The sequence below is a fragment of the Deltaproteobacteria bacterium genome, assembly GCA_020848745.1.
GTDB lineage: Bacteria > Desulfobacterota > Binatia > UTPRO1 > UTPRO1 > UTPRO1.
Map to the genome: position 1 here is coordinate 1 of JADLHM010000059.1, position 57,222 is coordinate 57,222.

Sequence of the window (57,222 nt, forward strand, 5' to 3'; positions counted from 1 at the left end):
TCCCGTAGGAGTCTGGGCCGTGTCTCAGTCCCAGTGTGGCTGGCCATCCTCTCAGACCAGCTAACCATCTCAGCCTTGGTGAGCCATTACCTCACCAACTAGCTAATGGTGCGCAGGCCGATCCAGGGGCGATAGCTTGTAAACAGAGGCCATCTTTCACTACAGCGACCGGGGTCGCCGCAGTCGTATCCGGTATTAGCCAGCCTTTCGACTGGTTATCCCAGACTCCAGGGTACGTTACCTACGTGTTACTCACCCGTGCGCCGGTTTACTCGGGAGCCGAAGCCCCCTTTCTCCCTCGACTTGCATGTGTTAGGCACGCCGCCAGCGTTCGTTCTGAGCCAGGATCAAACTCTCCAGTTAGTTCTGGAGGACGAGAGGACATAGTCTCTCGCCATGTTTGCGAACTGAAAGCTCCGCTTGCGAATTGAGTATGCGGTTCACTGTGCCACCTTTCTCGACGACGAATCGAGATAAGGTATGCTGCTATTCAGTTTTCAAAGACCAAACCCCGTACTGGCGTGAACGCGCCTTATAGTCAGAAAGCTGTCGGACTGTCAACAGCGCTCGCCCCACACCCTCAGCCCTCGAGAAACCTGAACTTGCGCACACGGCGCTTACCCACCTGCACCAAGAGCACGAAACCCTGCCCCCCTTCGTTAGACCCAAGGATATCGCAGCGATATCGCTCACTTGAGACCTGATTGCCGTTGATTCTCACGGCACCCTGCCCGATGAGCCGGCGGGCATCACTATTCGATTTCGCCAGCCCAGCGTCCGTCAAGAAACTCGGGAGGGCGAGCTCGGTTGGCAGCGGCCCGAGACGCGTCTCTTCAGGAACGAGATCGCCTGCCAGAGACCGCTTCGAGAACCGCTCATCGAACCTCCGTCGAGCCTCGGCGGCCGCCTCCGAACCGTAAAAACGCGCGACCTGCCGCTCGGCCAGTAGAGCCTTCGCATCACGTGGATGGATCCGTGCGCCCCTGAGGTCCGCGGCGACCTCCGTCGCGATCTCCGGCTCGAGCACCGAATACCACCGTAACATGAGCGTGTCGGAAATCGACATGACCTTGCCGAAGATATCGTCAGGAGGCTCCGTCAGGCCTACATAATTGTTCAACGACTTGCTCATTTTCTGAACGCCGTCGGTACCCTCCAGAAGCGGTAGCGTCATGACGACCTGCGGTTCCAATCCGAATGCCTTCTGGATCTCCCTTCCAACCAGCAGGTTGAACCTTTGGTCCGTCCCCCCCATCTCGATATCCGCCCTCAGGGCAACCGAGTCATACCCCTGCACCAGCGGATACAGGAATTCGTGAATGCCGATGGGGCGTCCATCCTTCAGTCGCTTGCTGAAATCGTCCCGCTCGAGAATCCTCGCAACGGTATAATGCCCGCACAGCCGGACGACGTCATCGGCGGTCATTGCGCTCATCCATTCCGAATTGAACCGAACCTCCGTACGGCTCCGATCGAGGATCCTGAACACCTGCTCCGTATACGTCCGGGCATTCTTCTCCACTGTCTCGGTATCCAGCGGACGCCGTGTCTCCGACCTTCCGGACGGATCGCCGATCCGTGCCGTGAAGTCCCCGATAAGAAAGATGACGACGTGCCCGAGATCCTGAAACTGCCGCAGCTTCCTCAGCACGACCGTATGACCGAGATGCAGGTCGGGCGCGCTGGGATCCGCACCGAGTTTCACCCGAAGCGGCCTCTTCTCCCGTGCGGCCGCCTCGATGCGATCGAGCAGGCCGCCCTCGGGGAGAACGTCCACAACCCCCCGCAGCAGATCCTCCACGCCCGCCGGCGTGCTCATGCCTCCACCACCTCCTGAATACGGCGAATCGAGATCGCCATGCCGCTCCGCTCGTCCACGTCGATGACGACCCCCTGCACCAGTACGCGCCCGTCCGCTACCTCGAACCGAGTCGGCATTTGCGTCAGGAATCGCCGCAAGGCTTGCTCTCGGGTGACCCCGATCACGGAATCCATAGGTCCACACATCCCCGCATCCGTCACATACGCGGTTCCGCCTGGGAGAATGCGCTCGTCCGCTGTTTGCACGTGAGTATGGCTCCCTACCACCGCAGACACTTTGCCATCCAAGTACCACCCCATCGCGACCTTCTCCGACGTTGCTTCTGCGTGCATGTCGACGACAACCACCCGGGCGCGCTCACGAACGGCTGTCAGTGCCGCATCGGCCGCACGAAACGGACACTCGTGGGCTCCCATGAACACCCGTCCGATCAAGTTGATCACGGCAACGGGCTCGGCCCCTGGTCCAGCCTTCACCGTGTAGCCCCACCCTGGGACGCCGGGGGCGAAGTTGGCCGGACGCAACAGAACGTCGCTATCGGTGAGGTACTCAATGATCTGACGTTTGGACCAAATGTGATTGCCTGAGGTCAACACATCGAAGCCGGCGGAGAACAATTCTCGCGCGCTCCCGGGATCGACACCGACTCCACCGGCGGCGTTCTCCGCGTTCCCGATCACGAAGTCGATGCGCTCAGCGGAGCGAAGAATCGGCAAGATCCTGCCGACGGCACGTCGGCCCGGTTTTCCCACGATGTCTCCGAAGAATGCCAGTCTCATGGGATCCGAAAACGATCAACGCGCGTAGTCGGTCGTCCGAAGCTCGCGAATGACCGTCACCTTGATCTGCCCAGGGTAGGTGACTTCGGTCTCGATCCTGCGGGCGACGTCGCGTGCCAGGGCCGCCGCCTGGTCGTCGGAGATCTGTCCAGGCTCTACGAGGATACGGATCTCCCGACCGGCTTGAACTGCGAAGGACTTCTCCACACCCCGAAAGGAATTGCTGATTCGTTCCAGGTCCTCAAGGCGCCTGACGTAACTTTCCAAGACCTCCCGCCTCGCTCCCGGGCGAGCGCCGGAGATCGCGTCGGCGGCGTCGACGAGGGGCGCCAAAATGGTTTCCGCCTTCACCTCCTCGTGATGCGCGGCAATGGCGTTCACGATCTTCGCCGACTCCCCGTACTTCCGGGCAAGATCCGCACCGATGATCGCATGGGATCCTTCGATCTCGTGCGTCAACGCCTTCCCGATGTCGTGCAATAGCGCCGCCCTTCTCGCCTGCTTCTCGTTGATTCCGAGCTCCGCCGCCATCATGCCACAGATGAAGGCGGCTTCCACCGAATGGCCAAGCACGTTCTGCGCATACGAATATCGGTACTTCAGCATACCCAGGAGCTTGACGAGCTCCGGATGAACGCCGTGGATGCCAACCTCGAGCAGCGCGCGCTGGCCGGCATCTCGGACACTCTCGTGAACTTCCTCCTCTGCCTTGCGCACCAACTCCTCGATGCGGCCCGGATGAATCCGCCCGTCGGAGATCAGGCGTTCGAGCGCGATGCGCGCGATCTCGCGTCGAATGGGGCTGTGACAGGAGACGATCACCGCTTCCGGCGTATCGTCGATGATGAGATCCACGCCAGTTGCCGCTTCGATGGCGCGGATGTTCCGTCCCTCTCGTCCGATGATCCGCCCCTTCATCTCGTCGCTCGGCAAATGCACGACAGACACCGTGCGCTCGGCGATGAAATCCCCGGCGAGCCGCTCGATCGCTATCGTGATGATCTTCTTCGCCTTCCGGTCCGCCTCCTCGCGGGCCTCTTCCTCGATTCGTCGAACGCGTCTCGCCGCCTCGTGTCGTGCCTCCGATGTCACCTCCTCGATCAACGCCAGTTTCGCTGTTTCTCGTGTCATGCCCGCCACTTCTTCGAGTGCCTCTCGGGTACGAAGGACCGAACGGGCTACCTCGGCTTCATCGGCCGTCAGTTGCTGCCTGCGCTCGATCAGGGACTGCTCTTGCTTGAGAAGATCCGCGCCTCTGGATTCCAAGGTGACGTTGCGCGCGTCGATGGCCTCCTCACGCGCCAACAACCTCTTCTCGATGGACTGCAGCTCGGCCCGCCTCCGCTGCGCCTGCTGCTCGTGCTCGGCACGGGCCTGGAGCGTCAGGTGCTCCGCTTTCAGGCGAGCCTCCTCTACGAGAGTCGAGCTTCGGCGGCGCGCCTCGTCCATGACGCGACGGGTATCTTCCTCCAGGCGCACGCTGCGCTCGCGCTCGGATGCTCGCCGCAACGACGTCGCGAGCGCGATCAAGGCCACGACGACGACAACGGCCACCATCGACGTCATGGCGCCTCCCGGATGCTCCGCCTCCCTGACCTCGGGAGCACGACGCGGGCTTCCGAAACTACGATGTCGACGGCTTCGTCCCAGGCATCACGTGGCAAATCTTCGACGATCTGCAGCTCATAAGCCAATCCGATCGCCGTGATGGCGCCGGCGGCGCGGAGATCCGCGAGTGCGCGATCGTAGAATCCCCCGCCTCTGCCGAGTCGAGTCCCCCGCCTATCGAAGCCGACACCGGGAACGATCGCGACAACGGGAAAGGTCAACTGGCGCGCGCTCAGGCCCGGTGCGTCGCGGCCCGACGGCCCGGCCGCAGGTACCCAAACCGGTGAGCCCTCCTTCGAGCGCGCCGAAGGCATGAGCAAGCGCGCTCCGGCGGGAAGCCCGCTCACGAACAGGGCCGCCGGCTGTACTTCCGTGCCGATAGCCACGTACCCGAGAACAGTTGACGCTTCCCGTAGGCACCGCAGACCTCGAAGTCGCGCGACGACAGCATCGCTGCCGAGGCGGCGCCGCTCTTCGGGAATGGCGGCCCGCAGTGCCAGGAGCCGGCGGCGCCATTCTGTCTTCGACTGTGTCATGTGCCCGGCTGCATTCCGTCGTTCCGGGCGGATCGTCACCGAACCTGCGCTCAGGCCACTCGCACCTTCTCGCAACTAGCTCCATGACCGCCATCCGGCGGCTGGGCGGTAAGCCCATGCTTCCCGGTCACTGCTATGCGAACGACCGCACGGTCTGCGGTTCGTCACGTATCCGTCCTTGCCGCTTCGGACTTCGGCGGGAGAATGAAGCCTACCGCCCGAACGAGAGGCGTCGACTCTAGGAATCGGAAGCGCCGTATGTCAATGCAATTCGCTGCCCTCCGCTGACGCGAGCAGGGCCGACGCGAACTCGCGGGCATCGAACTCTCGCAGGTCTTCGATGCCTTCACCGATACCCACATAGCGGACCGGGAGGCCGAGCTCGCTGGCGATCGCGAGAACGATCCCCCCGCGAGCCGTACCGTCGAGCTTGGTCAGGATCACCCCGGTGATGTCGATCTGCTCGAGGAAGACGCGGGCTTGGGCGAGGCCGTTCTGACCGGTTACGGCGTCCAGAACCAGGAACGTCTCGTGGGGCGCCCCGGGGATCTCACGGCCGATCACACGTCGCACCTTCCGGAGCTCCTCCAAGAGATTGCTCTTCGTGTGCAGGCGTCCCGCGGTATCGACGATGACCACGTCCACCTTGCGCGCCATCGCAGCGCGCATGCCATCGAACGCGACGGCACCGGGATCGCCGCCGTGCGCCTGACGCACGAGGTCCACCCCGCTCCGCTCCGCCCACACCGTCAGCTGCTCGATCGCAGCGGCGCGGAACGTATCCGCGGCAACCAGCAGCGTACGTTGCCCGCTACGTACGTACCGTGCCGCGAGCTTGCCGATGGACGTGGTCTTCCCCGCGCCGTTCACCCCGACGACCATGACGACGAGCGGTACCCCCTCGGCAGGCGCGGCGCGTCCAGCATCGCCTGCCTCCTTGGCGGTATCGAGAATCGCGACGATCTCCTCCTCCAGCGCGACGCGCAGCGCAGCTCCCGCATCGCCTCGTCGTTGTACCAGCTCGACGAGCCGCTTGGCCGTTCTCATTCCCACGTCGGCAGCCAGGAGGGCCGCTTCGAGTTGCTCGAGCGCCTCGGCATCCAACCGCGGCCGCCCGAGAAGCGGGAGGATCCGCTGCAACATCCCGGATCGGGTTTTCGCCAGGCCCTCGTGCAGACCTGGGCGCTGCGGCACGACCGTCTCCTCTGATGGCCCCGAGCGCGCAGCCGACAACCGACGTCGACGAGCGAGCACGGCCGCGACGACGCCCGCAAGTACGAGGACGCCCGCGAGGACACTCGCGATCGTCACCCACCCGAGAGCGTCACCGAGCTTCTGCCAAGCCTCCATCACCGGCCGGCGAGCTTACTGAGGCAAGCGCACCGAGACCACCTTCGAGACGCCTGGCTCTTCCATCGTGACACCGTAGAGCGTCTCCGCGACCTCCATCGTCCGCTTGTTGTGGGTGATGAGGATGAACTGCGAGTGCGCGCTCATCTCCCGCACCATGCCGTTGAAGCGACCGATGTTGGCGTCGTCCAGCGGCGCATCCACCTCGTCCAGGAAACAGAACGGGCTCGGGCGGATCAAGAACAAGGCGAAGATCAGACTGACCGCCGTGAGAGCCTTCTCGCCGCCGGACAGAAGGTCGAGGGGACCGATGCGCTTGCCGGGAGGCTGCACGATCACTTCGACCCCGCTGTCGAGAATCTGCTCTTCGTTCAGGAGTCGCAGCTCTGCCCTGCCGCCCCCGAACAACTTCGGCATGACCTGCTGGAACGTTTCGTTGACTCGATCGAAGGTCTCCCGAAAGCGCGCCTTCGAGGCGCGATTCAGACGTCCGATGGTCTTCCGCAAGTCCTCGAGCGCACGCTCGAGATCGTCCCGCTGTTGCGCCAGGAACTTCTGACGCTCCTCGAGCTCGGCGATCTCGGCGAGCGCTCCGACGTTCACCTCGCCCATGCCCGCCACGCGCTCACGCAACCGGGTCAGCTGGACCTCGTCGCCCCCGAGCTGCTCCAGAGCCGGCGCCTCGACGTCGCCAAGCTCGCGCTGGTATCGTTCCCGGATCGTTTGCTCCAGATGCGTAAGCGCCATGCGCTGCTCCGCGATCTGGAGATCCATGTTCGCCGCTCGACTCCGCGTCGCATCGATCTCGCTCTGCGACTCGCCCATGCGGCGCTCGGCCGTCTCGGTGGTCTCCCGCAGGGTCGCGAGCTCTCCCTCCGCTTCGGCGAGCGCGACGTTCGCGAACGCCTCGGCACCGTCGAGGTCGCTGATGCGCTCCGACGCTTTCGCGAGCATGGCCTCCGTCTGGTCGAGCGCGACCCGATCCGCGCGTTGCCTCTCCACCAACGCCGTCGCGCGTCGCTCCGTGTCATCGTCCAGCCGGCCCAATCGCTCGATCGTTGAGGTCAGCGCATCGCGCCTTGCATGACGGTCCGCGAGGACGATGTGGCGCGTGGTCTGCGCATGCCGCAGCCCATCGGCGACCATCCGGCGATTCGCGACGACCCCCTCGGCTTCGGCGAGCGCAGCCTCGGAAGCGGTCCGTGATCGACCCGCATCTTCTCGCTCGTTCTCGAACCGAGCGACATCCGCTCGCCGCGCGATCAGCTGCACGTCGACCTCGTCGATCTCTCGAGCGACCGCGTGGACTTGGTCCTGCAGCTCACGGATCTCCTGTCGCGCTCGCTGCACGTCCTTCTCGGCCCCGACGACCGAAACGGCGACTTGACCGAGCTCCGTATCGACGCCCCGGAGCGCCGCCTCCCTCTCCTCGACCACCCCGGTGAGCCCCTCGTAGCGTGCCCGAGCCGCGGCCAGCTCGGCCTGCCGCCGCCCTACCTCACCGTCCAGCGTGCGGAGCTCGCGCCGTTGGGCCAGCAGGGTCTCTTCCGAACGCTCGCTTCCCCCCGCGATCGCCCCCGCGGCGCTCACCGTCTCACCGGCCGGCGTGACCAGCGTCCACCCGTTCCGGCCGCCTCCCCAGACGGCAAGCGCGGCGTCGAGATCGTCGACGAGGCGCGCGTTACCCAGAAGAGACCGCGCAACGGCCTCGAACCCCGGCCGGACCCGCACGAGGTCGAGCAGACATCGCCCGGAAGCTTCGGTCGCCGGATGATGAGGTCCGTGCGGACCGGCGACTGTGACGCAGGTCACGCGCCCCGCTCCGGCGAGGCGCAACGCCTGCACGGCGTTGCGGGCCGCCACCGCGTCGCGCATGACGACTGCCTGGATCTGCTCCCCCAGAACGGCCGCGACCGCCCGCTCGTGCTCGGCTGGAATCTCCAGGATCTCGGCGACGAGCCCCAACGCCTCCTCGTGAGACGACGCAGCCAAGACGGCGCGCACTCCCTCGGTATAGCCGGCACGCGTCTCCTGTAGCTCGCGCAGCGAGTCCCGACGCGACTGCGCACGCGCGAGCCCGTCTTTCATGCCGTCGACGGACTGTTCCCAGCTGGCTCGTTCGGAGAGTACCGTGCGCAGCTGCTCCGCGCGCTCGCGCTTCGTGCCCTCGAGGTGCGTCAGCCTGGCCTGCTGCTCCACCACGAGCTGCTCGGCGGCGCTCGCGCGCCCCGCCGCATCCGCCTCTCGCTCCGCGAGCGCCCGCGCGGCAGTCTCGAGCCGCTCGCGCCTCGCCTCCTGTTGCGCGCAGCGCTCCTGGCTCACGCCGAGCGAGCTCTGGATGTCCGCAAGCGCCGCGGTCGCTTGGACGAGAGCTGCGCGCGCCGCATCGAGAGCGCGCGTCTCGGCCAACAGGTCCTCACTGGCGCGACCGAGCTCATCCTCGCGCGCCGAAAGCTCCTTCTCTGCGCTCTCGATGGACTGCAGGAGCCCCTCGAGCTGGCCGGTCGTCGCCCGCCGCTCGTCCTCGACGGCCGCCCGCTGGTTGACGACCTCCTCCAGGTCGGCGGCGGTCATCGCGTCCTGTCCTCGCAATTCCTCGGCCTTGGCCCGCAAGCCCGTCACCTCGTTCCGCGACACCTCCAGGGTGGCGCGCGCCTGGTACGCAGCCGCCTGCGCATCGCGCACACGCTGCTGCGCCTGGACCTCCTGCTCGCGGGCGTTCCGCCGATCCGACTCCAAGTGCTCGAGCAGGGTCGCGAGCTCCACCTCTCGTTGGCTGAGCGCTTCGCGCTGCAACGCGAGCTCGGCGACCTCCGCGAGATGCTTCGCGCGGCCCCGCGCCGAGAGCGCAAGGTCGAGCTCGGTGATCTCCGCCATCAAGCTGCGGTATTGCTCGGCGCGCTTCGCCTGCCGGCGCAGACTACCGAGCTGGCGCTCGACCTCCCGCAAGATGTCCTGCACCCGCAGAAGATTGTCGCGAGTACGCTCCATCTTGCGCTCGGCCATCTGGCGTCGGCTGCGATAGAGCGTCGTTCCCGCGGCTTCTTCGATGAAGAGGCGGAGCTCCTCGGGCTTGGCGCCGATCAACGCTTCGACACGGCCCTGCTCGATGATCGCGTAGGCCCTGCCGCCAAGCCCCGTCCCGAGGAACAGCTCGGTGATGTCACGGAGCCGGCAGGTCACTCCGTTCATCAGGTATTCCGATTCTCCCGAGCGGAAGTACCGACGGGTCACCATGATCTCCGCCGGACCGGTCGAGACCAGGGGCGACCCGCCCGCCTTGAGGAGCGCGAACTGATCCAGCGGCAATCCGTCGGTCTCGAAGACGATCGAAACCTGCGCCATTCCGAGTGGCGCATGCCGATCGTTGCCGCCGAAGATGACGTCTTCCATGCCCTCGCCGCGGAGGCGCTTCGCGCTTTGCTCGCCGAGGACCCAGCGAATGGCGTCGACGACGTTCGACTTGCCACAGCCGTTCGGACCGACCACGCCCGTCGTACGCGAGGGGAACCGCAGGAGGGTTCGATCGCGAAACGACTTGAAGCCGACGAGCTCGATCTGTCGGATGCGCAGCGTCGGAGCGCTCACGGAAGGCGCCGGACCGATCGACTCCTCGATCTCTGCGTCACCTTCGGACCACGAAACGAGCGCGCGTTCGGCCGACACTTCCTGCGGTGGAATCGCCACAACCCCTCCTCACCCGAGTGCAACGGTCGAGCCGCGCGCACCGAGCCGGAGCATGTGCACACGACTGTCGGGCTGTCAACCAAAAACCCCAACATCCAGCCGACAACAAAGCCGTTGCCCCTAGATGTTGGGGCGCCCGCCGCTCATGGTTCGAGTTCCGTATTCCAGTAGGACACGTCGACGGGATTCAGAAACGGGCCCCATTCCCGGTAACGGCGCAGGTTGAACGCCGCCGTGATGAACGGCGTCCAGTGCGGCCTCGTCGGACGCTTCAGCAGCCGCATTCCCGCCTGCTCCGGAGTCCGGCCACCCTTGCGTCGGTTGCAGCGATGACAGGAGCAGACCACGTTCTCCCACGAGGCGAGCCCGCCCTGCGATCGCGGAATCACGTGATCGAGATTCAAGTCGACGCGCGCGAACCGTTGCCCGCAATACTGACAGGTGTTCTCGTCTCGCGCGTAGATGTTGTACCGGCTGAACCTCACGTGTCGTTTCGGCACCCGATCGTACGTGAGCAGCAGGATCACGCGCGGAACCCTCACCACCCGGCTGACGAGCCCGACCGAGTCGTGCTCGACGCTCACGGAGAGCTCGCTCCAACTCGCGAAATCGAACGTACGGTATTGCTCGTCGACCGCGCGAGCGATGTCTTGGTAGAGCAGAATGAACGCGCGCCGCACCGACGTGACGTGCACGGGGAGGTACGATCGATTGAGGACCAGGACCTTCGTGTTCAGCATCGACATGGCGCGGCGCCGGGTCGCGCGACCGTAGTACGCCAGACCGCGCGATGTCAAGAATCTTCCGCTGTAAGGACGCATACTTGCGCTGACACGGGCGCGCTCCTATAGAGGCCCGAGTGCACGTCGACCACGAGGAGCTGCTGCGCTTCGTCGCGAAGCCGGGGCGGTACATCGGCAACGAGCGCGGGGCGGTGCGGAAGGATCCGGACAGGGTCGCTCTGCGTTTCGCGCTGGCGTTCCCCGAAGTCTACGAGATCGCCCAATCACATCTGGGGCTCCAGATCCTCTACGACCTCCTGAATCGTCGACCGGACGTGTATTGCGAGCGCGTCCACGCCCCGTGGGTGGACATGGAGGCGCAGCTCCGACGCCATCGCCTTCCGCTCGCATCGCTCGAAACGCGCACGCCGCTCGACCGATTCCAGATCGTCGGATTCAGCCTGCAGTACGAGCTCACCTACACGAACATCCTCACGATGCTGGAGCTCGGCCGGGTACCGCTGTTGGCGCGCGATCGCGAGGCCGGTCACCCGCTGATCGTCGCCGGCGGCCCATGCGCATTCAATCCGGAGCCGATCGCCGACTTCCTGGACGCCGTCGTGCTCGGCGACGGCGAAGAGGCCGTGCACGATCTCGTCGACGCGTATCTCGCGTGGGACCGCCGCGATCGCCGCGAGCTGCTCGCGCGCCTGGCGCGGCTCGAAGGCGTCTACGTACCGTCGCGGTTCACGCCCACCTATGGATCCGATGGGCGCATCGCCACCATCGTCCCCGCGGACACCGCGCAACCGAGTGTCCGCAAGCGCGTGGTCCGCGACCTCGACACGGTCCCGCTCCTCGGCCGCCAGCTCGTGCCGACGATGGACATCGTCCACGATCGCATCGCCCTCGAAGTGATGCGTGGGTGCGTCAAGGGCTGCCGTTTCTGTCAGGCCGGCTACATCTATCGTCCGCTCCGCGAACGCGACCCGCAAGCGCTCCTCGCGCACACCGAGCGCCTCCTCAAGGAAAGCGGCTACGAAGAAGTTTCGCTGTTGTCGCTCAGCACCGGTGACTACAGCTGCATCAATCCCCTCTTGGCCGAGCTCATGGATCGCGCCGCGCCGCAGCGGATCGCGCTGTCGCTCCCGTCGACGCGCATCGACGCACTCGATCCGCATCTGCTGAACGAGATCAAGCGCGTGCGGAAAACCGGCTTCACGCTCGCACCCGAAGCCGGCACGCAGCGCCTGCGCGACGTCATCCAGAAGGAATACCGCGAGGAGGAGCTCGTACAGGCGGCCGACCTCATCTTCAAGCTCGGCTGGCGCAGCCTGAAGCTGTATTTCATGCTGGGCCTGCCGACCGAAACGGAAGAGGACCTCCACGGCGTCGTCGCGCTCGCGCGCCGAGTCTCGGCGACCGGCGAGCACCGGCACCCGGTGACCGCGAGCGTGTCCACGTTCGTCCCGAAGCCACACACGCCGTTCCAGTGGGCTCCGCAAGTGACCGTCGCCGAGACGGAGGCCAGGCAAACGCTCCTCCGCCGCGAACTCGGACGCCATCGACTCGGGTTCAAGTGGCACGACGCGCGCCTCTCCTACCTCGAAGGCGTCTTCTCGCGCGGAGACCGTCGCCTCGGCTCGGTCCTGCTCGCAGCCCAGCGGCTCGGCTGTCGCTTCGACGGATGGAGCGATCAGTGTCGTTGGGACCTGTGGCGCCGGGCATTCGCGGAGACGGGCACCGATCCCGACTGGTACCTGCGCCGGCGCACGCTCGACGAGACGCTTCCCTGGGATCACCTCGATAGCGGGGTCCGCAAGCCCTATCTCCGACGCGAGCTCGCCGCCGCGTTCGCGCGCACGCTGACACCGGACTGCAGCATCGAGCGTTGCACCTACTGCGGCGCGTGCGACTTCACCGGCATCCGCAACGTGACCTTCCATCCGCGCGGCGCGAAGGGCAGCGAGAGCCGGGGGCCGTCCGTCGACGGCTGGGCGAGCGCCGCGATGCCGCACGCGGCCCCATGGCCGACCCGCAACTGGAAGCGGCTCGTCGACGGCGCCCGGCCCTGCGGATCGCTCGTCGACACGTGCGCGGACGCTCTCCCAGCCGAATCCGCCCCCGACGCGTCACCAGCCCCGCTCGAGCGCACGCACGGCGAGGGGAACGCCGAAGAGTGGCTCACGTCCGAGCGACACGGCATGGAGCCGGCGCTCGACGCCGGCGCACCACCGACGAGCCGCGTGCGGCTCGTCTACCAGAAGCTCGATCGCGCGCGCTTCCTCGGCAACCGCGAGCTCACGATCACGTTCATGCGGGCCTGCCGCCGCGCCGGCCTCCCGCTCGCGTTCTCGGCGGGCCACCACCCCCTGCCCCGGATGAGCTTCGGCCCGGCGTTGTCGCTCGGGTTCGCGAGCCACGGCGAGTACATGGATCTGGATCTCCACACCTCGCGCAGCGGCCGCGAGGTCATGGACGCCTTGAATCGCGAGCTGCCCGACGGCCTCGTGGTCATGGAGGCCGAAGCCCATGGACTGGATCTTCCGACGATCGATCGCAGCCTGGCCGCATTCACCTACACCGTCTCCCTCGAGCACCTGCCCGTCGCTCGTCTTCCGGACGACGTCGTGACGGCGCGCCTCGCCGCCTTCTCGACCGCCGCGCGATTCCCGATCACCAAGCGCATCAAGGGACGCGACCGCTCGATCGATGCGCGTGCGACGGTGACGATGGCGAGGACCGGCGCCCGCACGTTGCACGTGCAGACGGCGATCGGCCGAGGCGGCACGCTGAAGCCCCATCACGTGGTGGCGGCGGTTCTCGGCCTCGACGAGTTCGAGACCCAGCTGCTCTCCGTCACCAAGATCGGGACGGTGCTCGCGCCGCCTCCTCCCGCGGTCCGGGAGGCTGCGCCGGCAGACGCCGCGCCGGCAACGACCTGAGCGACGCATGTCCAAGCTCATCCTCATCAATTCGACTCCCGAGGAGACGCGCGTCGCGCTCGTGGAGAATCAGGCGCTCGCCGAGATCCACTTCGAGCGCGCCCGCGAGCGCGGCATCGTCGGCAACATCTACAAAGGCAAGGTCGTACGCGTGCTGCCCGGCATGCAAGCGGCCTTCGTCGACATCGGCCTCGCGAAAGCGGGCTTCCTCCACGTCTCCGATTTCCATCCTGGCGTCGACGAACTGCCCCTCGTCGACGCCGAGCTGCCGGAACGCGACCCGGATCCCGCCGCCGAGCCGCCTCCCCCCGCGCGCGCGACCGACACGTTCGCCGAACCCTCGCCGAACGATGCGGGGTCGGCGTCTCCACCGCACCGTGAGCCGATCGAGAATCGCCTGAGCCGCGGCGACGAGATCCTCGTCCAGGTCGCCAAGGAGCCTCTCGGGTCGAAGGGCGCCCGCATCACCTCACACATCTCGCTCCCCGGCCGCCACCTGGTGTACCTCCCCACGACCAACCACCTCGGAGTCTCTCGCCGCATCGAGGACGAGGAGGAGCGCCAGCGCCTGCGCGACATCGTCCTCGCGATGAACCCCGCGGGCGCGGGCTTCATCATCCGCACGGTCTGCGTCGGCCTGAGCCGGAGCGAGCTCCAGGCCGACATGCGGTTCCTGATCGATCTCTGGAATCGCATCCTGAAGCGTAGCGAGGGCGTCTCGGCTCCCTGCCAGTTGCACGACGACATGGACGTCACGCTGCGTAGCATCCGCGACCTCTTCACGCCCGACGTCGAGAAGGTCGTCGTCGACCGCCCGGTCGACCATCGACGCATTCTCGAGTTCGTGGATTCCTTCGCGCCCGCCCTCACCTCCCGCATCGAGCTGCACGATGGCGCCGAGCCCCTGTTCGACCGCTACGGCATCGAACAAGCCATCAGTCGCGCTCTCGAGCGACGAGTGTGGCTCAAGTCGGGCGGCTACATCGTGATCGATCAGACCGAGGCGCTGACCACGATCGACGTCAACACGGGACGCTACGTCGGCAAGCACAACCACGAAGAGACGGTGCTCAAGACCAACCTCGAGGCCGCGTGCGAGATCGTCGATCAGCTCCGGCTGCGCAACATCGGCGGCATCATCATCGTCGACTTCATCGACATGATGGATCCCGTCAACCGGCAGCGGGTCATGGATGCGTTCGACGGCGCGCTCAAGCAGGACAAGATGCGCAGCAACATCCTGAAGATCTCGGAGCTGGGCCTGGTGGAGATGACGCGCAAGCGCACGCGCCCGAGCCTGCCGCAGCTCCTGACCGAGCCCTGCCCGACCTGCGACGGCCGCGGACGCATCGTGTCGGTCGCGACGATCGCCTACGAGACCATGCGACGCATCCGTGAGGTCGCCCGCGCGGCGCCCGAGGCGACCCACATCGCGGTACGCGCAAGCGCTTCCGTGGCTGCGTTCCTGTATGAAGAAGAAGGCGCCGCCATGGATCGCCTGGAGCGCGAGATCGCCCGACGCATCACCGTCGAGCCGATCGAAGGATCGGAGGTCGCGCGGTTCGACGTGCGCGCCGTCTGACGACACCCGACGCACCTCGCCTTGACTTGCCATCTCGCGGAATTTATTCGGGTCTGACGCTATGTCCTTCGACCAGGACCGCGGCGCCGTGGATCCGCCGTCGGTGCCATCATTCACCGGCGCGCTGATGCGCGTGGTCGAACTCGGTGCGCGGGCCGCGCTCGATGACGCGTACGCGTTGATTCGTTGCCGCGACGACGACCTGCCGGACCTGCTGCGCGCCGCGGGCCGACTGCGCGACCGCCACAAAGGTCGCGACGTCACGTACTCGCGGAAGGTGTTCTTGCCGATCACCAACCTCTGCCGCGACCGCTGCAGCTACTGCGCATTTCGTAAGGATCCCGACGATCCCGGCGCATGGACCATGCGTCGCGAAGAGATCCTGGACTGGCTCGCGCGCGCGCGAGCCCAAGGCTGCAAGGAAGCCCTGATGTGTCTCGGCGATACGCCGGAAGCCGCGTTCCCGGCGTACCGCGCGACGCTCGCAGACCTGGGCCACGCGTCGACGATCGGCTACGTCCGCGAAGCCTGCGAGATGGCGCTTGCCGCGGGTCTCCTTCCCCACACGAACGCCGGCGTCTTGTCGCGCGAGGAGATGGAGCACCTGCGACCGGTGAACGTGAGCCTCGGCCTGATGCTCGAAAGTCTGAGCCCGCGCCTGCGGGCCCGCGGCATGCCCCACCACCACGCCGCCGACAAGGAGCCGGCGCGTCGCCTCGCGATGATCGCCGAAGCCGGTCGGCTTCGCATTCCGTTCACGACCGGGATCCTCATCGGGATCGGCGAAACGCCCGAAGAGCGCGTCGACGCGCTGCTTGCGATTGCCGATCTGCACGCCCGTTACGGTCACGTCCAGGAGGTCATCGTCCAGAACTTCCGCGCCAAGGACGGCATCCCGATGGCGGGCGTGGCGGAGCCGAACGCCGGCGACATCGCGCGCGCCGTCGCCGTCGCCCGGCTCGTGCTCGGGGGCGCGATGAACGTACAGGCGCCCCCCAATTTGAATCCCGACGACCACCGTTTGCTGCTGCGGGCCGGCATCAACGACTGGGGCGGCATCTCGCCGGTCACGCGCGACTACGTGAATCCCGAGGCGGCCTGGCCGCAGATCCCGGCGCTCGCGGATACGTGTCGTACCGAAGGATTCACGCTGGGTGAACGGCTCGCGATCTACCCGGAGTACGCCTGCCCCGCCTTTCTCGATCCGGGACTCTCCGCATCCGTGGAACGACTCGCCGGCCACATCGCCAGGAAGGACAGCCATGCCGCTGCCGCGCATTGAAGACCTGTACGACGATCTTTCGTTGGATCGACGCATGGCGCGCGCATCCGCGCCGGTTCGCGCCCTCATCGACCGCGTTCTCGATCGCGCCGTCCTCGACGTCGACGAGTCCGTCACGCTCCTCGACAGCGACGGTGACGACCTGCTCGCGCTCATCGCGGCCGCGGACGCCGTCCGCAAGGCCGACGTCGGGGACGACGTGACCTACGTCGTCAACCGCAACCTGAACTTCACGAACGTCTGTTTCGTCGGGTGCCGCTTCTGCGCGTTCAAGCGCCAACGGTGGGAGCCCGACGCCTACAACCAGTCGGTCGAGTCCCTCCTCGCCAAGGTCCAGGAGGCCGTCGACCTCGGAGCCACCGAGATCTGCATGCAGGGCGGCATCAACCCGGACATGACGCCCTTCACGTACCGGGACATCCTGATCGCCATCAAGCGGGCCTTCCCCGCGATCCACATGCACGCCTTCTCGCCGATGGAGATCATGTACGGCGCGCGGCGGACGGGAATGAGCTACACCGACTACCTCGCCATGCTGAAGAGCCACGGGCTCGGAACGATTCCCGGCACGGCTGCGGAGATCCTCGACGACGAGGTCCGCGATCTCCTGAGCCACAAGAAGGTCGACGTCCGCACCTGGATCGATATCATCACCACCGCCCATCGGCTCGGCATCCCGAGTACGGCGACGATCATGTACGGCCACGTCGAGACGTCCCGGCACGTGGCGGCGCACCTGCGCCTGATCCGGGACCTCCAAGGCGAGACGGGCGGCTTCACCGAGTTCGTGCCCCTGCGCTTCATCCACACCAACACCGACATGCATCGCGACGGGCTGGTGAACGATCCGCCGGCCAAGGGGATGTACGACCTCCGGATGTACGCCTGCAGCCGCCTCCTGCTGCGGGGCGCGATCGACAATCTCCAGACCTCCTGGGTGAAGATCAATCACGAGCTCGCGCAGCTCTCGCTGAACGCCGGATGCAACGACTTCGGCGGTACGCTCATGGAGGAGAGCATCTCCCGCGAGGCGGGTGCGGATGCCGGGGAGTACACGCCGGCCGAGGAGATCCGTCGCCTGGTGCGTGCCGCCGGTCGCCGCCCGGTCGAACGCACGACGTTGTACCGGAAGCTCGAAGCGACGGAGGAGAGCACGACGCGTGGGAGTGCCACCGCAGCTGACGGTGCTGGCGGGCGGAGTCGGGGCTGCGAAGTTCCTGCGCGGCCTCATCCAGTCCACTGATCCGGCATCCCTGACCATCATCGTCAACACGGCGGATGACGATCGCTTCTTCGGCCTCGCGGTCTCGCCGGATCTCGACACCATCACCTATACCCTTGCCGGCCTGGCTCCGCGGCGCCGCGGCTGGGGTCTCGCCGGCGATCGCTTCCGGTGCCTCGAAGCGCTCGGGCGTCTCTACGACGGCGCCGGATGGTTTCGGCTCGGCGATCGGGACCTCGCGACCCACATCTACCGGACCGACCGTCTCGCCGCGGGGGCCTCGTTGAGCGTCGTGACCGCCGAGCTCGCCACCGCGTTCGGGGTCGTGTCACGCGTGCTGCCGATGACCGATCAGCCGGTCCGCACCGTCCTCGAGACCGACCGCGGCCGCCTGTCCTTCCAGCGCTATCTCGTCGCGAACCGCGCCCGCCCGATCGTGCGCGGCATCCGTTATCGCGGCGCCGCGACGGCCAGGCCGGCGCCCGGCGTACTGCGGGCGATCCGCGACGCCCGCGCGGTGATCATCGCGCCGAGCAATCCCTTCCTCAGCATCGGTCCGATGCTCGCGCTCCCGGGGATCCGCGCCGCACTGTCGGCGCGCCGGGGCCCGGTCGCCGCGGTCTCGCCGCTCGTCCGCGGCCGTGCGGTGACCGGCCCGCTCGCGCGCCTCCTGCGCCGCTTCGGCCATCCGGTCTCGTCCGTCGGCATCGCGCGGTGCTATCGACCCTTCCTCGACGCGCTCGTCATCGATCGCGGGGATCGTCGCGACGCCGTGGCGCTCGAACGCGAGGGCTGCCGCGCGGTCGTCGCCGACACGATCTTCTCCGCCCCACGCCGCGCGGTGCGGACGTCACGGGCGCTGCTCGCCGCCTTGGAGCTCGCGTGAGCATCCGTCGCGCGCCGCTCGAGTGCCACACGATCGAGACGCTGCCTCTCGTGCATCCCGGTGACGACCTGCCGGCGCTCCTCGCGCGAGCGATTCGATCCACGGGCCTCACGCTCGCCGCCTACGACATCGTCGCGGTCTGCCAGAAGGTCGTCTCCAAAGCCGAGGGCCGCATCGTCGACCTCGCCAACGTCACCCCCTCCGCGTTCGCAACCCGGATCGCGGAGAGCACGGGCAAGGACGCGCGCATCGTCGAGGTGATCCTGCGCGAGTCGACGCGGATCGTGAAGATGACGAGCGGCCACCTGATCTGCGAGACCGGCCCCGGGTGGATCTGCGCGAACGCCGGCGTCGACGAATCGAACGCGGAGCGTCCCGATTCCCTCACGCTCCTCCCGCACGACGCCGATGCCTCCGCCGAGGCCCTGCGCGCACGCTTGTCGGCCGATGCGGGAGGCGCGCCGATCGGCGTGGTCGTGACGGACACGTTCGGACGGCCGTGGCGGGACGGCCTCCTCGACGTCGCCCTCGGCGTCGCCGGCATCGGTGCCGTCCTGGACTACCGCGGCGCCACCGACCTGGGGGGCCGCGAGCTGCATCACACCGTGATCGCCCAGGCGGATGCGATCGCCGCGGCCGCGGGGCTCCTCATGGTGAAGGGGGCGGGGATCCCGGCGGTGGTGCTACGTGGCGTGTCGTGGGAACGGACGACGGGCCGCGGGCGCGACCTCATCCGACCTGCGGCGCTCGACCTCTTCCGCTGAGGCGGAAGGGCCGAGCGCCGGTGCGCCCCGACGACGGTGGGTCGGGCGCACTATCGCGGGCACGCGCGGAGGATCAGGACGACGGCTCGCGCTCGGCGCTGACGCGCGTCGCGGCCACTTCTTCTCGATTGGCGTCGAGAACGGCCCGCAGCACCGTTTCGAGCGCGGTGATCTCGCCGTTGACGGCCACCATGCTCTCGATCAACGCCAGCCAGCGCAGCGACGCCGGCTCCCCGGGATCCATCTCCGGACAGAGTGTCGCAACGCCGGTCGCGGCGCGCAGCAGTCCTTCGGAGGCGGATTCGAGGTGCTTGGCGATGTCGGTGAACGTTTCGCGGTCGATGATCATGCGGAGGCTCCTTCGGAGGGGTCGGTGGACCCGCGAATGTCCAAGAAGGGTGCCACGCGTCGACTGCTCCCGCCCTCGCCGGCGCGCGGGCGCGTCACGGGAGTAACGCGCCCCTTTCGCCAGAGGGCGCGCCGAGTTGCGGCGCCTCCACCCGCCGACGACCCCGCGAAGAACCGCGCGGCCCACATAGCGCCCCGCGCCTCGGCGTCGGATCGCCGAATCATGCATTTCGGCGGCATCACTCCGTGCGATGCAATCTCGCAGGATCGCGGCCCCGAGCGTCGAACGGATGCCGCTCCCGCGCGACCCGTCCTCAGACCGGAAACGACGCCGACGGATGCTCGGACGACGAGGGCGGCATCGGCAGCGTGAGCCGACCGACGCCTTCGAGCCGTCGGCTGTCGGCAAGCCGGCGCTCGAGCCCGGCGAGGTCGCTCGCCGCCGGTCCCGCCAGGATCACGCGCTCCCGGCCGCCCCGACCACGGCGAGCCAAGGTCACGCATCCCATCTCGGCGAAGCGATTGAGCGCGTTGGCGAACGTCACCGCCGAATTCCCCTCCGCACGCCGCGTCTGCCCGAGCAACTGATGCATGATGAAGCTCTTCCGCATGCGCGCGATCGCCGCCTTCTGGAGGAGCCCGTCCGCCTCCAGGTCGAGCAGCGTCTTCGCCACGATCCAATACGCTTCGCGGAAGCTGTCGAGGATCCCGTCACCGAAGACCAGCAGCACGTGCGCCATGTTGACGTAGGCGCCCTCGATCGCGCCTCGCGCCGTGAAGTACGCCAGCGTGTCGTCGATCTCGGCCGCCACCGCCTCGCGTTCCGGCAAGGCGAACTCCCAGCGGAACAGCTCGAGCCACCACCACACGGTCTCGCGCAGTTCGGAGCGCGGCACGCCTCGACGGAGCGCGTGCGCGATCAGCGACGGAATCAGGAAGAAGTGGATCGTGTTGTTCTTGTAGAAATCGAGGATCAACCGCTTCTCGGGCGGCGCGTGGATGATGTCGCCGTCACGATCCTTCATCCATTCGATCAGCTTGCCGTTCTGGAGGAAATTCAGGCTTTCGTAGAAGTTCGCGATGTTGCGCTGCAACGATGCCGTGAGCGCCACGCGCTTGTGGATGAGCAGCTCCGTCAACGCCCGTGCGGCGACCGCGAACTCCCCGTAGCGGATCGCCGCCTCCGGCGCCGCGAGCAGCACCGTCGACGATACGGAGGTCGCGCCGGCGACCGCGACGTCGTTGACCGACCGCAGGAGGCGGAATCCGAGCTTCTGGATGAAATGCCGCTTCTCCTCCTCGATCGCCGGGTCCGCGACGGCGCGTTGGAATCGCCCGCGCCGCTCCCCGAGCGCCGCGTCGAGCGAGATCGGCGCGGCGAACGTGACGTAGACCGTTCCGTACTTCTGGCGCAGGACCCTCCGGGCCTTCAGCAAGGCGCCGAAGGACTCCCGCTCCTTCTGTCCCCCCAGCAACTCCTCCTTGTACGCCTCCTCCTCCACGATGCGCCCGTAGTGAATGGAAACCGGCACGAGATAGAGATCACGGCGTACGCCGTCCACGAAGACGTTCACGATCGCCGAGAGCATCCCGAGCTTCGGCGTGAGGATCTTGCCCGTCCGGCTGCGCCCCCCCTCGATGAAGAACTCCTGCGTATAGCCCTCGCGGATCAGGTACTCGAGGTACTTTCGAAAGACCGTCTTGTAGAGCGGGTTTCCCTCGAAGGTGCGACGGATGAAATACGCGCCCGCCCCGCGGAAGAACGGACCCAGCGGCCAGAACGCCATGTTGATGCCCGCAGCGATGTGCGGCGGCGACAGCGCGTTCTCGTGAAAAATGTACGACAAGATCAGATAGTCGAAGTGGCTCCGGTGACACGGAACCAGCACGATCGGGTGCTGCTTGACCGTATCGACGACCCGCTCGAGTCCGCGCACCTCGAGGCCGCTGAACATCCGGTACCACGCGCGGTGGAAGAGGAACGCCAGCGCCGCGAAATAGTACCCGTGGAAGTTGGCCGCGATCTCGTCGAAGTAGCCTCGCGCCTCCTTGATCGTCTTCTCGACCGACGTCTTTCGCTCGGCGGCGATGCTGCGCACGACCTCCTGGACGTCGTCGGAATCGAGGACCATCTCCCGCACCTGACGCTTCGAGCGGAGGGTGGGTCCCCACACGAGCCGCTCTTCACGATAGAGGAAGATCTGCAGCGCGCGCGTCAGACGCCGTACGATGCGATCCTCCCCTTCATCGCGGTACTCCGTCATGAAGGCGTTCAGCGGGATCTCCGCGCCGACCGAGATGCTGAGATCGCGCGCGTTCCAGTAGTAGGTCACGAGCTTCTTCACGTCGCTCGGGGCCTCGTGCACGCTGTACACGAAGCTCGCGAGGCGCGACCCCTTCCTCCGCAATCCCGAACCTCGGAAGATGGCGAGGGGCACGAGGACCACGGGCTGCTCCTTCCCCCAGAGGCCGTGCACGATCTCGCGGAGGTAGTCGGCCCCGCGGCGCGTCTCGAGCGCCGCGCGCACGCCCCGCCCGCGTGTCCCCGCGGCGCCGCGGCTGCTGCGGATGAAGAGCAGGACCGAGCGGCCGCTCGCGGTCAGGCGCGCCGCGAGGTCGCGCTCGCGCGCCTCCCGATCCCGCGGAACGGTGCCGAGGGACCGCAACCTCCGCCATGCCCCGCGCAGGACGTCGCTCAGCCGGCGCAGCCACACCGAGGAGATGTCGTTGGCGAAGAGCGGCAGCGGCAGGCCTTCGCGCAGCAGCAGATGGTTCACGAGGAAGTAGTCGACGAGCGACCGATACCGCATCACGTAGACGAGCGTGCCCTGCTCGGCGAGCCGGCGCAGCCGAGCGATGTCCTCGGGATCGACCTGCACATGGCGAAAGGCCCGCCGCGCGAACAGATTCGCGAAGAACCCGAACTGCCGGCTCATCGCCGAACGATGCCGCCCCTCGTCCTCGCGGGCCGAGCTCACGGGTGCATCCTCGGGCACCGTCTGCGGTTGGCTCATGACCCCCGCTCGATCCTCACGTGTAGCGTTCGAGCTTGCGGCGTTTCAGCTCGTCCACGACCCGGCGGACGTCTTGCGCGCGGTCGCGGTGACAGACCAGGATCGCGTCCGGCGTGTCGACGACGATGACGTCGTCGAGGCCGACGACGGCGACCAACCGCCCGTTGCCGAAGACGACGGCCCGCGCAGCGTCCACGGACACGACGTGGCGCGAAGCCGCGGCACCGTCGAGCGTCGCGAGCGCCGTCCAACTCCCGACGTCGCTCCATCCGAACTCGCCCGCGACGACGAGCACGTCGCGCGCGTGCTCCATGACACCGTAGTCGATCGAGACCGCCGGCAAGCCCCCATACGCGCGCGCCACGGCACCGGCACGCCGGGCGCCGGGTTGCGCCATCGCCGCCCGCAAGGGCCCCATCACCTCCGGCAGCAGCTCGTCCATGAGCCCGAGCAGCGTGGTCGTCCGCCACGCGAACATGCCGCTGTTCCAGAGATACCGTCGCGTCGCGACGAAGCGGCGCGCACGCGCCGCATCCGGCTTCTCGACGAAGGCGCGCACCCGCGACGTCCGCCCGCCCACCGGGTCGCCGAGCCGGATGTAGCCGTATCCCGTCTCGGGCCCCGCCGGCCGGATACCGATCGTGACCGCCACGGGCCTCGCGCTCGCCCACGCGAGCGCCTCGAGGAGCGTCGCGCGAAACGCGCGCGGGTTCGCGATCGCGTGATCGGCCGGTACCGTCACGAAGGTCGCGCCGGCGGCGCGGCTCTCGATCGCCAGCGCCGCGAGCGCGAGGCATGGCGCCGTGTTGCGCGCGATCGGCTCACTGAGCACGTTCCGACGCGGCAGCTCCGGCAGTTGCCGCACGACCGCCGCGGCATGATCACGATGCGTAACGATCAGAATCTGCGACGACGGCACGATGCCGCGCAGCCGCGCCACGGTCTCCTGGAGGAGGCTGCGGGCGCCGCGCACGGGTAGCAGCTGTTTCGGCACCAGCCGCCGGCTCCGCGGCCAGAATCGCGTCCCGCTTCCCCCGGCCATGACCACCGCCCACCGATCGACGCGACGAGGAACCCGCGGCACCGACGATCGAGACATCGGATTCGTTTAGGCACCGGGTCCCGGAAAAGCAAGACAACAGGTCGCGTAGCGTACGCGCGTTCAGCGCGCCGCGCCGAGCGCCTCGAGACAACGCGCGATGTCGTCGTCATCGCAGTAGACGTGCGGCGAGAAACGCACCCCACCGCCGCGCGGGCTCGCGAGCACGCCGGCCGCGCGTAGCTTCCGCACGACGGCCTCCGGCGTGTCGCCGACGCCGATGGTCGTGATACCGGCGCATTCGTGCGCTCCATCCGGACTCACCAGGCGGAACCCGCGCCCGACGAGCGCGGCACGCAAGGTCGTCGTCACCGCGAGCACCCGCCGTTCGATCGCATCGACTCCGAGCTCCAACATCAGATCGATGGCCGCGCCGAGCGCGTGGATCGCGAGGAAGTTGGAGCTGCCGCACTCGAACTTCTGCGCGTCCGCCTTGAGCTCGAAGTGATACGGCAGGTACCGACTCGCGTCGACGACGCTCTTCCAGCCGATCCGCTGCGGCACGAGGCGATCCAGCCATCGTCGCGACACATACAGCAGGCCGCACCCCTCCGGCGCGCAGAGCCACTTGTGTCCGTCGGCCGAGAGCGCATCGATGCCGTCGCGCTCGACGTCGATCCGCACCGCCCCCAGCGCCTGGATGGCGTCGACGCAGAAGAGCACCCCGCGACGCCGGCAGAGCTCGGCGATGGCGGCCAGCGGTCGGCGATGGCCGGTCGCGAAGTCGACGGCGCTCACGCTCACGATCCGGGTCGTGCCGTCGACGAGCGCGGCGACCGCCTCGACGGTCAAGCGGCCGTCGACCGTCGGCGCGAGCCGGGTTTCCACACCGAGCCGGCGGAGCGCCCACCACGGGTAGACGTTGGCGGGAAACTCACCGTCGACCGCCACCACCGAGTCGCCGGCCCGCCAATCCAGGGCGGTCGCGATGCTGGAGAGACCGTCCGAGGTGCTGGCGACGAAGGCGACCTCCTCGGGCGACGCGCCGATCAGCCGCGCCGCCCCCGCCCGCACCGCCTCGGCGCGGGCCTCCCACGCCGGATAGTGCAGCCGAGCGAAGTCCCGAGCGTCGGCCACGAATGTCGCGACGGCGTCCGCCACGCGACGGGACACGGGCGCGACCCCCGCGTGGTCGAAGTACACGCAGGCCCCGATCACGGGAAACTGCTCACGGCCGAGCGCGCCGCCAGTCGTCGCGGAGAAAATTGCCATCGCCGGCGGCGCACTATGCTACACTCTCGCGTCATGGAGAAGCCGACGCCGGTCGCGAGTCCCGCCCTCCACGAGTTCTTTCTCACCACGACGCGGCACTGTTTCCACGAGCTCGCCGTCGGCGACGACACGGTGGTCGCCTATGTCGCGGCCGTGCTGACCGAGTTCGCGCGCAGCGATCGCCTCTACACGTTGCGCACCGCCCGCGGACGCGCCGTCGATGGCGTCGTCGACATGCGGCGCGCCGCCGACTACGCCGGGGCGATGCGGGCCCGTGCCGCTCGCAAGTACGTCGGCGACTACACCCTGTTCATGACGGGCCTCTTTCGCACGCACGTCGCGAGCCGCGGCGCCCTCGACTACTACGTCGAGGAGGGGCAGCGCTCCTATCGCGCCGTCTCCGCGCTCGACCTCTCCCTCTTCCGAACCGGCTTCCTGCTCTTCGAGCAGCTCGCGAAGAACTTCGAGGACTATTCCGGCGCGCTCGACTACATGCGCAAGGCGCACTTCGCACGACAGCCGGGCCCGAGCCCCTTCGCGCAATTCCTGAAGAACGTGGAGGGCTGGGTGCGCACGGGTCTCTCCGATAACTGACGCGACCCAGCTCACCGTGTCGGGCGACGGCCTGCGGCTCGACCGCTTCCTCGCCACGCACGGCCCCCTCGCGGGACGCGGACGGCGCGACCTCGCCGCGATCCTGGCCCGCGGTCTCGTGCGCGTGAACGGCAAGCGCGCGCGCAAAGGCACGATGCTGCGTGCCGGTGACCTCGTGACCGTCGGCGCCGCGACCGGCGACACGGAGCCCGCCGCGAGCGCCGCCGGCCCCGAGCTCGCCATCGTCCACCTCGACGACGCGATCGTCGCCGTCGACAAGCCTCCCGGCCTACCGACGACACGCGGAGCGTCGGAGGCACCGAGCCTCGCGGCGGCGCTCTGCGTCCGCTTCCCCGAGATGGCCGCCATCGACGCACGTCACGCCGGACTGGTCCATCGACTCGACACCGGGACTTCGGGAGTCCTCGTCGCCGCGCGATCGCTCGAGCACTCCACGCGGCTGCGTGCCGCGTTCGCGGCCAAGCGCGTCGCCAAGGAGTACCTGGCGGTCGTGCGCGGTCGCATCGAGACGCCGGCGAAGATCGATCGCCCGCTCGCGCGTCATCCTCGGAGCCGCCGCCGCATGGTGATCGCCCACGCCACCGCCCGCGCCTGGTCGGCGGAGACCGCGGTCGTACCCATCGGCGGGGACGCGCGCTTCACCCTCGTCCGGCTGTCCATGCGGACCGGCGTCACCCACCAGCTGCGCGTGCACCTCGCGGCCCTCGGCCATCCGATCGTCGGCGACACGCGCTACGGCGGCGCGGCGGCGGCGCCGGAGCGTAGCGACCTCGGCATCGAGCCTCCGACGTGGCACTTCCTCCATGCCCGGGCGCTCGCGTTCGACGACGACGGCCTGGCGCCGTCGCTCGCCGCGGCCTTTCCGGAGCACTGGCGCCGCCTTTTCGCGGCGCGCGGCTGGACGCCGCCGGACGCCTGAGGCGCGGCGGCCCTCAGGCCGCCGCTTGGCGGCCCTTGGGGCTCTTGTCCTTGCCGTCCTTGTTCGTCGGCGGCTTGGTGCTGCAGGGGCCGCACAGGTTGCGGACGTTGTCGGGATCTTCGAGCAATCCGTCGTCCACGTTGTGGCAGACCTTCGCGCACTCCGCGCAGATGAAATAGATGCCTTCGATCGTCTTGTTGATGCGCTCCCGATTCAGGATGCGGCCGCGCAGCTTCTGAATACGGATGCCGAGGAGATCTTCGTACTGCCGCTTGATCTTGCGTCGGCCCGCTTCGTCCTTGGGAAGCTCTTCTTCGCTGGACGCGACCGCGCTTTCGTCCTCGTCGAAGATGTTGAAGCCCTTCTTCGACTTCTCCTTCTTGACCTTCTTGGCCATGGCCCGTTTACCCTCCGGGACGCCAACAAAAAATCCGGCGACAGCGGCGCTATCAGCCGGACCCGTGGCGCGTTCTCCTCGACCCGAAGTACACCAGCGTCCCAGCATGGTCAATGCAGCGTCGCCGTTTCGCGCGCAGGCCGCGGCTCCCGGCGGGCGCGGCTTGTCGCTCTCGCGACCCGGTGGTAGCGTCCCGCGGTTTCGAGCACCCGCCGCGATGCACGTCCGTCTCGAACCGCAAGGCAAGCAGCTCACCCTCGCCGGGCGCCGGCGCGTCGGCGATCTCGTCCAGTCGCTCGGCATCGTCGCGGGGACCGTCCTGGTCATCCGCGGCGACGAACTCCTGACCGACGACGAGTTCGTCGACGACGCCGACTCGATCGAGCTGCGTGCCGTCATCTCCGGAGGTGCCGCGTGAAGTGCAAGCGGTGCGCCGAGAAGGCGATCGTCCAGCTCCGCAGCCACAATACGGCCTTCTGCAAACCGTGCTTCGTCTTCTTCTTCCAGCGCGGAGTCGAGCGTGCGATCACGCGCGAAGCGATGTTCAGCCACGAGGAGCGCATCCTCGTCGCCGTCTCCGGCGGCAAGGACAGCCTGGCGCTCTGGGACGCGCTGGTGAACCTCGGCTACGAGACCGAGGGCCTGTATCTGGGCCTCGGCATCGGCGACTATTCGAGCGCCTCCGAACGCAAGACGCGCGCGTTCGCCGAACGGCGCGGCCTCCGGCTGCGGGTCGTCGCGCTCGACGAGACCGAGGACGGTCTCGGCATCCCGTCGGTCGCGGCGGCGACCCGCCGCCCGCCCTGCTCGGCCTGCGGAACCTTCAAGCGCCACCACTTCGACCGTGCCGCCCTGGCGGGAGGCTTCGCCGTGCTGGCGACCGGCCACAACCTCGACGACGAAGCCGCACGCCTCCTCGGCAACGTCATGCATTGGCAGCTCCCCTATCTCGCCAAGCAGCGACCGGTACTGACGCCGACCCACCCCCGCTTCGTGCGCAAAGTACGTCCGCTCTATCGGACGAGCGAGCTCGAGAGCGCGACCTACGCCTTCCTGCGCGGTATCGACTACGTCGTCGAGGAATGCCCGAACAGCCGCGGCGCGACCCAGCTCGTCTACAAGGACCTGCTGAACCGCCTCGAGCACACGATGCCGGGAAGCAAGCTCGCCTTCCTCGCCGATTTCCTGAGCCGCGGATCGCCGCTCTTCGCGACCGCGCCGGAAGCGGCGGACCTCGGCGAGTGCGAGCGCTGCGGCATGCCGTCGGCGGGCGAGATCTGTGGCTACTGCCGCCTGGTCGCCGAGGTCGGGCGCAGGCGCGCGCAGGCGGTGGCGCATTCCTGAGCCGATCGTGACGCCGCAGGAGGAGTCGGCCCCGGACGCGAGCCGTGCGCTCTTGCGCGCAGGGGACTCCGTCCTCTTCATCGACCGCAAAGCACGGCAGTATCTCCGTACGCTCCGTCCCGGCAAGCGCGTCAACGTCCGCGGGGCGACTTTCGCAGCCGAGGATCTGATCGGGCTGCCGGAGGGCACGGTCCTCCGGAGCTCCACCGGCGAGTACCTCCAGATTTTCCGACCGACCTACGCGCAGCTGATCCCGAACCTGCCGCGCCAGGCCCAGGTCATCTACCCGAAGGACGTCGGCACGATCGTGATGTGGGGCGACATCCATCCGGGCGCGCACGTCATCGAGGTCGGCGCCGGCCCCGGGGCGACCGCGATCGCGCTCCTGCGCGCCATCGGACCGACCGGGACGCTCACGACCTACGAGCTCCGCGAGGAGTTCGCGACGATGGCGCGGGACAACGTCACGCGTTTCCACGGTCCGGCGCCGCAATGGACGATCAAGCTCCGCGATGCCTACGAAGGCTTCGACGAAACCGAGGTCGACCGCATGGTGATCGATCTCTCCGAGCCGTGGCGCGTGGTGCCGCACGCCGCACGCGCGCTCCGACCGGGCGGCGTCTTCATCGGATTCACCCCGACCGTGCTGCAACTGAAGCAGCTCGTCGACGAGCTGCGGGCGGGACCGTTCGCGGCCATCGAGGCGCTCGAGTCGCTCCAGCGCGGATGGCACGTGAAAGATCGCAGCGTCCGGCCCGAGCATCGCATGGTCGCGCACAGCGGCTTCCTCGTCTTCGCGCGCCGTCTCGCCGCCATGCCGTCGTCCTCGACCGACGTCGCGCCGGGCGCCTGACGCCCCGATTTCGTTGACATCATTTCGCGCGCTGGTGTAGCGTCCGCCGTTAGTCGCGATGCACGCGTGAGGTCGACGGGATGACCAAGGAAGATCTTCGCCGGAAGGTCTGGCAGCTGCTGGAGCACCATGCGGCGCAGCGTTTCCCGGGCGCCCGCGGACGCATTCCCAACTTCGTCGGCTCGGAGCGCGCAGCCACCCGCCTCGCCGAGCTCGCCGTCTGGAAGAAGGCGCGCACCATCAAGATGAGCCCCGACGCTCCGCAACTCGCGGTGCGCCGTCGCGCGCTCCTCGACGGCAAGGTCGTCTATCTCGCCGTTCCCGCCCTGCGCGCCGAGAAGTGCTTCATCGAGCTCGATCCGAAGCGTCTCGGCCGACGGGCATCGATGGCTGCGAGCCTGCTCGGCGCCGCGAAATACGGCCGCGCCGTCAGCGCCCGCGAGATCCGCGCCATCGATCTCGTGGTCTGCGGATCGGTCGCCGTCCGGCGCGACGGCACGCGTGTCGGCAAGGGCGGCGGCTTCGTCGACCTCGAGTACGCGCTGCTCCGCGAGGAGGGCAAGCTCAAGGAGACGACCCCGATCGTCACCACGGTCCATCCGCTGCAGATCGTCACCGAGAAGGTCGCCATGCTGGCGCACGACATCCCGCTCGACTTCCTCGTGACGCCCTTCGAGGTGGTGGCGACACGCCCCGCCTTCCCGCGGCCGCGCGGCGTCTACTGGGACCTCCTCAAAGCCGCGCGCATCGAAGCCATCCCGTCGCTCCGCAAACGTCTGAAGCAGAGCTCGCCGGACCTTCCCTCCCGCCGGCTGTAGCGCGGCGAGCGGCGGCTCCCGCTCAGCGTTCGCCCGGCCAGCGCACCGCGATCGCGGTCCCGATCACGGTCGCGAACCCCAAGAGCAGGACGAGGCCGTTCAGCTGTACCGCACGACGGTGCAATCGATCGAACTCGTCCCGGATCGCCGGATCGCCGGGCGCGCGGTGGAGCGCGGGACGGAGCACGCGGGCGCGCGGGCTCACCACGGCACCGGCATACGCGGTCGCGGCCAGCATCACGACCAGCATCGGCACGACCGCGCGCCACAGTGGCGCGCCCGCCGAACGCCGCCGCATCCAGATCGCGACCACGAGCGCCACGGCACCGACCACCGTCGTGAACGCGTAGTAGAATGGGAACACCTGCCCCATCACCGTACCGGCCGTCTCGCTCGGCACGGAGCGGAACACGGCCGGTGCGACCAGGAACGACACCGCGACCAGGGCGCCGAGCCAGAGCGAGAGCGCCAGCTGGAAGGCGATCTTCGCGAACGTCGGCATCGGCATCGGCGTCACTGCAACGAGGGCGTCGTACCCGACGCGAGGGCGCGGCGGCCGGCGAATCCTTCGTCGGGCGCATGCCAGAAGCCGATGGACTTCTCCCCATATTGCCAACAGAGGAGCGCCGGGCGTCCCTCGACCTCCGCCGGGAAATCCACCAGGCCGAAGTCGATGCCCTTGAACTCGCAACCGAGCTTCTCGATCTCCGCGATGCCGCGCTCGATCTCCGACACGTACGGCCCGAGATCCGGGCGGACGCGCAACACGTCGACCGTCGTCCGCACGGCGGGCTCCGACTCCGCCTCGCTCACCGCCCTCCGCACCACGAGCGCCGTGCGCTGGAGTCGCTCCATGAGCATCTCGAGGCGCGGGATCAACGCGTTCGCCTCGTCGACCGTGAACCGGCGCATCGACACGCCCGTCCTCTAGACCAGTTTCGCGAACGCGTCGAGATTATCTCGATGTTCCGCACGGTTCGGGGTTGTCCGGGTGGAGGCCGTGTACTACTCTGCCCGCTCGACCGCAGCGGGTGCGCTCGGAATCGAGGTGGCGGCAATGGCGAGCGGCGAAGAGTTCGATCCCGAAAAGTCGGCGCAGGAACCGGGAGAGCAGAAGTTCTTCGGGTTCGAGGAGGACGTGAGCGGTATTCACGTCCCGAGCGAGCTCCCGATCCTTCCCTTGCGCGGCGTCGTGGTCTTTCCGTCGGCGATCGCCCCGCTCCTGATATCGCGCGGCGCCTCGCTCAAGCTCGTCGAGGACGCGCTGAACGGCGACCGCATCCTCGGCCTCGCCGCGCAGAAAAACGCCGAGAGCGAGAACCCGGGCACCGACGCCCTGTATTCGCGCGGCACCGCCGGCCGCATCCTCAAGATGTTGAAGTATCCCGACGGCAGCGTCCGCATCCTCGTCCAGGGGCTCCGTCGCATCGAGATCCAGCACTACACGCGCCGCGAGCCCTACTTCGTGGCGCAGGTCCGGCTTCTGAGCGAGATCCCCGAGGCGTCCGCGGAGATCGAGACCGCGCAGGGACACATGGTCCAGCAGTTCTCGAAGTTCGTCTCGATGATCCCCTACCTGCCCGACGAGCTGCAGGTGGTCGTCAACAACATCAAGGATCCGAGCAAGGTCACGGACCTGATCGCGTCGAACCTCAACATCTCGCTCGAGGAGAAGCAGGATCTCCTCAACACGCTCGAGCTGCGCGCACGGGTCGAGAAGCTCGGGGCGATCCTCAATCGCGAGATCGAGCTTCTCGAGCTCGGACACAAGATCCAGTCGCAGGTGCAGACCGAGCTCAACAAGAACCAGAAAGAGTTCTATCTGCGCCAGCAGATGAAGGCGATCCAGCGCGAGCTCGGCGAGGGCGACTCGCGGAGCGCGGAGATCGACGAGCTGCGCCAGAAGATCGCCGACGCCAACATGCCGGAGGAGGCGCGCAAGGCCGCCGAGAACGAGCTCGAGCGCCTGCGCATCATCCCACCGGAGTCGGCGGAGCACACCGTCGTCCGCACCTACCTCGAGTGGCTCGTGAACATGCCGTGGGCGACCTCCACCGAGGACAACCTCGACATCCCCCACGCCCGCAGCGTCCTCGACGAGGACCACTTCGACCTCGAGAAAGTGAAGGACCGCATCCTCGAGTACCTCGCGGTGCGGAAACTGCGGAAGGATCCGAAGGGACCGATCCTCTGCTTCGCCGGGCCGCCCGGCGTCGGCAAGACCTCGCTCGGGCGGTCGATCGCGAAGGCCATGGAGCGGAAGTTCATCCGTCTCTCGCTCGGCGGCGTGCGCGACGAGGCGGAGATCCGCGGCCACCGCCGGACCTACATCGGCTCGCTGCCCGGCCGCATCATCCAAAGCCTCCGCACGGCAGGCTCGAACAACCCGATGATCATGCTCGACGAGATCGACAAGCTCGGCGGCGACTTCCGCGGCGATCCCGCCTCGGCGCTCCTCGAGGTGCTCGACCCCGAACAGAATCACGCCTTCGTCGATCACTATCTCGACGTGCCGGTGGACCTCTCGAAGGTCATGTGGGTGACCACCGCCAACTACCTGGATCCGATCCCGCCCGCGCTCCTCGACCGCATGGAGGTGCTCGAGCTCTCCGGCTACATCGAAGAGGAGAAGCTGCAGATCTCCTGGCGCCACCTGATCCCGAAGCAGATCCGCGAGAACGGCCTCACCGACGCCAACATCGCGTTCACCGAGGACGGGCTCCTCAAGATCATCCGCAGCTACACCCGCGAGGCCGGCCTGCGGAACCTGGAGCGCGAGATCGGCCGCGTCTGCCGCAAGGTCGCGCGCGCGGTGACCGAAGGGCAGTCCGAGCGCGTCACGATCTCGCCCGAGAAGGTCCGGGAGTTCCTCGGGCCCGAGCGCTTCTTCGCCGAGGTCGCCGAGCGCAGCGGCGAACCCGGCGTCGCGACCGGCCTCGCGTACACGCCGAACGGCGGCGACATCCTCTTCATCGAGTCGACCAAGATGGGCGGCAAGAAGGGGCTCACCCTGACCGGCCACCTCGGCGAGGTGATGAAGGAGTCGGCCCAGGCCGCGTTGAGCTACATCCGCGCCCGTGCCGATCGCCTCGGCATCGCGCCCGACTTCTTCGAGAACTGCGACCTCCATATCCACGTGCCGGCCGGGGCCGTGCCGAAGGACGGCCCGTCGGCGGGGGTCACGATCGCGACCTCGCTCGCCTCGCTGCTCACCGGACGGCCGGTGAAACACGCGCTCGCGATGACGGGCGAAATCACCCTCCGCGGCAAGGTCATGCCCGTCGGCGGCATCAAGGAGAAGGTGCTCGCCGCCAAGCGCGCCGGGATCACCACGGTCGTCCTGCCGCGGTTGAACCACAAGGACCTCGAGGACATCCCGGAGACCGTGCGGCAGGAGATGCAGTTCCAGTTCGTCGACACGATCGCGGAGGCGCTGGACTTCGCCCTCGAGCCGGCCGGCACAGTCGACGACGCCGAGCCCGCGCGCGCGGCGAATCTCTGACGTCGACGCCGCGCATCCTGATGGCGGCGTCCGAGATGACGCCGTTCGCCGCGACCGGCGGACTCGGCGACGTACTCGCCGCGCTGCCGCCCGCGCTCGCCGCGCTCGGCGCGCGGGTCCACGTCGTCCTGCCGGCGTATCGCACGGCGACGATCGCCGGCGCCGACACGTCGACCTATGCCAGCCTCCTGGTGCCGCACCCCGACGGCGTGCGCGAGATCGGCCTCCGCACGCTCCGCCACCGCGATGTTGCCGTCTCCTTCGTCGTCGCCGACGACCATTTCGCGCGTGACGGCCTCTACGGCGACGCCCACGGCGACTACGGCGACAACGCGGCGCGCTTTGCGTTCTACGCGCACGCCGTGGCCGCCCTCGCGGCGCGGCTCGACCCGCCGCCCGACGTCGTGCACTGCCACGACTGGCAGGCCGGGCTCGTCCCCGCCCTCCTGCGCACCGCGGATGAGCCGCGGCTCGCCGGGCTGCCGACCGTCTTCACCATCCACAACCTCGGGTACCAGGGGATCTTCGGCGCCGAGGTGTGGCCGACCCTCGGCCTCGATCGCCGCTTCTTCGATACGGCGCATCTCGAGTTCCACGGTTTCGTCAATTTCCTGAAGGCGGGCCTCGTCTTCGCCGATCGCCTCACGACCGTGAGCCCGCGCTACGCGCAGGAGATCCGGACTCCCGAACACGGTCACGGGCTCGACGGAGTGCTGCGCGAGCGCCGCGGCGTCCTGCGCGGCATCCTGAACGGCATCGACACGACCCGCTGGGATCCCGCGCACGATTCCTTCCTGGCGGCGGCCTACGACGCGGACGATCTCGCGGGCAAGGCCGAATGCAAGGCGCGCCTGCAGCGCGATTTCGACCTGCCGATCCGCGCCCGCGTGCCGCTCATCGGCATGGTCACCCGCCTCGCCGAGCAGAAGGGGCTCGACATCCTCGCCGCCGCCCTGCCCGTCCTCCTCGCCGAGGATCTCCAGATCATCGTGCTCGGGCGCGGCGACGAGCGCTACGAGCGCTGGCTCGCCGACGCCGGTCGGCGCAACCCGACGCGCCTCGCCGTGCGCCTGGCGTTCGACGAAGGGCTCTCGCATCACGTGGAGGCCGGCGCCGACGCCTTCCTCATGCCCTCCCGCTACGAGCCTTGCGGCCTGAACCAGATGTACAGCCTGCGATACGGCACGGTGCCCATCGTGCGCGCGACCGGCGGCCTCGACGACACGATCGACGACGTCGACGCCGCCCCCGAGCGGGGCACCGGCTTCAAGTTCGTCGAGTACTCTCCCGATGCGCTGATCGGCGCGGTGCGCCGTGCCCTCGCCCGCTATGCCGACGCCGCCGCCTGGCGGCGCATCATGCGCGAAGGCATGCGACGTGATCACTCGTGGCGGCGGGCCGCCCTCGCCTATCTCGACCTCTACCGCGACGCCATCGCGGGCCGTTGACCCTCCCGGAGGTCGGATCGACCCGGAAATTTCTGCCACATGCCGCCCCGACGCGCGGCCGTACGCCGACTTGGCGAGCGGCACCGGCCTTGCTTCCGTAGGTCCCTGGGAGGAATCGATCGTGCGCATTGGATCAAATCATTCGTGCTCGTCCGCGACCGAGACCCGTCGTCGCGTCGTCTCACCGCAGACCGACAGCGGCTTCGCCGGCGCCCTCGCGTCCGCAGTGGAAAGCGGCGACGGCGAGAGCGGCGGCGGCACCGGCCGGAAGCCCGAGCTCTCGGCGGCGACGTATCGCCTCTTCGCGGCCGTCGCGATCGAACGCGGCGACACGGTGCATGCCGACCATTTTCGGGCTCGCGCCGCGGACGCGCGCGAAGCGGGGATCCCTCTGCATCCGTCCGGCGTGCTCTCCGACACCGGACGATGGGACTACACCGAAGACGCCGCCGCGATCCCAGAGACCGGGCACTTCGACACGGCGACAGGGCAAGGCGTCCGGACCTTCATCCCGTACAACACCACGCGCGACCGCAACGCGGAGGCCCCGAGCGGCGCCGAAGCGCCGCACGATTGCCCGCCGGCGGCCGCGAGGTCGACCGGACTCGCGAGCAGCGGGCTCCGCGGCGCGCAGACGACGCGCGCAACCGCCCACCCCGAGCTCGACGCCCTCCTCGCCACGCTCGCGAGCTAGGGCGGGCGCCGGGCTCCAGAGTCTAGGAGACGAACGCCCGCTCGATCACGTAGTGTCCGGCTCCGCCGCTCGAGCCCTCGCGAAAGCCGCGCGCCTCGAGGATGTCCGCCGTGTCGCGCAGCATCGGCGTGCTGCCGCAGATCATCACCCGGTCGTCGTCGGGAGCGAGCGCCGGCATCCCGAGATCGGCGGCGAGCTGCCCGGTCTCGATGAGGTGCGTGATCCGACCCCGGTGCTCGAACGCCTCGCGGGTGACCGTCGGGTAGTACCGCAGCTTGGCGCGCACCTCCTCGCCGATCAGCTCGTTTGCCGGGAGCTCCCGGCGAATGTAGTCGGAGTATCCGAGCTCCGAGACCGTACGGACGCCGTGCACCACGACGACCTCCTCGAAGCGCCCGTACACCTCGGGGTCGCGGATCAGACTCATGAAGGGCGCGAGCCCGGTGCCGGTACCGAGCAGATAGAGGCGCCGACCAGGCAAGAGGTTCGTCAGCACGAGCGTACCGGTCGGCTTGCGACTCACGTAGACGGCGTCACCGGGGCGGATGCGCGCCAGCCGTGAGGTCAGCGGTCCGTTCGGTACCTTGATGCTGTAGAACTCGAGATGGTCCTCGTAGTGCGCGCTCGCCACGCTGTACGCGCGCAGCAGCGGGCGGCCCTCCACCTCGAGGCCCATCATGAGGAAATGGCCGCTCCGGAACCGGAGGCCGGGGTCGCGGGTGGTCGTGAAGCTGAACAGCCGGTCGTTCCAGTGATGCACGCTCAGGACGCGTTCCTGACTCAGATGGCTCATGGAGCGACCGTACGCGACTGTACTTCATCGGTAAAACGGGATATTCCGATGATACTCTTCGGGTCCGCCGATATGCGCTTCACCCTGCGCCAGCTCGAGGTCTTCCTCGCGATCGCCCGCGCCGGCAGCGTCAGCCGGGCGGGCGACGAGCTCGCGATGTCGCAGTCGGCCGTGAGCGGCGCGCTCGCCGACCTGGAGCGTCAATTCGACGTCCGGCTCTTCGACCGGATCGGCAAGCGCCTCCGCCTGAGCGACGTCGGCCGCGCGCTCCGCGCCCGCGCCGAGGGCCTCTGGGACGAGGCGCGCGAGCTCGAGACCGCGCTCGTCCGCCACGCCGACGGCGCGTGCCTGCGCGTCGGCGCCACCCTCACCATCGGGAACTACGTGGCGGTCCCGCTCATGGCGCGCTTCATGCGCGAGAAGGCCGGATCGCTCGTCCGGCTCGACCTCGCCAACACCGAGGAGATCGCCCGCCGCGTAGCGAACTTCGAGATCGACGTCGGCCTGATCGAGGGCGAACTCGTCCATCCGGAGCTGGTGGTCACGCCGTTCCGCGACGACGAGCTGGTCGTCTTCTCCGCCCCGACCCATCCGCTCGCGAAGAGGCGCGTCCTCGGCGACGCCGACCTCGTACGCGCGGCCTGGATCGTCCGCGAGCACGGCTCCGGCACGCGGCAGACCTTCGATCGCGCCATGACCGGCATCCTCCCCGAGCTCCGCATCACCCTCGAGCTGCCGCACACCGAGGTCATCAAGCGGGCCGTCGAAGCCGGGCTCGGACTCGGCTGCGTGGCGCGGCTCGCGCTCGAGGACGCCTTCCGCGCGAAGACGTTGAAGCCGCGCCCGGTCCCGCATCGTGACTTCCGGCGCCGCTTCTACACCGTCCTCCACCGCCAGAAGCACGTCGGCACCGAGCTCCGGCGGTGGCTCGCCCTCCTGCGCTCGGACGCCGTCGTCGAGAGCGCGAGCGCCCCCGCCCCACGGACCGACGCCGACGCGGCGCCGGACGACGGCGCGCGTCGCTAGTGAACCTCTGCGCAGATGGTTCCCGGCTGCGTAGAGCTTCTAGGCGCGGAGGCCGGCGCGGCAGACGGCGGCGAGCTCCGCGGGGGTCGCGATCTCGACGTCGGCGCCGGCACCGCGAACCGCCGCGCCGTTGAAGCCCCACAACACCGCGCAGGTGGCGATCGCGGCGTTCCGCCCGGTCGCGACGTCGACGGCGGAGTCGCCGACCATGAGGGTCGCCGCCGGCGCCACGCCGACCGCCTCGACGAGCTGCCGGAGGCCCGTGGGATCGGGCTTGCGGACCGGCAGCGTGTCGCCACCGATCAGCCGCGGGCAGAGCGCCTCGAGATCGAGCCCGGCCAGGATCTTCGCGCTCATGTCGGCCGGCTTGTTCGTGAGCACCGAAAAGACCGCTCCCTCCCCAGCCAACCGTTCGAGCACGGCGCGGAGCCCCGGGTAGACGTCGGCGTGATCGAGGAGGTGCTCGCGGTACCACGGCATGAAGATATCGAGGCCCGCTTCGACGCGGTCGCCGTGCGCCGCGCCAAGCGCGCGCTCGAGCAGCACGCGTGCCCCGTTACCGACGTAGCCGAGGAGCGTCCGCGGGTCCTCGGGCGGGAGCCCGAGCGCGCCGAGCGCCACGTTCACCCCCGCCGCCAGGTCGTCCTTGGTGTCGACGAGCGTGCCGTCGAGATCGAGGACGACGTGGCGGAACGCCAACGTCGACGCCACGCCGGCTCAGCCGTCGCCGCGAGCGGTCCGCGGCACCGCGCTCAGGCCGAGAAGGACGACCCGCAACCGCAGGTCCGCGTCGCCTTCGGGTTCTCGAACTTGAACCCCGAGCCGTGCAGCCCGGTCACGTAGTCGATGATGGTGCCGTCCAGGTACTCGCGAGACGCCGGATCGATCACCACCCGCACATCCTCGAAGGTGAAGATCGCGTCGTCGTCCTTCGGTTCGTCGAAGCCCATCGTGTAGGAGAAGCCGGAGCAGCCCCCTCCCACGACGCCGAGCCGGAGCGCCTTCCCGGGGCCCGCGCCTTCCTTCTGCATGGCGGCGCGCACCTTCTGGACGGCGTGCTCGGTCAGGACGATCGGCTCGAACGTGGTCGTTTCGCTCATGGCAGGCACCGTAAACGCGACCTCGGGGCGAGTCAATTCGACGGGCGGGGACGCCCGTGCGTCCCCGCCCGCCCACACCACCGTTCAGGCGCGAAGCGCCTGCCCCCCCGCCAGCCCCAGGAAGTCGCCGACCGGCGGCACCTGCGCCTCCGCCGCCATCGGGATGGGCCCGAGACGCTCGCCGCCCTCGCCGAGCGTGAGATTGGCCCGCGACTCGCGCTTGCGCTTCAGCTTCTCGAGAAGCGTCGTGCGGTTCAGCTGCAGCAGCCGCGCCGCCTCCTTCTTGTTGCCGCGGCTGATGTCGAGCGCGCGGGCGATGATGCGGTCCTCGATCGACTCCATCTCGCGGTAGAAGTCGATGCCGCGACCGTCGAAGTCCCAGGGCGGCGGCGTCCAGCCGCTCGTCGCGCCGTCGCCCGCCATGCGGCCGTGGAGCTTCGGCGGCAGATGCTCCGGGCGGATGACGCCGTCGGTCGGCCCGAGGACCACGAGCTGCTCGAGCAGGTTCTTGAGCTCGCGCACGTTGCCGGGCCACTGGTAGGCCGCGAGCACCTCCATCGCCTCCGGCGAGACCTCGAAGCGTGGCAGACCCTTCGCCGTGTGGAGCTGGTTCAGGAACCAGTCGACGAGGAGCGGAATGTCCTCGCGCCGCGCGCGCAGCGGCGGCACCTCGATCGGCACGACGCGCAGGCGATAGTAGAGGTCCTCGCGGAACTGTCGGTCCGCGACCGCCTCCTCGAGGTTCCGGTTCGTCGCCGCGACGACCCGCACGTCGACCTGCTGGGTGCTCACGCCGCCGACCGCCTCGAACTGGCCGTTCTCGAGGACGCGCAGGAGCTTGACCTGCAGCTTCGTGCTCATGTCGCCGACCTCGTCGAGGAAGATGGTCCCGCCGTCGGCGAGCTTGAAGCGTCCGACCCGCGAAGTCACCGCGCCCGTGAAGGCGCCGCGCTCGTGGCCGAACATCTCGCTCTCGAGGAGGTCCTCGGGGATCGCGCCGCAGTGCACGGGGACGAGGCGCTGCGCGTGGCGGCGGCTCTGCGAGTGGATCGCCTGCGCGACGAGCTCCTTGCCGGTCCCACTCTCGCCGGTGATGAGCACGGTCACTCCGGTCGGCGCCACGCGCCGAATCACCTCGAAGATCGCCTGCATCCGTGGATGCCTGCCGATGATGCCGGCGAACCCGGTCACCGCGTCGGCTTCGTCTCGCACTTCGTCCTCCGCCACCGTCTGCTCCCCGTCCCGTGCGTCCATGTGCCCTCCCAGGCTTTGCGAGTTGTCGGCGCGACCGCGTGCGCGCGGTCAGACGCTTGAGCAAGCCTGGTGCCAGAATCTTGAACCGACCGTTCCGGAGGCGAAGAGTCACGCGAGGATGCCGGAATCACAGCGAAAAGGAGACGGAACCCTGACACCTCCGCGATGGAGCGATGGAGAGGAGGACGAGTCGAACGCGTACAGTTTTGTCGCGCTCCGTTCGATTTTCGGCGGTCGAGAGGTCCGGCGGGTCAGCTTTCCGCCGCGGCGGAGGGAGGCGGCGCGCAGACGCGGTAGGAAGGGTCGCAGCGTCCGTCTTCGAGGACCAGCTGGCGCGACCGGCGCGTGCGGACGTCCACCACGACCGGTGCCATCAGATTGACGGTCATGCCGAGCGGGTCCGGCGGAATGGTGACGATGACGAATAGGGCGACGTCCGCCGCATCGGTTCCAAGGACGCGCGCCGCGAGATCCAGCGGAGCCCGGTAGTCCGGCACGAGGCGCGCCGGCTCGGCGACGGCGAACGCGACGTCCGGATCGTCGAGGCAGAGCATCCACTTGAACGGCGAGCCCGGCCGGTGGTCCAGGATCACGAAGCGGCGCGCCTTCGGGAAGCCGATCAGCCCTTGCGGGAACTGCAACACCCGATCGACGGGCACGTCGAGCTCGCCGAACCGCGAGGACCGGACGTGGACCACCTCGGGCTCGGACACGCGCCGCACTGACACCATCTCCTCAGCCACGCTTGCCATCAGCATACGCCTCCCATGCCCGTACCGCGTCGGTGAGCCGATCCGGATCCGCGAGCCGCGCTTCGCGGTTGCGACCCTCGATGGCGAGGAAGACCTCCTCGCGAAAGATCCGGACGTCCGGCGGCGCCGCGAGGCCGAGGCGCACCTGACCGCCGCGCACCTCCAGCACCTGCAACGTCACCTCGTCGCCGATCCGGATACGTTCGCCGACCTTCCGTGTCAGGACCAGCATGGCGCCCTCCTTGGCCCATTCCCATCCGCCGCCCGGCCTACAACCGCAGGAAGTCGAGAATCGACGTCTGCAGCAGCGAGGTGCCCGCGGTGAGCGTCGCCTGCAACGCGTTCTGCACCTGCGCGAGCTCGGTGATCGTCTCGGTGAGATCCGCATCCTCCACGGCGCCTATCAACGCCTTGTTGGTGCTGATCGCGCCCGCGATCTCGGCGTTGCGCGTCTGCAGCCGCGCCAGCCGTCCGCCGACGCTCGCGCGCTCCTGGCGGATGTCCTCGGCCGCGCTCTCGAGCGCGGTGAGATGCGCGCTCGGCTCGGTCCCGGATTCGAGCGTCTGCCGCAGGTCGTCGAGCGCCGCGAGCGCGGAGCCGAACACGTCGCCTCCGTTCGTGGTGACGCGCACCGTCTCGTCGCGCGCCGTCCGCACCACGAACGGCTCGGTCGCGCCCGTGTACGCCGTCGCCGGCGAGAACCCCGGCGCGTCGAAGCTCGCGAAGGGCGGTCCGGAGCTCGCGAGGCCCCCGAAGACGTACCGCCCGGCGACCGTCGTGTTGCCGAGCGAGAGGAGTCCGCGCTCGAGCTCCTGCACCTCCTCGGCGGCCGTCTGCCGGGTCTCCGGCGTGACGAGGCTGCTGCTCAACCCGACCGCGATCTCGCGCGCGCGGACCAGAATGTCGTGGACCTGCCCGAGGACGCCGTCCTCGGCGCCGAGCGTCGTCGTCGCGAGCGCGACGCTGCCGCGATAGGCGTCGAGCTCCTTCGCCTCGCCGCGCAAGCTCGTCGAGCGGGCGGCGCCGACCGGGTCGTCGCTGGCCTCGCGGAGCCGCTTCTGCGAGCTCAGCGCGTTCTGCGCGTCCGCCTGCTGCCGGCGCAGCCGGCTCACGGAGTACGTGAAATCGGCGATCAGCGTGCGCTCGGTGACCCGTCCGACCATCAGGACACCAGCCCGAGGAGATCGTCGAGCATCTGATTGCTGACGCTGATGAGCTGCGCCGACGCCTGGTAGCCGCGCTGGAAGCGGATGAGGTTGGTGAACTCCTCGTCGAGGCTCACGCCCGAAACCGCCTCGCGCTGCGCGCCGAGCGCCGCGGAGACGTTCTGCTCGATGGTCGCCTGCTGCTCGGCGCGCCGCGCGTCCTGCCCGACCCGCGCATGCAGGGTTCCGAAGTACGCGCCGAGCGTGCTGCCGCCGAGCGCGGGGAACGTCTGTTGCGCGATCGCGCCGAAGGCGAGCGCGTTGGTGTTGTCGGCGGGGTTGGCGCCCTGCGCCGCCGCGATCGCACGCGGATCCGAGAGCGCGACCCGCAGGTCGGCGGCGCCGGTGCCCGAAAAGAACGCCGTGCCGACGTTGCCGTCGAGATCGCGGCCGGCCGCGTTCGTCTGCACCGCGTTCACGGCGTCGCGGAGCGTCGTCGCGAGCAGGTCGAGTCGTCCCGCGTCGTCCGCGATCGTCTGATCGCGGAGGGCGAGCGCCGTGCCGATCGTGCCGCCGATGTCGCCCGCAAGGCTGATCACACTGCCGTCGCGGGCCATGATGCCGATCCGCGAGAGCGGGTTGCCGTCGAGACCGAGCGCCGCGAGATCGCGCTCCGTCGTGAGCGTCGCCGCGTCGGCGCCGATCACGAGCCCCTGGCCCGACGCGGCAAAGACGTTCACGCCGCCGTTCTCGACCTCGACGACCTGGACGGAAAGCTGCTTGGCGAGCTCCCCGAGCGCCGCCTGCCGCTGGTCGCGGAGGTCGTTGCTCTCGCGACCCGCGCAGTCGGCCGCGACGATCTCGCGGTTCAGCTGCGCGATGGTCTGCAGGGTCCCGTTGGCATCCGACGCCGCCTGGCCGAGCCGGTCGTCGGCCTCGCGCTGCAGCACCTGAAGGCCGCCGGCCGCGTTACGAAGCTGTCCGGCGAGCGTCGCCCCCGCCTCGATGAGCTCGTTGCGGGCGGCGAGATCCTGCGGACTGTCCGCGACCGCGTTGGCCGTCGCGAAGAACTCCGCGAGCGCGTCGCCGATGCCTTCGTCGCCGACCGGGAAGAGCGCCTGGACCCGGTCGAGCAACTCCCGTCCCGTCGTGGCGCCGCCGAGCGCGGACGCCGCCGAGAGCATGCGGGCGTCGAGGAGCCCGTCGACGGACCGCAGCACCGACTCGACCACCACCCCCGTGCCGAAGCCGCGATCGTCCGGACGGCTGGCGTGCAGCACCGGCGTCTGCCGGCTGTAGCCGGGCGTGTTGACGTTCGCGATGTTGTGACCGGTGACGCCGAGGGCGCGCTGGTTGGCGAGCAGGCCCTGCTTCCCGATCGTGAGCGGCGCGAAGATCGACACGTCAGGCGCTCCACCGCGCGCCGGCCGACGAAAGGGCCTGGCCCGTGAGCGCGGCGCGGCCGTCGTAGCGGCTGTCGGAGCGCTCGCGCCGCATGACGGCGAGCAGGTCCGTGACCTGCGCGAGCGCCGCGCGGACGACGCCCTCGTTGATGTGCTGCGCGCGCCGCACCGCCTCGGCGTCGCGCGCCGTCTCCGCGATCTCGCGGCCGAGCGCCGGATCCCCGGCCGCGAGCTCGGCGAGCGAGCGCCCCGCCTCCGCGAGGTGGCGGCGGCGCAGCTTCGCGACGCGCTCCCACTCCGCCTGCAGGATCTCGCGCTCGCGCAGGCACGCGAGCAGCGCGGCGTGGTCGTAGGTCGCGGCCGCCGTCCGCTCCGCTTCGAGGAGCGGCGCCAGCCGGCCGCAGCATGCGCGCTCGGCGGCGAGGAGGCTCGCGACGGTCGACGAGACGGCGTCAGGCATGGCTCACCCGAGGAGGTCGCGCGCGAGCTCCCCGAGGAGACGCTCGGCCACGGCCCGGGGATCCGGCGCGTACGTCCCGGTCGCGATCCGGTCGCGCAGCGCCGCCACGTTGTCCACGTCGACCACCGACGCATCGCCGATCTCGGCCTTGAGGCGTTGCCGCAGGCGCGCCGCCTCCGACAGCTGCACGCGGTCGGCGATCCTGCCGCCGGCCGCGGGCGTCGCCGACTCGGCACCCTCGGCCGGTCCGGAGATCTCGCCCGCCCCGGGAATCGTCGTCGTCGGTCTGCGCGTGACTCTCATCGGATCTCCCGAGCCCCGTTCGAGCGGGCTCGGTCAGGATATCGTCCGGGGATCGGCGGGACTTGAATCCCGGATGCCCGTCGGTCGCCCGGCCTCACGTCGTCCCCGCGGACGGCGCCGCGGCCCCGAGCACGGTCGTCCCCTCACCGAGAAGCGCCGTCGGATCGACGGCTTGCCCGCCACGGCTCGCGGCGAAGTGGAGGTGCGGTCCGCTTGCCCGGCCGCTCGAGCCCACCGTCGCGACCACCTCGCCGGCGACAACATGTTGACCCGCACGGACGAGCGTTCGTTCCGCATGCGCATAGCTGGTGACCAGACCATCCGCATGGCGCACCTCGACCATCCGCCCGGCGCCGCCGCGCCGCCAGCCGCTGAAGACCACCTCGCCGTCGGCCACGGTGCGGATCTCGGTGCCCCGTGGCGCCGCGACGTCGATCCCGGCGTGGAACTTGGGCTTCCCGGTGAACGGATCGCTCCGCATGCCGAACGGCGAGCTGATCGCGCCCGCCGCCGGCGCCGCCGCCGCCGTGTTCGGCGCAGCCGCGGCCGCGCGGACGCTCCCCACGGTGGACGCGGTCCGCCCGAGCGTCCGCGCCGCGACCGGATCGGCGCCCGTCCCGGCCGAAGCCGCCGACCCACCCGCCTGCGCGGTGGTCGTCCCGGGATGCTGCCGCTCGATCTGCGCGACGATCTGCTCCGCGATCCCGAGTCCGCCCTTCGCCGCCAGACTCCGCGCCACCTCCTGGTCGAACGCGCCGTCGAGCATCTTCCGGTTCGTCGACGCCTCCAGCATCCCCGATTCCGGCACGGTCTTCCGCATCGCGCTGATCACCTGCGCGAGCAGCACCGCCTCGAACTCCTTCGCCACCGCCTCCGGAGACTTCCCGGAAAGCCGCCGCCGCGTCTCGTCCCCCGGCGGCGACGTCGGCACGAACACCGCAGCCGCAGAGATCGGATCACCCATGACGGCACCGGCCTTCTTCGGATTCGGTACCGACCTCGGATTCGGCACCGCCCGCGGGACGCGTGAGACGTGTCCAGCTGCAAGGCGCGAGGAAGCGAGGGCGGAGGCGTAGCGGAGCTACGCCGCACAACCGAGCGCCCGAGCAACGCAGCAGATGGGCACGTATCGCGTGTCCCGCACGCGTCACATGATCTCCAGGTCGGCGTCGAGCGCGCCCGCGCTCTTGATCGCCTGCAGCACCGCGATCAGATCCTGCGGCGTGACCCCCAGCGCATTCAGCCCGTTCACGAGGTCGCGCAGGCTGACGCCGCCGCGGAAGAGATTCAGGCGCTCGGCGGCGCCTTCCTGCACCTGCACCGTGCTGTCGGGCACGACGACCGTCCGGCCTTCGGAGAACGGTGCCGGCTGCGAGACGCCGAGGTCGACCTTCACGGTCACCTGCAGCGCGCCGTGCGCGATGCCGACCGGCGCGATGCGGACGTCTTCGCCCATGATCACCGTACCGGTTCGCTCGTTCACGATGACGCGCGCCCGCCGATCCGGCTGCACGTTCAACGTCTCGATGCCGGCGAGGAGCGCCATCACCTGCTCCTGGCTCGCGGTCGGCTCGAGGCGGACCTCCACGGTGCCCGGATCGCGCGTGCTGGCGGCGCCGGTCCCGAGGAAGCCGTTCACCACCGACGCGACCCGCGTCGCCGTCGTGAAGTCGGCCTCGTGGAGGCTCAAGCGGACGAGGCCGTCGGCGCCGAGCAGCACGGGCACCTCGCGCTCGACGAGGGCGCCGCCCGTGATGACGCCGACCGTCGGATGCCCGCTCTGCGCCTCGGCCCCGGGGGCCGACGCGCTGTAGCCGCCGCCGAGCGACACGCCGCCCTGCGCGACCGCGTACACCTGCTGATCGCCGCCGAAGAGCGGCGTCATGACCAGCGTACCGCCGCGCAGCGACTTGGCGTCGCCGATCGACGAGATCTGCACGTCGACGCGGCTTCCGGAGCGCGCGAACGGCGGCAGGGTCGCCGTCACCACGACCGCCGCCGCGTTCTTCACGCGGACCTGGCGGGGATCGATCGTGACCTGGACGCCGCGCCGGCGCAGCATGCTCAGGATGCTCTGCACCGTGAAGATCGACTGCTGACCGTCGCCGGTGCCGTCGAGGCCGACGACCACGCCGTAGCCGGTGAGCTGGTTCCCGCGCACGCCTTCGACGCTCGCGATGTCCTTGATGCGCGCCGCCGCGGCGGGACGCGCCGCGACGAGCCCGGCGACCAGCGCCACGAGGACCGAGATGTGGACGCGGCGACGCATCAGAATGGCCACACGACGTCGAGCAGCCAGTACCCCCAGCCCGGGCTCTGCTTCACGCCGAGCGTCCCGACGCCGTAGTAGTCGACGCGCGCGTCGGCGAGGCGGGTCGACAACACCTGGTTCTGCGAGTCGATGTCCTCGGGGCGGACCCAGCCCTGGACGACGATGTGCTGGTCCTCCTTGTTGACCGACACGATCTTGTCCCCCTGCACCCACAGATTCCCGTTCGGCGACACCGCCTTCACGACCGCGGTCATGCGCGCTTTGAGCCGGCCCTTGCGGTTCGTCGATCCCTCGCCGTCGAAGGTGCGCGCCGTCGACGCCTTGATGAGCTGCGTCGGATCGATGCTCGGGTTGTTCTCCTGCAGCGCCTGGGGAAACCCGAAGAACTGCTCGAAGTTCGCGAAGACCTCGCTCTCCGTGGAGGTCGAGGTCTCGGCCTCCTTGGAGCCGTCGGCGTCCTCCGTGATGACGATCGTGAGGAGATCGCCCGCGAACCGCGCCTTCACGTCGGCGAACAGATAGTTCGCGCTCACCTCGTCGCGCCAGAGCGAGCCGGTCGTCCGTTGCAGCGGCGACGGCACCGCCGGGGGCGGCGGCTCGGTCGGGAGCGGATCCCTCTTGAGGTACATCTGCACGCAGCCGCTCGCGAGGCATGCCGTGGCCGCGGCCAGCGCGGCCGCCGCACGGCGGCCCCACGCCGCCCGTCGAGCGACGCGCCGCTCAGCGTACGACCAGGACGACGCCATGCTCGATCACCTTTCCCGCCACCGTCTGCCTCGACGCGCGATTCATCACCTTGATGCCGGCGCCGACGGCGCCCGGCTCGAGCGCCTCGCCGGCGACCGTCAGCTTCATCGCCGCGGTCTCCACGATCATCGTCACCAGATCGCCCTTCTTCACCACGACCGGCGGCGCGAGCGCCGTCCGCGGCAGGGGTGCGTCGGCGGCGAGCGCCACCTTCGTCTCCATCCCGATCGCCTCCTCCACCTCGGTGAGCGCGTCGTCCGGCACGTCGTGCCGGTCGCGCTCGACGACCGCGAGGTCGCCCGGGCCGAGCACCGTGCCGCGCGGCAGCGGCTGCTTGGCCACGACCACGCTCCCGCGCGCGTCGGTGCGCGCCGTCACCGGCACGGTCGCCAGCACGGCCCCGTCGTTCACGAGCTGCACGTCGAAGCGTCGGCGCCCCGCGCGCCCGTGCGACGAGGTCGACACCCGCGCCTCGTAGCCCCCGGCCGGAATGCGCACCGGCCCCGCGACCTCGAGGTCGCGGATCGTCTCGCCGGCCGGCAGCGCGTCGCGCGCGACGTTCATCACCGCCGTGCGGATCTCGTCGACGCTCACCTCGCGCGCCTCGCGCTCGACGCGCACCGTGGCGGGAATGACGTAGCGCGTGGCGCTGGCGTCCATGCCGGCCTCTTCGAGCCGGCGCAGGATCGCCTCGCCGTCGAGGCGGCGCGGCGCGCTCGCCGTCGGCGCCGGGCCGAGATCGACGTCCGCGAGCGCGACGGCGCCGCCCTCGAGCGCGGCCAGATCCGCGAGCTTGATGGTCGGGCCGGACACGACCGCGGTGCGCTTCACCGTGATCCGCCCCGGCTCGCCGCCGCGCGCCACGCCGGGAGCGATCACGGCGAGCCCGAGCAGGAGCCCGCCGGTGGCGATCGCCGCCCTGTGCCTCAGCCGCGCCGTCACGATCACCGTCCGATCGACGCCGCGGTCCGCAGCATCTCGTCGGCGGCCGAGATGGCGCGCGAGTTGATCTCGTAGGCGCGCTGACCGGAGATCATCGCCACGAGCTCCTCCACGACGCTCACGTTCGAGCCTTCGAGGAAGCCCTGCGTCAGCTGGCCGAGGCCGTCCTGGCCGGGCGTGCCGAGCTGGGGCGGACCGGAGCTGTCGGTTTCCTTGAAGATGTTGGCGCCTTCGGCGCGCAGACCGGACGGATTCGCGAAGCGCGCGGTCTGGATCTGGCCGACCTGGCTCGGCGCCGACTGCCCGGCGAGCGTCACGCTCACGGTGCCGTCGTCGCCGACCGCGATCGACTCGGCGCCGTCCGGGATGTTGATCTGCGGCGAGAGCGGGTCGCCCGACGACGTCACGACCGAACCCGTCGAGTCGAGCTTGAACGCGCCGGCGCGGGTGAAGGCGGTGGCGCCGTCGGGCAGCGTCACCTGGAAGTAGCCGTCGCCGCCGATCGCCACGTCGAGCGGATTGGTCGTCTGATTGAAGTCGCCCTGCGCGTTGATCCGCTGCACGGCGGCCGGCCGCACGCCGAGGCCGACCTGGATGCCGGTCGACGTCTGCGTGGTGCTGGTGGCCGGACCGCCCGGCTCGCGCGAGGTCTGGTACAGCAGGTCCTGGAAGTCCGCCCGGCTCTTCTTGAAGCCGCTCGTGCTGACGTTCGCGAGATTGTTCGCGATGACGTCGATGTTGAGCTGCTGGGCTTCGAGGCCCGTGGCAGCGGTGTAGAGCGCTCGGATCATGCTCGCCTCTCCCTCGCCCGCGCCCCTAGACGCGGCCCACGTCGTTGATCGCCTTCGACGTCATCTGGTCGAGCCGCTCGGCGGCCCGCATGTAGGTCTCGAATCCCCGCACCGTCTCGATCATCGCGACCAGCCCCTCGACCGGCGACAGGTTCGCGCTCTCGGTGGCGCCCTGGACGATCTGCACGCTGCCGCGCGCCGCGTCCGTGAGCGCCAGGTCGCCTGCCGCGAAGCGCGTGCCGCTCTCGCGCACGAGCTTCCCGGGGTTCTCGACGGTGACGATGCGCAGCTGTCCGACGCTCTGGTCGCCGGCGCGCACGCTGCCGTCGGCGCCGAACACGACGGGCCCCTTCGGGATGCTGATGTCGCCGCTCGTCCCCTGCACCCGGCTGCCGTCGCTCGTCGCGAGGTAGCCCGCGGCATCGATCGCGAAGTCGCCGCTGCGCGTGAGCCGGTCGCCGCGCTCGGTCTTCACGACGAAGAAGCCCTCGCCCGCGAGGGCCACGTCGAGCGGGTTGCCGCTCTTGTTGATCGAGCCCTGACCGAAGTCGGTCTCCACCCAGTCGCGGGTGACCGGTGTCGGCACCGCCGTCGGCGGCGGCACGACATCGCCCGCCCTCTCCGCGCGTTGCAGCACGCGCTCGGCCTTGAATCCGACGGTGTTGGCGTTCGCGAGGTTGTTGGCGAGCGCGTCGAGCCGCGTCTGCGCCGCCAGGCTGCCCGACATCGCCGAGAAGATTCCCGCGTCCATTCATGCCCCTCGCGTCGTCGGAAACGAGCAACGCCCGTGCCAGGCGCCGGACGCACGGTCCGCCGCGGCAGCCGTTGCCGACCGGCAGAATCTTCCGGGCCGCTCTTGCCGCCCGTCCTCACGCATGCGCGCCGGCCTCCGGCGTCACCGTCCGCCGGCGCGCCGCGCGCGCCGCCTTGAGGCCGATCACGAGCCGCACCTCCGCGGGCGCGACCCCGACCCGACGCGCGATCTCCTCCACCGCCGTGCCGGCTTCCGCGAGCACCTCGATGCGTTCCGCGGTCTCCTCGGTGTCGCCCGCGGCCGCCGGCGCCGCGACCGGCGCCGCCGACCCCGTGGCGGGCGCCGCACGCACGGCCGCGTCCCGGCGCTCGCCGCGCGCCGCGCGCGCCGCCCCGGGCTCGACGCCCCCGAACGCCTCCTGCGCCTCCCCGAGGAGCGCCCGCAGGCGCGCCTCGCGACCCGCGAGCTTCTCGTCGAGATCGCGCGCGAGCCCTTCACTCTGCGCCACGAGCGCGCGCAGCTCGTCGAAAATCACCTGCAGGCGCGCCTCGCGTTCCCGCCACGCGGCGCCGGGATCGCGCCCGAGGCGCCAGAGCAGCGCTCCCAGGAGGACGACGACCGCACCGTCCAGACCCGGACCCACCCACGTCACGACCGTCTCCATCATCGTTCCTCCGCCGCGGCGCCGTCCGCCGCGCCGCCGAAGTGCTCGTGCAGGAGCCCGCGCAGCCGCAGCAGCGCCTGGGCGTGGAGCTGCGAGACACGCGACTCGGTGAGCCCGAGGACCGCGCCCGCCTCCTTCATGGTGATGCCCTCGTGGTAGTAGAGCGCGATCACCGTCCGCTCCTTCTCGGGCAGGGTCGTGATCGCCTCCGCCACGAGGTCGGCGCGCTCGCGCGACAGCATCGCCTGCATCGGATCGGTGCCGTCGCCGTCGAGGAGCTTCTCGATCTGCCAGCGGTCCGGTCCCGCGTCGACGCCGAGGTCCTCCAAGCTGAAGAGCGACATCTGTCCCACCTCGGACAACAGCGCGTGGAGCTCCGGCAGCGACAGGCCGAGCGCGTCGGCGACCTCCTCCTCGGTCGCGGGCCGGCCGAGCTGCCCCTCGAGCTTGTGGTACGTCTTCTCGAGGACGCTCGCCTTCTGGCGCACGCTCCGCGACACCCAGTCCATGCCGCGCAGGCGGTCGAGGATCGCTCCGCGGATGCGGAACTGGGCGTAGGTCGCGAAGGCCGCCTGCTTCGTCGGGTCGTACTTCTTCATGGCGTCGAGGAGGCCCTCGATGCCCCAGCTCACCATCTCGTCGAGCTCCACCTGCGGAGGCTTGCGCACGGCGAGCCGCTGCACCAGCCAGCGCACGAGCGGCAGGTAGGCGCGCACCGCCTCGTCGGACGGCGGCGTCCCGTCGGCGTGCGCGGGCGGCGCGACGCGGGGACGCGGCGCCGACCGCGATGTGCCTGCGACCGTCGGCATCGTCAGCGCGCGGCTCCCATCGCCGGTCGCCCCCCGTCGGACGCGAGCAGGCGGCGAAAGAAGAACTGCAATCCGCCCTTCGCCTTGGCATGCGCCGGCGTCGCGCAGAGGCGCTCGGCGAGCCCGTCGATCGCGCGCGTCGCCGGCGTCGCCGGGGCGTGGTCGACCACCGCCTGCTGGCGCCGCACCGCCTCGGGCACCTCGCTGTCCCACGGCACCCAGCCCGCGAAGCGCAGGCTGACGTGCAGGAAACGCTCGGTCACGCGCGTCAGCTGCGTGAAGGTCTTGCGGGCCTCGAGCTCGCTCCGCGCCATGTTCACGAGCACGGCGAAGCTGTCCTCCGCGTAGCGCGTCGCCAGGATCTTGATGAGCGCGTAGGCGTCGGTGAGCGCGGTCGGCTCGGGCGTCACCACGACCAGGGTCTCCTGCGCCGCCGTCGCGAAGAACGTGACGTTCGCCGAGATCCCGGCGCCGGTGTCGATGAGCAGCACGTCGAACTTCCCGTCGAGGCTGTCGACCTGCTCGAGGAGCGTCAGGCGCTGGCCGTCGGACAGCTGCGTGAGATCCTCGTATCCGCTCGACGCCGGCACGATGAGGATCCCCGACGGTCCGTCGACGAGCACGTCGCGGATCGCGCACTCGCCGCGCAGCACCTGGCGGAGGGTGGCGTGCGGGTTCAGGCCGAGCAGCGTGTCGAGGTTCGCGAGGCCGAGATCGGCGTCGATCACCACCACGCGCTTGCCGCGCCGCTGGAGCGCGATCGCGAGATTGGCGACCACGTTCGTCTTGCCGACCCCGCCCTTGCCGCTCGCGACCGCGATCACCTGCATCCCCGTGTCCCCGTCCGCCGCTTCCATCGTCACGCCTTCCCCCTGCTCCACGATCGTCCTCCGTCCGTCAGGCCGCACTGAGCCACGCGGCGACCGCCCGCCCGTCCGCCGTCACGAGGTCGTCGGGCACCCGCGTGCCCGTCCCGAGCCAATCGAGCGGCACGCCGACCTCGGCGAGCCACCCGCACGCCGTGCCGAGCCCGCCCCCTTCGTCCACCTTCGTCACCACGGCCGTCGCCGGCTCGAGCGCCGCGAGCCGTCGCCACGCGGCGCGCAGCGCCGGCTCCGACGTGCCGGCCGCGACGACCGCCGCCGTCACGACGCCCGTCCGCACCGGCGCGAGCAGGCGCGCCACCTCGGCGGCGCTCTCCTCGTCGCCGGCGAGACCCGCCGTGTCGACGTACACGACGTCGCAGCGCTCGAAGCCGGCGAGGGCGCGGACCAGCTCGTCGGCGCCCGTCGCCGAGGCCGCCGGCACGCCGAGGAGACGCGCGTAGCGGCCGAGCTGCTCCGCCGCGCCGATCCGCCGCGTATCCGCCACGACGAGCCCGACCGACGCGCCGCGCGCGACGGCGCGCGCGGCGCGCTTCGCGATGGTCGTCGTCTTGCCGGCCCCGGTCGGGCCGACGAAGGCCGTGACGGATGGCTCCGGCGCCCCCGGCACCGCCACCAGGAGGTGCCGCTCGATGCTGGCGGCGAGGGCCGCCGCCGCCGGCACGCCCTCCGCCCGCAGCCGCGCGAAGCTCCGGGCCACGGTCTCCGCCAGCACGGGCGCCGTGCCCTGGAGCGCCAACCGCTCCGCGATCTCCTGCGCCTCCTCGTCGAGCCCGCCGACCACGCCGCGTCCGGGCCGCAACGCCCGGTCTACCCGCGCGACCCGGCTCGCGAGCGCGCCGAGCTCGCGCCGGAGGGCGGCGAGCGCCGCATCCCCCGCCGAGTGCGGCGCCGCCGGCGCCTCCGCGCCCACCGCCGGATCGAGGTCGACGGCCGCCGTGATCTCGACGCCGCCGTCCGGGAGCGGACGGGTGGCGAGGATCACCGCCTCGGGGCCGAGCGCCGCCTTCAGCGCGGCGAGCGCCTCGCGCGACGAGGACGCCGTGAATCGCCGGAGGCGCATCAGGCGGCCGCCCCCGCCGGCGCGACCGTGGCGGTCGCGGTGGGACGCGGCACCTGGAGCCGCGCCGCCGACTCGTGCTCGTCGTCCAAGCTCACGACGCCGAGCGAATGGATCTTCACGTTGGCCGGGATCTCGCCCGGCGCCACGACGGAGAGGCTCGGCAGGAACCGCTCCGCGAGCCGCCGGAGATGGCCGCGCACGTTGGTCGAGCAGAGCACGAGCGGCTGGTGCCCGTGGAGCGCGAACTGCTCCGCCCACGTCGCGAGCTTCCCGAGCAGCCGCTGCGCCGTCGCCGGCTCGAGCGCGAGATAGGTCCCGTCCTCGTTGCGGTGCACCGATTCGGCGATCGTCCGCTCCAGGCGCGGCGCCAGGGTCACGAGCGGCAGCGTCCGATCGGGCGTGAGGAAGCGGTTCACGATCGCGCGCGACAGCGCGGCGCGCACGTGCTCGGTGAGCTGGTGCGCGTCCTTGGTCTGGGGCGCGTAGTCCGCGAGGGTCTCGATGATCGAGAGGAAGTCGCGGATGCCGACGTGCTCGCGCAGCAGGTTCTGCAGCACCTTCTGCACCTGCCCGAGCGAGAGCTGCTGCGGCACGAGCTCCTCGACGACCTTCGGGTGCGTCTTCGCGAGCGCATCGAGCAGCCCCTGGATCTCCTGTCGCCCCAGCAGCTCGTGGGCGTGGCGGCGGATGATCTCGGTCAGGTGCGTCACCACCACGGTCGCCGCGTCGACGACCGTGTAGCCGGCGAGCTGCGCCTGCTCACGGTCGCCCGCCAGCACCCAGAGCGCGTCGAGTCCGAAGGCCGGCTCCTTGGTCGGCACGCCCCGGAAGCCGGGATCGGCGCCGCCCGGATTGATCGCCAGATACTGCCCGATGCGGATCTCGGCGCGCTGAATCTCGACCCCCTTCAGGAGGATCGCGTACTCGCCGGGCTTGAGCTGCAGGTTGTCGCGGATGTGGACGGGCGGCACCACGAAGCCCATCTCCTCGGCGAGCTGCCGCCGGAGCGTCTTGATGCGCTCGATGAGCTCGCCGCGCTGGGCGGCGTCGACCAGCGGGACGAGCTCGTAGCCGACCTCGAGCTCGAGGAGGTCGAGGGGCGCCGGAACGTCGGACTTCTCCTCCTTCGGCGCGTCGGCGCGCGCCTCGAGCGCCGCGCGGGCGATCTCGGCCGCCTTGTGCTCGCGTCCGGCATAGGAGAGTCCGCCGAGCGCACCCGCGAGCGCCACGAACGGAAGGAACGGTAGGCCAGGCAGGAGCGCCAGCGCCGCGAGGATGCCGCTCACCATCGCGAGCACGCGCGGGTTGAGCAGCATCTGCGACGTGACCTCGCTGCCGAGGTCGGTGCCCGAGGCGGCCCGCGTGACGACGATGCCCGCGGCCGTCGAGATCAGGAGCGCGGGGAGCTGCGACACGAGCCCGTCACCGATGGTGAGGATCGTGTAGATCTCGGCCGCGCTCTTCACGTCGAGGCCGCCCTGCACGACGCCGATGAACAGGCCGCCGACGATGTTGATGCCGGCGATCATGAGGCCGGCGACCGCGTCGCCGCGAACGAACTTCGACGCGCCGTCCATCGCGCCGTAGAAGTCCGCCTCCGCCTCGATCGCCCGCCGGCGCTCGCGCGCCTCGCGCTCGGTGATGCCGCCCGCGTTGAGCTCCGCGTCGACGGCGAGCTGCTTGCCGGGCATGGCGTCCAGGGTGAAGCGGGCCGCGACCTCGGCGATGCGGCCCGCGCCCTTGGTGATGACGACGAAGTTGATGACGACCAGGATCAGGAAGATCACGAAGCCGACGACGTAGCTGCCGCCGACCACGAAGCTGCCGAACGCCTGGATGACGTGTCCGGCCGCCGACGCGCCGTCCTTCCCGTGCAGCAGGATGAGCCGGGTCGAGGCGACGTTCAGCGAGAGCCGCAGCAGCGTCGTGACCAGCAGCACCGACGGGAACGTCGAGAACTCGAGCGGCTTGAGCGTGTACATCGCCACCAGCAGGATGATCAGCGACACCGCGATGTTCACCGTGAGCAGCAGGTCGAGCAGCATCGTCGGCAGCGGGATGATCATGACGATCACCACCACCACGAACGTGAGCGGGATCACGAGCTCGCCGCCGGCGAGCACGCGCCCCATGAAGCCCTGCGCGGCCGGCTGCTGGGGGGCCGCCGCCATCAGCCGACGCCTTCGCCGGCCACGCGGCGCTGCCTCAGGCCGTAGACGTAGGCCAGGATCTCCGCGATCGCGCGGTACAGCGTGACCGGGATCTCGCCGCCGACCGGCACGCTGCGGAAGAGCGCGCGGGCGAGCGAGCGGCGCTCCATGATCGGCACGCCGTGCTGGCGGGCGACCTCCTTGATCCGCTGCGCCATGCCCTCGGCGCCCTTGGCGACGACCTTCGGCGCGCCCATCTGCCCCGGCAGGTACTTGAGCGCGACCGCCAGGTGGACGGGATTGGTGATCACCACGTCGGCCGTCGGCACGTCGGCGACGCTGCGCGCCTTCACGATCTCCTGGTAGGCGCGCTTCAGGCGGCCCTTGATCTTGGGATCGCCTTCCGCCTGCCGCGTCTCGTCCTTGACCTCGCTCCGGGTCATGCGGAGGCTCTGGTGGTGCTGGCGGCGCTGCCAGGCGTAGTCGGCGGCGGCGAGCACCACCAGGATGCCGGTCGCCCAGCCGACCAGCCGCGCCATCTCGAGACCCACGATCGACAGGATCTCGCGGGGCGCCGCCCCCGAAAGCGCCACGATCTTGCCCTCGGCCGCGCGGATCAGCTTCCACGCGAGCCAGCCGATCAGGGCGATCTTCACGATCGCCTTCGCGAGGTCGAAGAACCCCTTGGACGAGACGATGCGTTGGAAGCCGCTCGCGGGCGAGATCTTGCTCGCGTCCGGCAGGAGCCGCTTGCCGTGGAGCTGGAACCCGATCTGCGCGACCGTCGCCGCGACACCCGCGAGCGCGGTCGCCGTCAGGATCGGAATCACCACCGCCGTGACGTCCTGCAGCATGCCGTGCAGCAGGTCGCCGAGCTGCGCCGGGGTCAGATCGAGCTTGGTCACCGCGACGAGGCTCCGGCGCATCGCCTCGCGCAGGCTCCCGATCGCCGCGTCGCCGCTCTGCCAGGCGGCGAGCAACGCCGCGAGCAGCACCGTCGCCGCGGTGATCTCGGCGGACTGCGGGATGCGCCCGTCGGCGCGCGCCTCCTCACGGCGTTTGGGTGTGGGCTCTTCGGTGCGATTCGCGGCGTCCTCGGCCATGGCCGCGCCCGCCTATCCGAGCGCCCGCACGAGGTGCGCGAGCGAGCCCTGGATCTCGCCGAAGCTCGCTTCCAGCAATCGCACCGTGAAGGGCTGCGACGCCGCGAGCACGAAGAGCCCGGCCGCGACGTTCAGTGGAAAGCCGACGATGAAGACGTTCAGCTGCGGAATGAGCTTGGCGAGCACGCCCATCGCCGCGTTCACCAGGAGGAGGAGCACGAGGACCGGCGCCGCGATCTTGAGCGCGACCACGAAGAGCCCGCCCGCGAGGTCCATGACGATGCCGAAGCCCGCCGCCGCCGGCAGCCCGCCGCCGAGCGGCAGCACCGTGAAGCTGTCCGCGACCGCACGGATCAACACGTGGTGGCCGTCGATCGAGAGGAAGAGGAGGAGCGCCACCAGGTTCTGCCATTGGGCGAGCGAGGTGATGTGCTCCTGGGTCTGCGGGTCGATCAGGTTGGCGAGCCCGATGCCCATCTGGATGCCGGCGAGCTGCCCCGCCATCTGCACCGCCCCGAAGGTGAGCTGGGCGACGAGGCCGAGGACGAAGCCGATCATCGTCTCGAACGCGAGCATGCCGAGGACGACCGCCGCCCCCGCGTCGGCGGCGAGCGCCGGCGGCGTGTGTCCGAGGATCGGCATCATCGCCAGAGTCACGAAGAACACCATGGCGGCCCGCACGCGCAGCGGCGCGGTCCGGGAGGCGAAGATCGGCGCCATGAGGAAGAGACCCGCGACCCGCGCGAGCGCGAGCACCAGCACCACGACGCGGTCCTGGCCGAGCGAGAGGAGGTCGCCGACGACGCCCATGGCTCAGCGCACCAGTCCCGGAACCGCCTCGAAGAGCGCGATCGTGTAGTTGAGCATCTTCTGGAGCATCCACGGCCCGAAGAGCACGAGCGCCAGGATGGTCGCGCCGATCTTCGGAATGAACGTGAGCGTCATCTCGTGGATCTGGGTCAGCGCCTGGAAGACGGCGACGACGAGGCCCGCCACGAGCCCGAACACGAGCACCGGCCCCGAGAGGATCAGGCTCATCTCGAGCGCGTTCCGCCCGAGCTGGAGCACGGTCTCCTGGGTCACTGGAAGCTCCGTACGAGAGAGCTGATGAGCAGGTTCCAGCCGTCCACCAGCACGAAGATCATCAGCTTGAACGGCAGCGAGATCAGGACCGGCGGCAGCGTGATCATGCCCATCGACGTCAGGATCGACGCGACGACCATGTCGAGCACGAGGAACGGGATGTAGATCATGAAGCTGATCGTGAACGCGGTCTTGAGCTCGGAGATCATGAACGCCGGCACCACCACCTCGGGTGGGACGTCGGCGGGCGTCTCGGGCCGCGGCCGGCCGCTGATG

General features: G+C 69.6%; 55 protein-coding genes and 1 rRNA gene (1 of these 56 only partly in view). 16 read left to right on the forward strand and 40 right to left on the reverse strand.

Annotated features, from left to right (window positions below; genetic code table 11):
* The 8 genes from IT293_09105 to IT293_09140 all read right to left on the reverse strand — a co-directional run.
* Positions 1–363: ribosomal RNA gene (locus tag IT293_09105) — 16S ribosomal RNA — on the reverse strand; the annotation flags it as partial.
* A gap of 217 nt (positions 364–580) precedes the next feature.
* On the reverse strand, positions 581–1,819 hold the full coding sequence (locus tag IT293_09110) for a tyrosine--tRNA ligase (GenBank protein MCC6764807.1): 1,239 nt from the start codon (positions 1,817–1,819) through the stop codon (positions 581–583).
* Positions 1,816–2,601 (reverse strand): TIGR00282 family metallophosphoesterase, encoded by a 786-nt coding sequence (locus IT293_09115; protein MCC6764808.1) that lies wholly within the window; start codon positions 2,599–2,601, stop codon positions 1,816–1,818. Before IT293_09115 ends, IT293_09110 begins: the two co-directional genes overlap by 4 nt.
* Positions 2,602–2,616: 15 nt before the next feature.
* Positions 2,617–4,167: a ribonuclease Y gene (rny, locus tag IT293_09120; GenBank protein ID MCC6764809.1), complete on the reverse strand. Its 1,551-nt coding sequence runs from the start codon at positions 4,165–4,167 to the stop codon at positions 2,617–2,619.
* Positions 4,164–4,784 carry a 5-formyltetrahydrofolate cyclo-ligase gene (locus IT293_09125; GenBank protein MCC6764810.1) on the reverse strand — a complete coding sequence of 207 codons (621 nt, stop codon included), beginning with the start codon at positions 4,782–4,784 and terminating at the stop codon, positions 4,164–4,166. Before IT293_09125 ends, rny begins: the two co-directional genes overlap by 4 nt.
* Before the next feature lie 222 nt (positions 4,785–5,006).
* Entirely contained in the window at positions 5,007–6,095 is a 1,089-nt protein-coding gene (gene ftsY, locus IT293_09130; GenBank protein MCC6764811.1) for a signal recognition particle-docking protein FtsY, read from the reverse strand.
* 15 nt (positions 6,096–6,110) lie between these two features.
* Positions 6,111–9,782, reverse strand: a complete 3,672-nt coding sequence (gene smc / locus IT293_09135) for a chromosome segregation protein SMC (protein MCC6764812.1) — start codon at positions 9,780–9,782, stop codon at positions 6,111–6,113.
* 143 nt (positions 9,783–9,925) lie between these two features.
* A complete protein-coding gene (locus IT293_09140; GenBank protein ID MCC6764813.1) occupies positions 9,926–10,522 on the reverse strand; it encodes an HNH endonuclease in 597 nt (198 codons plus the stop codon).
* 119 nt (positions 10,523–10,641) lie between these two features.
* Here IT293_09140 and IT293_09145 point away from each other — a divergent pair, with 119 nt between their 5' ends.
* From IT293_09145 to cofE, 6 genes are all read left to right on the forward strand, one after another.
* Positions 10,642–13,449: a TIGR03960 family B12-binding radical SAM protein gene (locus IT293_09145; protein MCC6764814.1), complete on the forward strand. Its 2,808-nt coding sequence runs from the start codon at positions 10,642–10,644 to the stop codon at positions 13,447–13,449.
* 7 nt (positions 13,450–13,456) lie between these two features.
* Entirely contained in the window at positions 13,457–15,031 is a 1,575-nt protein-coding gene (locus tag IT293_09150; protein MCC6764815.1) for a ribonuclease E/G, read from the forward strand.
* Between the two features lie 127 nt (positions 15,032–15,158).
* Complete coding sequence (cofG, locus tag IT293_09155) at positions 15,159–16,313, forward strand: 7,8-didemethyl-8-hydroxy-5-deazariboflavin synthase CofG (GenBank protein MCC6764816.1); 1,155 nt, start codon at positions 15,159–15,161, stop codon at positions 16,311–16,313.
* A 34-nt stretch (positions 16,314–16,347) separates the two neighbouring features.
* Complete coding sequence (cofH, locus tag IT293_09160; protein ID MCC6764817.1) at positions 16,348–17,556, forward strand: 5-amino-6-(D-ribitylamino)uracil--L-tyrosine 4-hydroxyphenyl transferase CofH; 1,209 nt, start codon at positions 16,348–16,350, stop codon at positions 17,554–17,556.
* On the forward strand, positions 17,474–18,421 hold the full coding sequence (locus IT293_09165; protein ID MCC6764818.1) for a 2-phospho-L-lactate transferase: 948 nt from the start codon (positions 17,474–17,476) through the stop codon (positions 18,419–18,421). Before cofH ends, IT293_09165 begins: the two co-directional genes overlap by 83 nt.
* Before the next feature lie 2 nt (positions 18,422–18,423).
* Positions 18,424–19,185 carry a coenzyme F420-0:L-glutamate ligase gene (gene cofE, locus IT293_09170; GenBank protein MCC6764819.1) on the forward strand — a complete coding sequence of 254 codons (762 nt, stop codon included), beginning with the start codon at positions 18,424–18,426 and terminating at the stop codon, positions 19,183–19,185.
* 73 nt (positions 19,186–19,258) lie between these two features.
* On the opposite strand, the gene IT293_09175 is transcribed toward cofE, so the two are convergent.
* The 4 genes from IT293_09175 to IT293_09190 form a co-directional block, all read right to left on the reverse strand.
* Entirely contained in the window at positions 19,259–19,534 is a 276-nt protein-coding gene (locus IT293_09175; protein ID MCC6764820.1) for a hypothetical protein, read from the reverse strand.
* Between the two features lie 313 nt (positions 19,535–19,847).
* The gene (locus tag IT293_09180; protein ID MCC6764821.1) at positions 19,848–22,547 is read right to left on the reverse strand and encodes a 1-acyl-sn-glycerol-3-phosphate acyltransferase; all 2,700 of its coding nucleotides are present in this window, start codon (positions 22,545–22,547) and stop codon (positions 19,848–19,850) included.
* Positions 22,548–22,563: 16 nt separating this feature from the next.
* Positions 22,564–23,589 (reverse strand): mannose-1-phosphate guanylyltransferase, encoded by a 1,026-nt coding sequence (locus tag IT293_09185; GenBank protein ID MCC6764822.1) that lies wholly within the window; start codon positions 23,587–23,589, stop codon positions 22,564–22,566.
* A 120-nt stretch (positions 23,590–23,709) separates the two neighbouring features.
* A complete protein-coding gene (locus tag IT293_09190) occupies positions 23,710–24,858 on the reverse strand; it encodes an aminotransferase class V-fold PLP-dependent enzyme (protein MCC6764823.1) in 1,149 nt (382 codons plus the stop codon).
* Positions 24,859–24,891: 33 nt separating this feature from the next.
* Between IT293_09190 and IT293_09195 the strand changes: the two genes are divergently transcribed.
* Together IT293_09195 and IT293_09200 are read left to right on the forward strand one after the other, a co-directional pair.
* Positions 24,892–25,452: a hypothetical protein gene (locus IT293_09195; protein MCC6764824.1), complete on the forward strand. Its 561-nt coding sequence runs from the start codon at positions 24,892–24,894 to the stop codon at positions 25,450–25,452.
* Positions 25,453–25,468: 16 nt separating this feature from the next.
* Positions 25,469–26,392, forward strand: a complete 924-nt coding sequence (locus tag IT293_09200) for an RluA family pseudouridine synthase (protein MCC6764825.1) — start codon at positions 25,469–25,471, stop codon at positions 26,390–26,392.
* A 13-nt stretch (positions 26,393–26,405) separates the two neighbouring features.
* On the opposite strand, the gene IT293_09205 is transcribed toward IT293_09200, so the two are convergent.
* A complete protein-coding gene (locus IT293_09205; protein ID MCC6764826.1) occupies positions 26,406–26,789 on the reverse strand; it encodes a hypothetical protein in 384 nt (127 codons plus the stop codon).
* Between the two features lie 217 nt (positions 26,790–27,006).
* Between IT293_09205 and IT293_09210 the strand changes: the two genes are divergently transcribed.
* The 4 genes from IT293_09210 (at position 27,007) to IT293_09225 (ending at position 29,804) form a co-directional block, all read left to right on the forward strand.
* The gene (locus IT293_09210) at positions 27,007–27,207 is read left to right on the forward strand and encodes a thiamine biosynthesis protein ThiS (protein ID MCC6764827.1); all 201 of its coding nucleotides are present in this window, start codon (positions 27,007–27,009) and stop codon (positions 27,205–27,207) included.
* Positions 27,204–28,133: a TIGR00269 family protein gene (locus IT293_09215; protein MCC6764828.1), complete on the forward strand. Its 930-nt coding sequence runs from the start codon at positions 27,204–27,206 to the stop codon at positions 28,131–28,133. Before IT293_09210 ends, IT293_09215 begins: the two co-directional genes overlap by 4 nt.
* 7 nt (positions 28,134–28,140) lie before the next feature.
* Complete coding sequence (locus IT293_09220) at positions 28,141–28,986, forward strand: tRNA (adenine-N1)-methyltransferase (protein MCC6764829.1); 846 nt, start codon at positions 28,141–28,143, stop codon at positions 28,984–28,986.
* Between the two features lie 80 nt (positions 28,987–29,066).
* A complete protein-coding gene (locus IT293_09225) occupies positions 29,067–29,804 on the forward strand; it encodes a 5-formyltetrahydrofolate cyclo-ligase (GenBank protein MCC6764830.1) in 738 nt (245 codons plus the stop codon).
* A gap of 22 nt (positions 29,805–29,826) precedes the next feature.
* Here IT293_09225 and IT293_09230 read toward each other — a convergent pair whose 3' ends face one another.
* Positions 29,827–30,312 carry a DUF4149 domain-containing protein gene (locus IT293_09230; GenBank protein MCC6764831.1) on the reverse strand — a complete coding sequence of 162 codons (486 nt, stop codon included), beginning with the start codon at positions 30,310–30,312 and terminating at the stop codon, positions 29,827–29,829.
* 5 nt (positions 30,313–30,317) lie between these two features.
* The gene (locus IT293_09235) at positions 30,318–30,722 is read right to left on the reverse strand and encodes a DUF2203 domain-containing protein (protein ID MCC6764832.1); all 405 of its coding nucleotides are present in this window, start codon (positions 30,720–30,722) and stop codon (positions 30,318–30,320) included.
* A gap of 139 nt (positions 30,723–30,861) precedes the next feature.
* On the opposite strand from IT293_09235, the gene lon reads away from it, so the two are divergent.
* The 3 genes from lon (at position 30,862) to IT293_09250 (ending at position 35,448) form a co-directional block, all read left to right on the forward strand.
* Positions 30,862–33,306, forward strand: coding sequence for an endopeptidase La (gene lon, locus IT293_09240; protein MCC6764833.1), 2,445 nt, complete (start codon positions 30,862–30,864; stop codon positions 33,304–33,306).
* Between the two features lie 20 nt (positions 33,307–33,326).
* Positions 33,327–34,754 (forward strand): glycogen synthase GlgA, encoded by a 1,428-nt coding sequence (glgA, locus tag IT293_09245; GenBank protein MCC6764834.1) that lies wholly within the window; start codon positions 33,327–33,329, stop codon positions 34,752–34,754.
* Between the two features lie 121 nt (positions 34,755–34,875).
* Positions 34,876–35,448 carry a hypothetical protein gene (locus IT293_09250; GenBank protein ID MCC6764835.1) on the forward strand — a complete coding sequence of 191 codons (573 nt, stop codon included), beginning with the start codon at positions 34,876–34,878 and terminating at the stop codon, positions 35,446–35,448.
* 22 nt (positions 35,449–35,470) lie between these two features.
* Here the strand turns inward: IT293_09250 and IT293_09255 are convergent, their stop codons facing one another.
* Positions 35,471–36,241: a ferredoxin--NADP reductase gene (locus tag IT293_09255; GenBank protein ID MCC6764836.1), complete on the reverse strand. Its 771-nt coding sequence runs from the start codon at positions 36,239–36,241 to the stop codon at positions 35,471–35,473.
* Between the two features lie 72 nt (positions 36,242–36,313).
* Here IT293_09255 and IT293_09260 point away from each other — a divergent pair, with 72 nt between their 5' ends.
* The gene (locus IT293_09260; protein ID MCC6764837.1) at positions 36,314–37,267 is read left to right on the forward strand and encodes a LysR family transcriptional regulator; all 954 of its coding nucleotides are present in this window, start codon (positions 36,314–36,316) and stop codon (positions 37,265–37,267) included.
* Between the two features lie 39 nt (positions 37,268–37,306).
* Here IT293_09260 and IT293_09265 read toward each other — a convergent pair whose 3' ends face one another.
* From IT293_09265 to fliP, 24 genes are all read right to left on the reverse strand, one after another.
* Positions 37,307–37,966, reverse strand: a complete 660-nt coding sequence (locus tag IT293_09265; protein MCC6764838.1) for an HAD-IA family hydrolase — start codon at positions 37,964–37,966, stop codon at positions 37,307–37,309.
* A gap of 53 nt (positions 37,967–38,019) precedes the next feature.
* A complete protein-coding gene (locus IT293_09270; GenBank protein MCC6764839.1) occupies positions 38,020–38,367 on the reverse strand; it encodes an iron-sulfur cluster assembly accessory protein in 348 nt (115 codons plus the stop codon).
* A gap of 84 nt (positions 38,368–38,451) precedes the next feature.
* The gene (locus IT293_09275) at positions 38,452–39,621 is read right to left on the reverse strand and encodes a sigma-54-dependent Fis family transcriptional regulator (GenBank protein MCC6764840.1); all 1,170 of its coding nucleotides are present in this window, start codon (positions 39,619–39,621) and stop codon (positions 38,452–38,454) included.
* A gap of 251 nt (positions 39,622–39,872) precedes the next feature.
* Complete coding sequence (fliW, locus tag IT293_09280; protein MCC6764841.1) at positions 39,873–40,373, reverse strand: flagellar assembly protein FliW; 501 nt, start codon at positions 40,371–40,373, stop codon at positions 39,873–39,875.
* A complete protein-coding gene (gene csrA / locus IT293_09285) occupies positions 40,357–40,605 on the reverse strand; it encodes a carbon storage regulator CsrA (GenBank protein MCC6764842.1) in 249 nt (82 codons plus the stop codon). The genes fliW and csrA overlap by 17 nt, the downstream gene beginning before the upstream one ends.
* Before the next feature lie 37 nt (positions 40,606–40,642).
* A complete protein-coding gene (flgL, locus tag IT293_09290; GenBank protein ID MCC6764843.1) occupies positions 40,643–41,536 on the reverse strand; it encodes a flagellar hook-associated protein FlgL in 894 nt (297 codons plus the stop codon).
* Positions 41,536–42,921 carry a flagellar hook-associated protein FlgK gene (flgK, locus tag IT293_09295; GenBank protein ID MCC6764844.1) on the reverse strand — a complete coding sequence of 462 codons (1,386 nt, stop codon included), beginning with the start codon at positions 42,919–42,921 and terminating at the stop codon, positions 41,536–41,538. Before flgK ends, flgL begins: the two co-directional genes overlap by 1 nt.
* Before the next feature lies 1 nt (position 42,922).
* Entirely contained in the window at positions 42,923–43,381 is a 459-nt protein-coding gene (gene flgN / locus IT293_09300) for a flagellar export chaperone FlgN (GenBank protein MCC6764845.1), read from the reverse strand.
* A 3-nt stretch (positions 43,382–43,384) separates the two neighbouring features.
* Positions 43,385–43,684 (reverse strand): flagellar biosynthesis anti-sigma factor FlgM, encoded by a 300-nt coding sequence (gene flgM, locus IT293_09305; GenBank protein MCC6764846.1) that lies wholly within the window; start codon positions 43,682–43,684, stop codon positions 43,385–43,387.
* A gap of 94 nt (positions 43,685–43,778) precedes the next feature.
* Positions 43,779–44,477 (reverse strand): peptidoglycan DD-metalloendopeptidase family protein, encoded by a 699-nt coding sequence (locus IT293_09310; protein ID MCC6764847.1) that lies wholly within the window; start codon positions 44,475–44,477, stop codon positions 43,779–43,781.
* Positions 44,478–44,831: 354 nt separating this feature from the next.
* The gene (locus IT293_09315) at positions 44,832–45,953 is read right to left on the reverse strand and encodes a flagellar basal body P-ring protein FlgI (protein ID MCC6764848.1); all 1,122 of its coding nucleotides are present in this window, start codon (positions 45,951–45,953) and stop codon (positions 44,832–44,834) included.
* Positions 45,953–46,702: a flagellar basal body L-ring protein FlgH gene (locus tag IT293_09320; protein ID MCC6764849.1), complete on the reverse strand. Its 750-nt coding sequence runs from the start codon at positions 46,700–46,702 to the stop codon at positions 45,953–45,955. Before IT293_09320 ends, IT293_09315 begins: the two co-directional genes overlap by 1 nt.
* Entirely contained in the window at positions 46,677–47,645 is a 969-nt protein-coding gene (gene flgA, locus IT293_09325; protein MCC6764850.1) for a flagellar basal body P-ring formation protein FlgA, read from the reverse strand. The genes IT293_09320 and flgA overlap by 26 nt, the downstream gene beginning before the upstream one ends.
* Positions 47,646–47,647: 2 nt before the next feature.
* A complete protein-coding gene (flgG, locus tag IT293_09330; GenBank protein MCC6764851.1) occupies positions 47,648–48,436 on the reverse strand; it encodes a flagellar basal-body rod protein FlgG in 789 nt (262 codons plus the stop codon).
* Between the two features lie 25 nt (positions 48,437–48,461).
* The gene (locus IT293_09335; protein MCC6764852.1) at positions 48,462–49,187 is read right to left on the reverse strand and encodes a flagellar hook basal-body protein; all 726 of its coding nucleotides are present in this window, start codon (positions 49,185–49,187) and stop codon (positions 48,462–48,464) included.
* Between the two features lie 118 nt (positions 49,188–49,305).
* Positions 49,306–49,854 (reverse strand): hypothetical protein, encoded by a 549-nt coding sequence (locus IT293_09340; protein ID MCC6764853.1) that lies wholly within the window; start codon positions 49,852–49,854, stop codon positions 49,306–49,308.
* A complete protein-coding gene (locus tag IT293_09345; protein MCC6764854.1) occupies positions 49,854–50,663 on the reverse strand; it encodes a FliA/WhiG family RNA polymerase sigma factor in 810 nt (269 codons plus the stop codon). The genes IT293_09340 and IT293_09345 overlap by 1 nt, the downstream gene beginning before the upstream one ends.
* Positions 50,664–50,665: 2 nt before the next feature.
* Positions 50,666–51,493 (reverse strand): MinD/ParA family protein, encoded by an 828-nt coding sequence (locus IT293_09350; protein ID MCC6764855.1) that lies wholly within the window; start codon positions 51,491–51,493, stop codon positions 50,666–50,668.
* Between the two features lie 67 nt (positions 51,494–51,560).
* Positions 51,561–52,610 carry a hypothetical protein gene (locus IT293_09355; GenBank protein ID MCC6764856.1) on the reverse strand — a complete coding sequence of 350 codons (1,050 nt, stop codon included), beginning with the start codon at positions 52,608–52,610 and terminating at the stop codon, positions 51,561–51,563.
* A complete protein-coding gene (gene flhA, locus IT293_09360) occupies positions 52,610–54,742 on the reverse strand; it encodes a flagellar biosynthesis protein FlhA (GenBank protein MCC6764857.1) in 2,133 nt (710 codons plus the stop codon). Before flhA ends, IT293_09355 begins: the two co-directional genes overlap by 1 nt.
* A 38-nt stretch (positions 54,743–54,780) precedes the next feature.
* Positions 54,781–55,863 carry a flagellar biosynthesis protein FlhB gene (gene flhB, locus IT293_09365; protein ID MCC6764858.1) on the reverse strand — a complete coding sequence of 361 codons (1,083 nt, stop codon included), beginning with the start codon at positions 55,861–55,863 and terminating at the stop codon, positions 54,781–54,783.
* A gap of 12 nt (positions 55,864–55,875) precedes the next feature.
* The gene (gene fliR, locus IT293_09370; GenBank protein MCC6764859.1) at positions 55,876–56,673 is read right to left on the reverse strand and encodes a flagellar biosynthetic protein FliR; all 798 of its coding nucleotides are present in this window, start codon (positions 56,671–56,673) and stop codon (positions 55,876–55,878) included.
* Between the two features lie 3 nt (positions 56,674–56,676).
* Positions 56,677–56,946, reverse strand: coding sequence for a flagellar biosynthesis protein FliQ (gene fliQ / locus IT293_09375; protein ID MCC6764860.1), 270 nt, complete (start codon positions 56,944–56,946; stop codon positions 56,677–56,679).
* On the reverse strand, positions 56,943–57,222 hold the 3' portion of the coding sequence (gene fliP, locus IT293_09380) for a flagellar type III secretion system pore protein FliP (GenBank protein ID MCC6764861.1). Its footprint extends 464 nt past the window's final position; the window shows 280 of its 744 coding nt (coding positions 465–744); the start codon falls outside the window, past its right edge; it ends in the stop codon at positions 56,943–56,945. The genes fliQ and fliP overlap by 4 nt, the downstream gene beginning before the upstream one ends.

Coding starts and splice junctions, on each gene's coding strand:
- IT293_09110 (MCC6764807.1), bottom strand. CDS start 1,819: ATGAGCACGCCGGCGGGCGTGGAGGATCTGCTGCGGGGGGTTGTGGAC.
- IT293_09115 (MCC6764808.1), bottom strand. CDS start 2,601: ATGAGACTGGCATTCTTCGGAGACATCGTGGGAAAACCGGGCCGACGT.
- rny (MCC6764809.1), bottom strand. CDS start 4,167: ATGACGTCGATGGTGGCCGTTGTCGTCGTCGTGGCCTTGATCGCGCTC.
- ftsY (MCC6764811.1), bottom strand. CDS start 6,095: ATGGAGGCTTGGCAGAAGCTCGGTGACGCTCTCGGGTGGGTGACGATC.
- IT293_09140 (MCC6764813.1), bottom strand. CDS start 10,522: ATGCTGAACACGAAGGTCCTGGTCCTCAATCGATCGTACCTCCCCGTG.
- IT293_09150 (MCC6764815.1), top strand. CDS start 13,457: ATGTCCAAGCTCATCCTCATCAATTCGACTCCCGAGGAGACGCGCGTC.
- cofG (MCC6764816.1), top strand. CDS start 15,159: ATGCGCGTGGTCGAACTCGGTGCGCGGGCCGCGCTCGATGACGCGTAC.
- cofH (MCC6764817.1), top strand. CDS start 16,348: ATGGCGCGCGCATCCGCGCCGGTTCGCGCCCTCATCGACCGCGTTCTC.
- IT293_09175 (MCC6764820.1), bottom strand. CDS start 19,534: ATGATCATCGACCGCGAAACGTTCACCGACATCGCCAAGCACCTCGAA.
- IT293_09180 (MCC6764821.1), bottom strand. CDS start 22,547: ATGAGCCAACCGCAGACGGTGCCCGAGGATGCACCCGTGAGCTCGGCC.
- IT293_09185 (MCC6764822.1), bottom strand. CDS start 23,589: ATGGCCGGGGGAAGCGGGACGCGATTCTGGCCGCGGAGCCGGCGGCTG.
- IT293_09190 (MCC6764823.1), bottom strand. CDS start 24,858: ATGGCAATTTTCTCCGCGACGACTGGCGGCGCGCTCGGCCGTGAGCAG.
- IT293_09195 (MCC6764824.1), top strand. CDS start 24,892: ATGGAGAAGCCGACGCCGGTCGCGAGTCCCGCCCTCCACGAGTTCTTT.
- IT293_09205 (MCC6764826.1), bottom strand. CDS start 26,789: ATGGCCAAGAAGGTCAAGAAGGAGAAGTCGAAGAAGGGCTTCAACATC.
- IT293_09210 (MCC6764827.1), top strand. CDS start 27,007: ATGCACGTCCGTCTCGAACCGCAAGGCAAGCAGCTCACCCTCGCCGGG.
- IT293_09225 (MCC6764830.1), top strand. CDS start 29,067: ATGACCAAGGAAGATCTTCGCCGGAAGGTCTGGCAGCTGCTGGAGCAC.
- IT293_09230 (MCC6764831.1), bottom strand. CDS start 30,312: ATGCCGATGCCGACGTTCGCGAAGATCGCCTTCCAGCTGGCGCTCTCG.
- lon (MCC6764833.1), top strand. CDS start 30,862: ATGGCGAGCGGCGAAGAGTTCGATCCCGAAAAGTCGGCGCAGGAACCG.
- glgA (MCC6764834.1), top strand. CDS start 33,327: ATGGCGGCGTCCGAGATGACGCCGTTCGCCGCGACCGGCGGACTCGGC.
- IT293_09255 (MCC6764836.1), bottom strand. CDS start 36,241: ATGAGCCATCTGAGTCAGGAACGCGTCCTGAGCGTGCATCACTGGAAC.
- IT293_09260 (MCC6764837.1), top strand. CDS start 36,314: ATGCGCTTCACCCTGCGCCAGCTCGAGGTCTTCCTCGCGATCGCCCGC.
- IT293_09270 (MCC6764839.1), bottom strand. CDS start 38,367: ATGAGCGAAACGACCACGTTCGAGCCGATCGTCCTGACCGAGCACGCC.
- IT293_09275 (MCC6764840.1), bottom strand. CDS start 39,621: ATGGACGCACGGGACGGGGAGCAGACGGTGGCGGAGGACGAAGTGCGA.
- fliW (MCC6764841.1), bottom strand. CDS start 40,373: ATGGCAAGCGTGGCTGAGGAGATGGTGTCAGTGCGGCGCGTGTCCGAG.
- csrA (MCC6764842.1), bottom strand. CDS start 40,605: ATGCTGGTCCTGACACGGAAGGTCGGCGAACGTATCCGGATCGGCGAC.
- flgL (MCC6764843.1), bottom strand. CDS start 41,536: ATGGTCGGACGGGTCACCGAGCGCACGCTGATCGCCGATTTCACGTAC.
- flgN (MCC6764845.1), bottom strand. CDS start 43,381: ATGCCTGACGCCGTCTCGTCGACCGTCGCGAGCCTCCTCGCCGCCGAG.
- flgM (MCC6764846.1), bottom strand. CDS start 43,684: ATGAGAGTCACGCGCAGACCGACGACGACGATTCCCGGGGCGGGCGAG.
- IT293_09310 (MCC6764847.1), bottom strand. CDS start 44,477: ATGCTGGAGGCGTCGACGAACCGGAAGATGCTCGACGGCGCGTTCGAC.
- IT293_09315 (MCC6764848.1), bottom strand. CDS start 45,953: ATGCGTCGCCGCGTCCACATCTCGGTCCTCGTGGCGCTGGTCGCCGGG.
- IT293_09320 (MCC6764849.1), bottom strand. CDS start 46,702: ATGGCGTCGTCCTGGTCGTACGCTGAGCGGCGCGTCGCTCGACGGGCG.
- flgG (MCC6764851.1), bottom strand. CDS start 48,436: ATGATCCGAGCGCTCTACACCGCTGCCACGGGCCTCGAAGCCCAGCAG.
- IT293_09335 (MCC6764852.1), bottom strand. CDS start 49,187: ATGGACGCGGGAATCTTCTCGGCGATGTCGGGCAGCCTGGCGGCGCAG.
- IT293_09340 (MCC6764853.1), bottom strand. CDS start 49,854: ATGGAGACGGTCGTGACGTGGGTGGGTCCGGGTCTGGACGGTGCGGTC.
- IT293_09345 (MCC6764854.1), bottom strand. CDS start 50,663: ATGCCGACGGTCGCAGGCACATCGCGGTCGGCGCCGCGTCCCCGCGTC.
- IT293_09350 (MCC6764855.1), bottom strand. CDS start 51,493: ATGCAGGTGATCGCGGTCGCGAGCGGCAAGGGCGGGGTCGGCAAGACG.
- IT293_09355 (MCC6764856.1), bottom strand. CDS start 52,610: ATGCGCCTCCGGCGATTCACGGCGTCCTCGTCGCGCGAGGCGCTCGCC.
- flhA (MCC6764857.1), bottom strand. CDS start 54,742: ATGGGGCGCGTGCTCGCCGGCGGCGAGCTCGTGATCCCGCTCACGTTC.
- flhB (MCC6764858.1), bottom strand. CDS start 55,863: ATGGCCGAGGACGCCGCGAATCGCACCGAAGAGCCCACACCCAAACGC.
- fliR (MCC6764859.1), bottom strand. CDS start 56,673: ATGGGCGTCGTCGGCGACCTCCTCTCGCTCGGCCAGGACCGCGTCGTG.